We start from the raw sequence: 57,671 nt of genomic DNA, 5'->3' as shown, positions 1-57,671 counted from the left end.
AGAGATATCGGCAGTCGGTGCTTCCATCAGTTCAATGGTGGCTCTGATGGCATCCGGCATATACATCATGGGCAGATAGGTGTCTTCCCTTAAGAAACAAGTGTATTTCTTTTCTTCCAGGGCTTCGTGATAAATTTCCACGGCATAATCGGTGGTACCACCACCCGGTGCAGATTTGTAAGAGATCAAACCGGGGTAACGAAGGCTGCGCACATCAACCTGGTAACGCTGGTGATAATAGTTACACCAGAACTCACCGGCATACTTACTGATACCATAAACCGTAGTAGGTTCAATAATGGTTTGCTGCGGACAGTTTTGCTTGGGCGAAGTAGGGCCGAATACCGCAATACTGCTTGGCCAGTATACCTTATAGATCTTTTCTTCGCGGGCAATGTCAAGCACATTCAGCAAACCCTGCATGTTCAGGTGCCAGGCGAGGTTGGGATTTTTTTCACCAGTTGCCGAAAGAATGGCTGCCAGCAGATAGATCTGGGTAATGTTTTGTCTGATCACCTGTACGTGCAGCATTTCCTTGTTCATAACATCTATGCTAACGTAAGGGCCAGTGCCTTTCAGGAGTTCGTTTTCCTCCCGCAGATCTGATGCAACCACGTTGTTATTGCCATAGATCTTACGCAGGGCCAGGGTTAGTTCAACACCAATTTGGCCAGATGCGCCAATTACGAGTATTCTTTCTCTAATCATTAAGAAACAACTGTTAGTTTTTGTAATAGCCGCAAAAGAAAGAACAAAAGGCCAAATGCGCAAATTTGAGTATGCACCTTTATATATTATTGATTTTCAAAGGTGTTTGCTGTACGGTAAGGAACTCGAAACTATGAATTACCTTCGCGCAATGAAAAAAATGCTTACTGACCTTTTTGCAGGACAACAATACGATACCACCAATTTCTTTTTGATTGCCGGCCCCTGTGTGGTGGAAAGTGAAGAACTGTTGATGGAAGTAGGGGACAAGGTATCTACCATTTGCCGGAACCTTGGAATACCCTACATTTTTAAAGCTTCTTACCGTAAAGCCAACCGTACCAGCGCCTCTTCCTTTACCGGCGTGGGCGACGAAAACGGGTTACAATTATTACAAAAAACAGGGAAAGCCTACAAGGTGCCTGTAACTACCGATATTCATGGGCATGATGAAGCCGCCATGGCTGCGAAATATGCCGACATTTTACAAATACCTGCCTTCCTGTGCCGCCAAACCGACCTGCTGGTGGCTGCCGCCGAAACCGGTAAAATCGTGAATGTGAAAAAGGGGCAGTTTGTAAGCGGTCCTTCTATGAAGTTTGCGGTAGAAAAGATTGTAAAAGCAGGCAATGAAAATGTGATCCTGACAGAGCGGGGAAACACCTTTGGTTACCAGGACCTGGTTGTGGACTACCGTAATATTCCCTGGATGAAAGAACACGGCACACCGGTAGTTATGGATTGCACGCACAGTTTGCAACAACCCAATCAAACAACAGGTGTTACCGGTGGTAACCCACAACTCATAGGCACTATTGCCAGCGCTGCGATCGCATCCGGTGCCGATGGATTATTTATTGAAACGCACCCCAACCCGGCGGTTGCCAAAAGTGATGGCGCCAATATGCTGCGGCTCGATTTGCTGGAAGGTTTATTACAAAAGCTGGTGAAGATCAGAAAGGCAGTTATCTAAAACAAGATGAAAAAAGCTCCACAAGGGAGCTAAAAGCCTGTCTTTCAAAGGTATTGCAATCCGATAAAATGTCTCTTGGCATTTTATCGGATTTGGAATATTGGATTAAAAAACGGGGAGGCTCTAAATATTTTAGTAGGTTGTAGTTTATGCACGGAAAATTGTACCGGAGTTTTATTCTTCCTAACCTAATATGGGCATATTAGTAACCGCAAAAAGTAAACTTTTCTTAACACACGCACTTTAACATTTCATAAACAGTTAGTCGGAGAGCTTTTTAGGGGTAAGTAACTGACTGGGCAGTATGCCGAACTCTTTTTTAAAGGCAATGGTGAAGTTGCTCAGGTTGCTATAACCCAATTCCATAGCCACTTCTTTTACCGAAAATTTACCCGTTAATAGTTTGTCCTGCGCCGCATGCATGCGGGCTTTTTGAAAGTATTCATAGATGGGGAAACTGTACATGGTCTTGAAATCCTTCTTCAGCTTTGATTCACTGATAGCGGCAATTTTAGCCAGTTGTTGTATGGAGGGCGGTGTTTGCAGAACGTTCTTTGTTAACAGCCGTTCAATATGCATTACCCGGGCAATGTCTTCGTGTGTAAGAGGTAAACGATAGGCAGGGTTGCTCATCTTCTCGAACAAACTGTTGAAGAACCGTTCTATCAGCAGCATCATCCGGTTTTGCAGAATTGTCTTACGTAGTGGGTTGCCTTCTTCCACATGCGAAATGGTTTTCATCCACCGGCGGTACCGGGCATCGAGCGGTTCTATGTTAATGCTTTCAGCTTTCAGTGATACATAGGAAGACAACACTTCATCAACCCGCGCCACATCGAAATACTGCGCCAGCCACTTTTTACTGAAAACAATATTCACGCCTTTGTAGGTACAGCCTTCCGTTCCTTCGTACGACCAGTTGTAGTGCGAACTGGTGAGGTAAGCAAATGCCTTGCTGGTGTTCTTCTCCCGTAACTTTTCATCGCCAATGCAAATGGTGAGTGCATTGGGGACGGTGAGTTCATCGAACCGAAGGGTGTAATATTCTACCGCCGAAGTGCTGGCATGAATGTGCCAGTCCTGGTGCCAGGTACAATCAATAAGATAGGCATGGAGGCCATTGGGCACATGAACGTGTCGTAAGGTGCCGGCGCCAATGGCTTCGGGAAATAACAAATGGTCATTTTGCATGGGGACCTTCAGGGCTGCACCCATTGCATGAACCAATTGTTCGTAATTGGTGTCAGTATATTCAAAGTCAAACACAGAGCCATGTTTATTGATCTGTATTTGCACAGATCAAATGATAGTAAAATCCATACCAGCAATAGGCTACGGGGAAATGTATGTGGAGGTCAAAGGTATTTATTGATATTTCAGTGGGTTACGGCGCAGTGACCAAATGTACCGTTTAATATTCATCCAAAATGCAACAATAAAATAAATAATGAGGGGAGACCCCATTGTAAGGAAGGATACATAGATAAACCAGGTACGAATGCGGGAAGTAGCGATGCCCAAACGTTCGCCAATGGCGGTACAAACGCCAAATGCCTGCCATTCTATAAATTGTCGAAACCGGTTCATGCCTCTAAATTAAAACATTCAGGAAAATTGTGCAAGCCTTGAATCCCTGCCAACCCATTTTTTAGGTAACTTTGCCAAACTTTTTTATACGTTTGATCACTTCTTAAACGAAAAATCATGGTTTTTGATCTGGACTTAATTAAAAAGGTTTATGCCGGAATGCCCGAGAAGGTAGCTGAAGCGCGTAAACTGGTAGGTCGTCCCCTTACATTAGCAGAAAAAATATTATATTCCCACCTGTTTCTTCCTACAGAAAAAGCACATGAGCGCGGAGTTGATTACGTAGATTTCACGCCTGATCGTGTAGCTATGCAGGATGCAACCGCACAAATGGCATTATTGCAGTTTATGACCTGTGGGCGGGCAAAAGTGGCTGTTCCTTCTACCGTGCATTGTGATCACCTGATCCAGGCGAAAACCGGCGCTCAGGAAGATTTGAAAACCGCTAACGAAGTAAATAAAGAAGTATACGAATTCCTGGCCTCTATTTCCAATAAATACGGTATCGGTTTCTGGAAACCCGGAGCTGGTATCATTCACCAGGTGGTCCTGGAAAACTACGCCTTCCCCGGCGGTATGATGATCGGTACCGATTCTCACACGCCCAATGCCGGTGGTTTAGGTATGATTGCCATTGGAGTAGGTGGTGCCGACGCCGTTGACGTAATGGCCGGCCTGCCCTGGGAACTGAAAATGCCCAAATTGATCGGTGTTAAATTAACCGGTAAAATGAGCGGCTGGACCTCTTCCAAAGACGTGATCCTGAAAGTAGCTGGTATTTTAACCGTAAAAGGTGGTACCGGTGCTATCGTTGAATACTTTGGTGAAGGTGCCGATAGCTTAAGCGCTACCGGTAAAGCTACTATCTGTAACATGGGTGCTGAAATTGGTGCAACCTGCTCATTGTTTGCTTACGATGAGAAAATGGCTGCTTACCTCACCGCAACCGGCCGCGAAGAAGTAGCCGTTGCTGCTACGCAGATCAAAGAATACCTGCGCCCTGACGAAGAAGTATATGCTGATCCCGCTAAATACTACGATCAGCTGATTGAAATAAACCTCGATGAACTGGAGCCTTATGTAAACGGTCCGTTTACGCCAGACCTGGCATGGCCCATTTCTAAATTTGCTGAAGCTGTAAAAGCCAACGACTGGCCAGCCAGACTGGAAGTGGCCCTGATCGGTAGCTGTACCAACTCTTCTTACGAAGACATCAGCCGTTCTGCCTCACTGGCAAAACAGGCCGTTGATAAAAAATTGAAAGCTAAAGCTGAATTCACGATCACCCCAGGTTCTGAAGTAGTACGTTTTACCATTGAAAAAGATGGTTTTCTCGATACTTTCTACAAAATCGGTGGTATTGTACTGGCTAACGCCTGCGGACCCTGCATTGGTCAATGGGCACGCCACATCGATGATCCTAAACGTAAAAACTCGATCATCACTTCATTCAACCGCAACTTTGCAAAACGTAACGACGGTCTGGCTTCAACCCACGCGTTTGTAGCTTCACCAGAAATCGTAACCGCTTTCGCTATTGCCGGTGACTTAACCTTCAACCCGTTAAAAGATAAACTGAAAAACGAAGAAGGTAAAGAAGTAATGCTCGACGAACCTACCGGTGTTGAATTACCACCCAGAGGTTTTTCAGTTGAAGATGCTGGTTATGCTGCACCTGCTGCTGACGGTAGCGGAGTTGTTGTAAAAGTAGCCGGTGATTCACAACGTTTACAATTATTGGAACCATTTGCAGCCTGGGAAGGCACTGACCTGAAAGGGTTGAAACTGCTGATCAAAGCAAAAGGCAAATGTACCACCGACCATATCTCGATGGCCGGCCCATGGTTGAAATTCCGTGGCCACCTCGATAACATCAGTAATAACATGCTGATCGGTGCTGTAAACTTCTTTAACGACGAAACTGATAAAGTAAAGAACCAATTGACCGGCGAATACGGTGCAGTACCTGCTACCCAACGCGCTTATAAAGCAAAAGGTATCGGCTCAGTAGTAGTAGGTGACGAAAACTATGGTGAAGGTTCTAGCCGTGAGCACGCTGCCATGGAGCCCCGTCACTTAGGGGTTCGCGCTATTGTGGTAAGAAGCTTTGCCCGTATACACGAAACCAACCTGAAAAAACAGGGTATGCTGGCATTGACCTTTGCTAACAAAGAAGATTACGATAAAGTACAGGAAGACGATAGCATTGATTTCGTTGGACTGGGTTCATTTGCTCCCGGCAAACCATTGACTATGGTGCTGAACCATAAAGATGGCAGCAAGGATGAGGTAACCCTCAACCACACCTACAATAAACAACAGATCGAATGGTTTAAAGCAGGTGGTGCGCTGAACGTTATCCGTTCTCAGTTTGCGAAAGGATAATATACTTTATATAAATTGTTATAAGCCCTCCCGATGTGTCGGGAGGGCTTTTTTTTGATCCTTAGGATAGTTAAGTTTTGGCCTTAACCATCCCCGTAAGCCCTAATTTATGAATGGCAATCATTGAATCGATGTTTCAGTGTACATTACATAAAACGCCAACAAATGACCCGCTTCGCCATAACAGCACTGCTACTGATTACTGTTTGTTTCAATGTGTTTGCACAAAAATCAAGAAAAGGACAGCCAATTACTGTTATCGCTTATTACTTTGGTCCGCCGGAACAGGTTGATAGTTTTGCCGTTGAAAAACTGACCCACATCATCTTTAGCTTTTGTCATTTAAAAGGAAACGTGCTGGTTGTTGACAATGCGCGCGACAGCCTGATCATTCAAAAGCTGGTATCATTAAAAAGGAGGAACCCCCAGTTGAAAGTTTTGTTATCCCTGGGTGGATGGGGTGGCTGCGAAACCTGCTCTCAGGTATTCAGTGATGAAAAGGACAGGGAGGTATTTGCTCAATCTGTAAAGAACCTGCTCGATTATTTTCAGGCCGATGGAATTGATCTGGACTGGGAATACCCTGCCATCTCTGGTTACCCTGGTCACCGGTTTGTGCCTGAAGATAAACCCAATTTTACGCAGCTGGTAAAACAATTGCGCAAGACCATTGGCAAAACGCAGGAGATCAGTTTTGCCGCCGGCGGTTTTTCTACTTTCCTCGAACAAGCTGTTGAATGGAAAAAAGTAATGCAGGTGTGCGACCGGGTAAACTTAATGACCTATGACCTCATCAATGGCTTTAGTACCGTTACCGGCCACCATACGCCTTTGTATTCCACACCACAGCAAAAAGAATCTACCGATTATGCCATTCGCTACCTCGATTCTATAGGTATTCCCCGCAACAAGCTGGTGATCGGCGCTGCCTTCTATGCACGCATATTTGAAAATGTAGACAGTGTAAACAATGGTTTGTACCAACCGGGAAAGTTCAAGCGTGGGGTGCCGTTTAAAGCATTCCCAACCATGCTTTCACAAGACAGTGGCTTTGTAGCTCACTGGGACCCGGTTGCCAGCGCACCCTGGATGTATAATGCCGCACAAAAACTGTTTGTAACGTATGACGATCCCAGATCCATGCGGTTGAAAACGGCTTATGCAAAGTATAAAAAGCTGAATGGGATTATGTTCTGGCAACTGGGAGAAGATACGTTCAGTGGCGGGTTATTAGATGCGATCTACAATGAGAAGGTGAAATAACTACGAAGTAAGAACCCGGCCTCCTAATTCAATTATTTCACAATCTTTCATATTACTTCCATCGATAACAAAGCGGATTAGGGTGCGAACTTTATGCCAGCCCTGGTTGCCTGCGGCACCGGGATTCATATGCAGGCATTGTAGTTTATCGTCGAACATTACTTTCAGTATATGAGAGTGGCCGCAAATAAATAGTTGTGGCGGGTCGGCCGTCAATTCCTTTTTTACTGCAGTATTATATTTAGGTGGATAGCCACCGATGTGGATCATATATACGTTCACGCCTTCGCAGGTAAAGCGTAATTTTTCCGGATATACCGAACGAATGTCCAGACCGTCTATGTTGCCATATACCCCTTTTAACGGTTTAAAAGCAGCCAGTTTATCGGCCAGGGCAATATTCCCGAAATCACCGGCATGCCAGATCTCATCGCAGTTTTCGAAATGTTTGAAAACTGCGTCGTCGAGATAGCCGTGTGTATCAGATATCAGTCCTATTCGCTTCATGGTAATTGCCGGGGTAAAAGGCAACCGGGTGCTTTACAACCGGTAACCTGATGCTGACTCAGCCAGATTTTTTATAGTGTCCAGGGTATCGGCCCAGTTCTTTTCGGCATGGGCGAACAGCATCTGGGAGGCAAAATTAGTTTGTGTCAATTGCAACAGGATACCATTTTCTTCGGGCGTAAGGGTGAAGGTGATATCTGAATAGTTCTCCGGGCTGTCTTCCGTTGCCGAAAATACGCTCCAGTAGTTATAAGAAAGTACTTTGCCCACTTCAAACTGCAGCAGTGTGCCTTTGTCTTTTACTTCTTTATCCTTGTATACGAAGGTAAAAGCGATAGGGCTGCCGGTTTTCCAGTCAGTGATCATTTGCACGCCCAGCCATTGCTCTATCCACTGGTTTTCGGTTAACACGCTCCATACTTTTTCAGGAGAAGCCTTTATCTGTCTATCTTTGGTAAGGATTAAATGCTGTTTCATCTGAATTTATTTAGGATTTCGTCTGACTCAATTCGGGCCGCAAATTACCGGTTTTTCCCTTTTATGCCCCAAATTTCAAAATTGCTTTTTCCACTTGGTATTTATTAACTTTATGTGAACGATCACTGCCATGCCATTCTTTCGCAATTTTACCTATTGGATCGATAAACGGAGTTGGAAATATGTATTTCTGCTCAAAACCCTTGAGCTTTCTCTATAAATCACCCAATTCCACACGTTATTATTCTTCTGTATTTCATTTTCACCCGCCGGATCCGCCAGCCGGCAGAGAAGACGGGTAAGCATATTCAAATTTTCAACTTGTTATGCCATATTATTATAAATTAGGGAGTATTCCGCATAAACGGCATACCCAATTCCGCAAACCGGATGGTACCCTGTATGCAGAGCAGTTGTTCTCCACCGAAGGGTTCTCCAATGATTATTCGTTGTTATACCATTGCCATCCACCCACCGCTATTATAAAAACTGAGCCTTCGTACGATGTGGCACCAAAGGTGGCTGAAGAAAAAATGCTGCGCCATCGCAGCTTTGAAGGTTTCAAAATAAAACCTGCCATCGATTATTTGCAAAGCCGTATTCCCGTGCTGGTGAACAATGATTGTCATATTGTACTGGCAGCGCCCCAGGGCGGTATGCAGGATTATTTTTACAAGAATGCCGATGCCGATGAAATGATCTTTATTCATGAAGGCGAGGGCGTGCTGCGCACCATGTATGGCGAATTGCCCTTTAGCTATGGCGATTACCTGGTTGTTCCCCGCGGCACTATTTACCAGATACAATTCAAGGATAACATTAACCGCCTGTTCATTGTGGAATCATTTAGTCCCATCCGGTTCCCCAAAAAGTACCTGAGTAAATATGGACAATTACTGGAACATGCACCTTATTGTGAGCGGGATATCCGGGCGCCGCAAAATCTGCCCACTTTTGATCAGAAGGGCGATTTTTTGATCCGCGCCAAAAAGCGGGGCATGATGTATAACCTGCATTACGGCCATCATCCGTTCGATATAGTTGGGTGGGATGGATATTGTTATCCGTTTGCCTTCAGCATTCATGATTTTGAACCCATCACCGGCCGTGTACACCAGCCACCGCCCGTGCACCAGACCTTTGAAGCGAATAATTTTGTGGTGTGTTCCTTTTGTCCGCGCCTGTTCGATTATCACCCCAACTCCATACCGGCGCCGTATAACCACAGTAACATCGATAGCGATGAAGTATTGTACTATGTAGATGGCGATTTTATGAGCCGCAAGAATGTAACGCGGGGCATGATCACGCTGCACCCTGCAGGTATCCCGCATGGACCGCATCCGGGTACAGTCGAGAAAAGCATTGGCGCGAAGGAAACAAAAGAGCTGGCCGTTATGGTAGATACTTTTCATCCGCTGCAACTGACCCGGGAAGCATTGGGTATTGAAAATCCCGATTATACCATGAGCTGGGCGGAGTAAGGAAATGAATATGTTAAAATAAGAAATTAGACATGTAAAAGAAAAGCCCCGATCGGGGCTTTTCAATATGTGAGGTGTTAGTTACGTCTTAATTTTAAAAACGTTCTGGTTACTCCCCCTAATCCGGTGCCTCTTGTCTGAATGGCCAGTGTCACCCGCTTATCGGGTAATGATTTGTAAAGATTATTTGTATTGATCAGCCTTGCACTATCACGATAGGGCGTTGAATAGGAAAGGGATGAATTTTCGATGGCGACATTATCAGTTACATTAAAAAGCCTGATTACTGCAGTGTCCGATGCATATTGTGTTTCCAGGAGCGCATTTAAAGTGATGGAATCTACCTTTGGATAATCCCTTTTGTCAAAGTCAACCAAATAAGTATAAGGCGGAAGGCTGGTGAAGTTGGGGTGGGCAGTGCTATACCCGTACCCAATACTGTATACTGGAATTTCCACTATTATTTCTTTATCGAGGTCCTTTTCTTCTACGTATTTTTTACAGGAACCTAACGCAGTAATACCCAGTAAAATAAATAAAACTCCATTTTTCATAAAGTCTTTGGTTTGGTGTTAGCACGTATAAAACGTGCATGTTAGAATAATATTTTCTTTATTATTTTTTCCGGGAAAGCTTGGCACTATCAGATTTTAGACTTTACCTTTGTGTTTAACCAAATGGTTAAACCGAGTGATCAAAGAGCGAAAAAACGATAAAAGCACAGAGCAAAAGATCCTGGAAGCCGCCAAACAGGTATTTATGGAAAAGGGCATCGATGGTGCCCGCATGCAGGATATTGCCGATAAGGCAGGCATTAACAAGGCATTGCTGCACTATTATTTCCGCAGTAAAGAGAAGCTGTTCGAGATGATATTTATGGAAGAGGCCCGGAAGTTTATGCCTAAGGTAACCTCCATTATGATGTCGGAACTTACCTTGTTCGAGAAGATAGAAAAGTTCGTAGGCGAATATATAGATACCCTGTTACAGAACCCGTTATTACCCATATTTATCCTGAATGAAATAAACCGGAATCCTAAAGACGCGATCAAAAAGATCTTTGGGAATCAACGTCCCCCGATCGATAAAGTAGATGAACTGATCACAAAACTGGTAAAGAAAGGAGAAATAAAACCCATTAAAGGCATTGAATTAATGGTGAATATGGTGTCGATGTGCATTTTCCCCTTCCTGGCCCGGCCCATGGTACAATGGATTACCAAAGCAACGGACGAAGAGTTTGTGAAACTGATGGAAATGCGCAAAAAAACCGTAGTAAAGTTTGTCTTGGACTCAATTAAGAAATAAATTTTTTTGTCATGCTATTAACTAAATGGTTAAACCTAATGATTAAGCACTGTTTAAGAATGATGGGGCTGTTGTTGGCCATTGGGGTGCAGGCACAGGATAACCGGCTTACGCTGGATCAGGCATATGATCTGGCGCGGCAGAATTATCCGTTCATAAAACAAAAAGACCTGGTGCGCCGGACCGCCGATCTTACCATAGAAAATCTGAACAAGGGTTTTTTTCCTCAATTTACTGTTTCGGGGCAGGCTACTTATCAATCGGATGTAACCAGAATACCAATAACCATTCCGGGCATAAAACTCGATGTGCCGGGTAAAGACCAGTATAAGGTACAGGCCGAACTAAATCAGTTGTTGTTTGATGGCGGCAATATCACGGCGCAGAAAAACGTGCAAACTGCCAATGAATTGGTAGAAGACCAGAGAGCGGAAGTTGAACTGTATAAAGTAAAAGACCGCATCAACCAGCTGTACCTCGGTATTTTGCTGGTAGATGAACAGGTGAAACAGGTGGATTATGTAAAGGGCGATATTCAACTGGGTATTAAACGGGTAGAAGCGCAGGTGAAGAACGGAACGGCCTTTCGGTCGAGCCAGCTGACCCTGGAGGCGGAATTGATGAAGAACGATCAACGGATAATAGAATTGAAGGCGAATCGAAAAGGGCTGGTAGATGTGTTATCGTTATTTGTAAACAAACAATTACCCGTAGATATACAATTGGCACAACCTGTTATTCCGGCTACCCTGGTACAAGAACCGGTAGCCAGGCCTGAATTGAAATTATACAATTATCAAAGCGAATTATTCAAGGTACAAAACGGGTTGATCAGCGCAAAGAACCGGCCCCGCACCAGTATGTTTATCCAGGGCGGTTATGGCCGGCCTGCGTTGAATTTATTGAATAATAATTTTGACTGGTTTTATATCGCCGGGTTGCGGTTCAACTGGGCATTGGGAAATTTGTATACAACCAAAAAAGAACGCGAGCTGCTGCAGGTGAATCAGCGAATGGTAGATGTACAAAAGGAATTGTTTATGCTGAATACCAATACGCAATTGAAACAACAACAGGCTGAGGTAGATAAATTATCACAACTGATACAAAGCGACCAACAGATCATTGGCATACGGGCGCAGGTAAAAGAAGCGGCCAATGCACAACTCACAAACGGGGTGATCACGGTTAACGATTTTTTAAAAGAAGTGAATGCCGAAGACCAGGCCAAACAATCGCTCATTACCCATCAGTTGCAACTGTTAATGGCGCAGATCAATGCCCGTACTATTGCAGGCAATCAATAATCACGCTACTGTTTAAAAAATAAAAGAACATGAACAAACTTGTTATAACCCTTCTTGCAGCAGCAGTGTTTGTTACTGCCTGTAACCGCAATACCCCCAAATTTGATGCATCGGGAACGTTTGAAGTAGATGAAGTGATCGTTTCGGCTGAACAAAACGGAAAATTGTTATCGTTCAATGTAGCTGAAGGGCAAGCAATTCCCAACCAGCAGGTGGTAGGCATCATCGATGCAGAAAACCTATCGTTACAAAAGGAACAGGTTCAGGCGAGCATAGCTGCCCTGCACGATAAAACTGCCGATGTACGGCCACAAATAAAATTGTTACAGGAGCAATTGAATGTACAGCAGTCGCAGCTGAACAATATGCTGCATGAACGTACCCGCATCGAGAACCTGCTTAAACAGGATGCCGCCACGGGCAAACAGCTGGATGATATGAACTCGCAGGTAGAAGTGCTGCAAAATCAAATGGAAGTTACCCGGCAGCAGATCAATGTACAAAAGACCAACACCAGCACGCAAAACCGAACGGTGCTCAGCGAACAGAAACCACTGGAGAAAAGAATGGCACAACTGAGCGACCAGATCAACAAGGCCCAGATCATAAACCCCATTGGCGGTACTGTTATTACCAAGTATGCCGAAGCTGGTGAGGTAACCGCTGCAGGCAAAGCATTGTATAAGATCGCCAGCCTCGATACGCTCACCCTGCGGGCATATATTACCGGTACGCAATTGCCGCAGATAAAATTGAACCAGGCGGTTAAAGTGATGATCGATAGCGGGGCGAATGCTTACCGCGAATATCCGGGCACTATTACCTGGGTGTCTGACAAAGCGGAGTTCACGCCAAAGACAATTCAAACCAAAGAAGAACGGGCCAACCTGGTATACGCTATTAAGGTGCGGGTAAAGAATGATGGCTACCTGAAGATTGGGATGTACGGCGAAGTATTATTTAAATAAGCACGTAAACGCACAAACATGGCTTCAGTAGTTGCAAATAACCTCACGAAGCAGTATGGTAAGAAAAAGGATCTGGTTCAGGCCCTGAAAGGTGTTTCGTTCGAGGTAGAGAAAGGTGAGCTCTTCGGTATCATTGGTCCCGATGGGGCAGGTAAAACCTCTTTATTCCGCATTCTTACCACTTTATTATTGCCCGATGGTGGAGCTGCATCGGTGGATGGCCTTGATGTGGTAAAAGATTTTAAAGCCATTCGCCAGCGGGTAGGGTATATGCCCGGCCGTTTCTCTCTGTACCAGGACCTCACCATTGAAGAAAACCTCGAATTCTTTGCTACCATCTTTAATACCACCATCCAGGAGAATTACGATCTCATTAAAGACATCTATTCACAAATAGAACCTTTTAAAGACAGAAGGGCAGGGAAGCTATCGGGTGGTATGAAGCAAAAGCTGGCGCTGAGTTGTGCCCTGATCCATAAACCATCAGTCTTGTTCCTGGATGAACCGACTACGGGCGTAGATGCCGTTTCGCGAAAGGAGTTCTGGGAAATGTTACGCAGTCTTAAAGAGCAGGGCATCACAATTCTTGTATCAACACCTTATATGGATGAAGCCAGCCTGTGCGACCGTGTAGCCCTGATACAGAATGGGACCATCTTATCGGTAAACACGCCGGATGGCGTAATCGCTTCGTACAAGCATCCGCTGGTGGCGGTAAAAGATGACAATATGCTGCAATTGTTGAACCTGTTGCAACAGTACGAAGGGGGGCTGGATGCTTATCCCTTTGGGGAATACCACCATGTGGTATTAAAGGATGGTTATACAACTGCTTCAGTAACTACTTACTTACAAGAGCAGCAATTAGACCATGTAAATGTACATTCTATACGAGCTGATATAGAAGATTGTTTTATTGCATTGATGAAAACGGAAAGCCATGAGCACAAATAACATTGCCATACACGCTGAGTCGCTTACCAAACGCTTTGGTGATTTCACAGCTGTTGACGCCATTTCGTTTGAGGTAAAGAAAGGAGAGATCTTCGGTTTTCTGGGCGCCAATGGCGCTGGCAAAACAACGGCCATGCGTATGTTATGCGGGTTGTCGATCCCCACTTCGGGTACTGCATCCGTAGCAGGGTTTGATGTATATAAACAAACCGAACAAATAAAACGAAACATCGGGTATATGAGCCAGAAGTTTTCGCTGTATGAAGACCTCACCGTTCGGGAAAACATCCGGTTTTACGCGGGGATCTATGGTAAAACCGATGCCTTTATAAAGGAGAAAACTGCCTTTCTGCTGCAGGAACTGCACCTGGAAGCAGAGGCCAATAAGCTTGTAAGATCATTGCCACTTGGCTGGAAACAAAAGCTGGCATTTTCCGTTGCGATCTTTCATGAGCCGGAAATTGTTTTCCTCGATGAACCAACCGGTGGAGTTGATCCCGTTACCCGGCGTGAGTTCTGGAATATGATCTATAAAGCAGCGGAATCGGGGATCACCATTTTTGTCACCACCCACTATATGGATGAAGCCGAGTATTGCACCCGGGTTTCTATTATGGTTGATGGCAGAATAGATGCATTGGATACACCTATGCAGTTGAAAAAGACATTCGGCGTGTCATCTATGGATGAAGTGTTTTTAAAACTGGCACGACAGGCTAAAAGAAGCGGTGATTGAGTTGACAGGTTAACTATTCACAAAACATTCTTATGAAACAGTTCGTTTCTTTTGTAAAGAAAGAATTCCATCATATCCTGCGCGATAAGCGTACGTTATTTATTTTATTGGGTATGCCTATTGTGCAGATCCTGATCTTTGGGTTTGCCCTGACCAATGAAGTAAAGAATTCGCAGATCGCTATTTTCGACCAGTCGAACGATGTGGCTACACAGGCGCTTCGCAGTGAATTGAACGCCAGCCGTTATTTTGATGTGGTGAAAGACATTCATTCTTACCCGGAAATTGAAGCGGCGTTTAAAAGAGGCACGATCAAACTGGCTGTTGTTTTTCCTGAAAACTTCGCCAATGACCTGGACCATTTCAATACCGCACAGGTACAACTGATCGCCGATGCATCGGACCCCAATGTGGCCAATACATTGACGAATTATGCCACAGCTATTATCCTTGATTACCAGGACCGCATTACCAACAGCCGCCGCCTGCCTTATACGATCAATACAGAGATGCGGATGTTGTACAACCCGCAGTTAAAAGGGGCCTATAGTTTTGTGCCGGGCGTTATGGCCATGGTGTTGATGCTGGTATGTACCTTAATGACCGCCATCACCATTGTACGGGAGAAAGAATTAGGCACCATGGAAATTATGCTGGTATCGCCCATGCAGCCCTTCAAGATAGTAGTGGCCAAAGCCGTTCCTTATTTATTATTATCCATTGTAAATATCACAAGCATTTTGCTGCTCAGTGTGTTTGTACTGGATGTGCCCGTCAATGGCAGTTTGTTGTTGTTGATCCTGGAAAGCATCTTGTTTACACTTACCTGTCTGGCATTTGGATTGTTGATCTCTACCAAAACCGATTCTCAGCAAACCGCTATGTTCATTGCATTGACAGGTATGTTTCTGCCAACGATCATGTTGAGCGGGTTTATGTTCCCTATTGAAAATATGCCCCTGCCATTACGGGTCATTTCGAATATAGTGCCGGCCAAATGGTATTACTACATTGTAAAAGAGGTGATGATAAAAGGGCTGGGTATAACAGCTGTATGGAAGGAGACATTGATCCTTGTCGGCATGCTGTTGTTTTTATTGGTATTGAGCATTCGGAATTTCAAAATAAGACTCGCATAAATTATTTATATGAGAACCTTACGTTTTTTGTTACAAAAAGAGTTCCGGCAGATCTTCCGCGATCCCTCTATCATCCGCATCATTTTTATGATGCCTTCCATACAATTGCTGATCCTGCCGTGGGCGGCCGATTATGAAGTGAAGAATATTCAACTGAGCGTGGTAGACCATGACCATTCACAATATTCCCGGCAACTGGTGAACAAAGTAACGGCTTCGGGTTATTTCCGGTTACAGGATTATTCCGGTTCTTACACCAATGCCCTGCAACAGGTGGAACACGATAAATCGGACCTGGTGCTGGAGATCCCGGCCAATTTTGAGAAGAAGCTGATCAGTGAAAACGAGTCTACGCTGTTTATGGCCATCAATGCCATCAATGGCGTAAAGGCCAACCTGGGGGGCGCCTACCTGCAAACGATCATCCAGGATTATAACCGGGAAGTGCGGTTGAAGTGGGTCCAGTTGCCGCGGTTCAGCCCGGAGTTACAGGTGGAAGTAACCAGTAGTAACTGGTTCAACCCCTCCATGAACTATAAGTATTTTATGGTGCCTGGTATTTTGGTAGTGCTGGTGACCATGGTGGGTTCTTTTCTGGCCTCGTTGAATATTGTACGGGAAAAGGAGATAGGTACCATAGAACAGATCAATGTAACCCCTGTTAAGAAGTACCACTTCATTTTGGGAAAACTTATCCCGTTCTGGATATTGGGTTTACTGATTTTGACCATTGGCTTAACCATTGCGCGGGTGGCCTATGGCATTATGCCGCTGGGCAGCTTCGGGGTTATCTACACGTTTGCAGCTGTGTATCTGTTAGCCGTATTGGGGCTGGGATTGCTTTTATCGACCTATACCAGTAATCAGCAACAGGCTATGCTGTTGTCGTTCTTTTTAATGATGGTGTTTATTTTATTAAGTGGGTTGTATACTTCTATAGATAGCATGCCGGCCTGGGCAAAGGTGATTACAAAATTCAACCCGGTTACTTATTTTATCGATGTAATGCGGATGGTAGTGCTGAAGGGGAGTGGGTTAAAAGACATCGGCACACATATTTTTACCTTGCTGGGTTTTGCCGCGGTGCTGAACACCTGGGCTGTGATCAACTATAAAAAGCGTTCATAAGGGCAAAAAAAATCCTCCCGGCAAATCGGGAGGATAAATATGTTGAAGAGAATCCTTTCAATTAATCGTACACGAACCGATGCGGGGAAAATCTAAAAGTAATGGCGCCGGTTGTTTTGTTATAATTGATGCCTACATACAGATCACCGCTTTGGGTAAAGCTTTCGCTTTGTACGGTTGTATCGTTTACTACTACTTTAATGATATGTTTACCTTCGGTATTGGCGGTAGAAATACTGGTGGCGAAACCCAGCAGGTTGCTGGTGCTTAATTGCGTGTGTTTTATTAAAGGCTGATTGTCTATTAAAACCTGCACATTATCGTTGTCGAAGTTACTCTGTACGTCTACCCCCAGGTCATAAACCGTTGGATTATTCGCTTTGCGGCAGGCTGCAAAAAGCAGCAGGAGCAGCGAGGTAAACAGAATTGTTTTTTTCATAATATTTGTGTTCATGGCTGACTGCACTACGACAACGGGCATGTTGTTTTCGTTGCATGATGTATCTGATTACAAAGGTACTATAATGTACGCGCTCCAGGAAATATGTTAAGGGTATTAAAAGTCACTGTTAAGATTTTAATTTCGGGGATCATTTTTAATCTGCGTGGGTTCATTTCCGTACGGAAGCGTAGGCGAATAGTGACTGGTTCCAAGATGACCTCACAAGGACTTAACAGGGACCTCGCAGGGACCAAACAGGGACCAGGAAGGGAATTTATCCGGGTGAGGTCCGGGTGAAGTCTGTGTTAGGTTTTAGGATATCCCCAACGCATATTGTAGTCAGATGGTACCGTTATAGTACTGAAATGGTGGCCGGATGGCCGGGATATTGCCCGGAGACTGCCTGCAACCTCTCTGGGATTCCCCATGGCTATAAGGCAATACCCAGGGAGTATTCAGGCAATACCCAGGCCAGTATACTAGCCTTATGCTACTATTCAGCGCCTGTTTTTCCCAACCTCGGTGAAATTTCGGTGAAAATGTTTAATAGTGAATGAATATTCATTTATATTTGCTCCCGATGCGCACAAGAGATGCCAATAAGGAAAATAGTATCCGCGAAAAGGCGATCGAAATGATCGTAAAGGAAGGTCTTGACGGTTTCAGCATGCAAAAACTGGCCAAGGCCGCCGGGGTGTCGCCCGCTACCTTATACATTTACTACAACGACCGGGATGACCTGGTAGTCAAGATCGCGACTGAAGTCAGCATCCGGATGATGGACATCAGTTTACGCGGACTTCATACCAAAATGTCGTTTGCCGAGGGCATGGCCGTTCAGTGGAAAAACAGGCTGGAATTTTATTTGAACTATCCATTGGATGTTCAATTCATCGAGCAGATCCGGTATACTCCCGTTTATGATAGCATCAAAAAAACGATGAGAACAACTTTTGGAGATGTGCTGGGTAAGTTCATGCATAACGCCATCAATAAAGGCGAATGCACGCCACTGCCTTTTGAAGTATACTGGTCTGTTGCTTTCGCCCCGTTATATCAGCTGATAAAATTCCATGTTCAGGGAGAAACACCGGCCAGTGACAATTTCAAGATCACCGATAGCGCGGTTGACCAAACCCTTCAATTGGTATTGAAGGCGCTCAAACCTTAATATTTTTTTGTCCAATTAAGTAAATGAATGTTCATTTTTATGAATAACATTAAACTTGCTTCTTACGCGAAAAGAACCTTGCGGGTATTGGTTTTCAAAACCAATCTGGTGTCTGCAAAAGATATCCATCGTATTTCACCTTTAATGGGTGATACAGCTGGCATTCTGCGGTGGAATGTGGACGAGCATGACATCGACAATGTTTTGCGCATTGAAACGTCATGGTTATTGCCGGGCGACATCATTCGTATGGTGACCGATGCCGGGTACTTATGTGAAGAACTGCCTGATTAATTAATTTTCAAACCGAATCAAATGAATTCAACCAAACCAACTAAAACACCCAAACCATCCTTTTCAGGATATGAGGTGTTTGTGATAGCCATCCTTGCCTTTTTACAATTTACTGTTATCCTTGATTTTATGGTGATGTCGCCGCTTGGCGCCATGCTGATGCCAAAATTGAAAATTTCAACGCACCAGTTTGGGAATGTGGTGTCGGGGTATGCCTTCAGCGCCTTCGTTTCCGGTATACTGGCAGCCGGCTTTGCCGATAAATTCGACCGTAAAAGACTGCTCATATTTTTCTATATCGGGTTTTTAATGGGTACGGCCCTTTGTGCCATGGCTACCGATTACCATTTTCTGCTGATAGCCCGTATTGTAACCGGATTATTCGGCGGGGTCATTGGCTCTGTGAGTATGGCCATTGTAACTGACCTGTTCAGGCTGGAAGTGCGGGGTAGGGTAATGGGCTTTATCCAAATGGCCTTTGCGGCCAGCCAGGTGCTGGGGTTACCCATTGGCCTGTTCCTGGCCAACCATTATGGCTGGCACTCACCCTTCTGGCTGATTGCCATAGTAGGCGTTATTCCAGGTATCATCATTGCCCTGAAAATGAAACCGGTGGCCGATCACCTGAAGATACGCACCGATCACAACCCGATCGTTCATATGGGCAATACCATTTCCAACCGCAATTACCTGCTGGCATTTTTAACCACTACTTTACTGGCTACCGGTGGGTATATGTTAATGCCATTTGGCAGTGCCTTCAGTGTAAACAACCTGGGAATAACCAATGAGCAACTGCCGGTTTTATATGGTATTTCGGGCATATTCACCTTTGTGTTTGGTCCGCTTGCAGGTTTCCTGGGCGATAAACTGGGCAAATACAGCGTGTTTATTGGGGGAACTGTGTTGACCATGGCCATGGTGGCTGTTTATACCAATCTGGGTATAACGCCGCTTGGGTGGGTGATTGTAATAAATGTACTCATGTTTGCCGGTATTATGGCCAGAATGTCAACGTCTTCCGCATTGATCAGTGCCATCCCTCAGGCTAAGGACAGGGGCGCTTTTATGAGCGTTAATGCATCTGTGCAGCAATTGGCCGGCGGGGCAGCAGCCATGCTGGCCGGTATGGTGATCAACCAGGGAGCGGATGGAAAAATACATCATTACAGCACGCTGGGCATTATTGTAATGTCATCTATGACCGTTGTAATGATCATGATGTACTTCATAAACAAGCAGGTAGTGCACAAACTTGCTAAAAAGCCTACGGTAGCGGAAAAGGCCGAGGAGCTGGCAGAAGCCTTTGTAATTGAATAAACCAGTTACCGGTTACCAGTTACCAGTTACCTGTTACCGGTTTCCCGTTTCGCGGCAATCGGTTTTCGAAATCGAAGCAAAAGCCCGGCAACCGGCGACTGGCGCCCTGAAATTTGCACCTAAAACAGCTCTTTAAAACCGATAATTCTTCAATTAAAAAGATAATATGGTTATATGGGCAGCCTTTTGTAAATTAGAAATCAACTAAAAATGCTGTCATATGATCAAAATTTCAGATCTTAAATTCGGAGATATGGTACTGGCCGAATATGAAGGCCAGCAAAGAGAGGGAATGGTAAAGGATGTTGACCGACCCGAAGGAAAAGCGTTGGTGGAAGCCGGCGGAAATGAGTTTTGGTATGGGCCGGGGGAGTTGTATCCGATTGCCCTGAATAACGAGGAAATGGAGAAGCTGGGGTTTACCAGGCACGAGAATGGGGATGGGAGTGCCAAGTACATGAAAGGCTCTTTTAGGGTGTTGTTGCCCAAAAAAGACGACTTTTCGAGCCTGGAAGTATGGTGGCGGGAAGATCACCGGTACCTGAACCAGGCAATCAGTGTACATCAGCTGCAAAACCATTATTACCAGATGACCAAGGTGGAACTGATGTCCGCAGCAGTGCATTAAGTTGTTAGTAGTCAACTTTTTAAATACATACAAGGCGTGTTGAATGGGGATGTTGTAGCACCTGAACCAGTCGATGCGCCTTGTATTTTTTTGCATACATTTGCCGGGAATTAAAGGGAAAACAGGCAATTATTTTTAATTATTTCTTATTTTTTTCTTTTTTAGGGCGATATTCATATCTTTGCGCTCCTTAAAATTATATGGGTAAACAACCGCTGATCAAACAGGATGGAGTTATTATAGAAGCTTTATCGAACGCAATGTTTAAGGTAAAACTTGAAAATGGGCATGAGATACTGGCAACTATCTCGGGTAAAATGAGGATGAACTACATCAGAATTTTGCCGGGTGATAAAGTGGGAGTGGAGATGAGCCCTTATGATTTAACGAGGGGAAGGATCATCTTCCGTTATAAATAAGTTCAAAAGCACTGTAAATAAATAAATGTTATGAAAGTTCGTGCATCAATTAAAAAGCGTAGCGCCGATTGCAAAATTGTGCGTAGAAAAGGCCGGTTATATGTGATAAACAAAAAGAACCCGCGCTTCAAGCAAAGACAAGGTTAATCTTAACTCATTACAGTTGTGATTTGCTTCATTAAATAAAAAAATAATAAAAGAAAGATATGGCTCGTATTGCCGGTGTAGATTTACCCAAGAATAAGAGAGGCGAAATAGGTCTTACTTATATTTTTGGAATCGGTCGTGCAACTTCCCAGTATATCCTGACTAAAGCAGGCATTTCACTGGACAAGAAAGTTCATCAATGGAATGATGACGAACTGAATGCAATCCGTAACATTATTACCAACGAACTGAAAGTAGAAGGTCAGTTGCGTTCTGAAGTGCAAATGAGTATTAAGCGTTTGCTTGATATCGCTTGCTACCGTGGTTTGCGCCATCGTAAAGGTTTACCTGTTCGTGGCCAGCGTACACGTACCAACAGCCGTACCCGTAAAGGAAAACGGAAAACTGTTGCCGGTAAAAAGAAAGCACCTAAGAAATAATAATAGCACCAAGCTAGAAGCCTTAAGCTGCAAGCCGTTTTTTATAATGACTTGTGGCTTGAAGCTTATAGCTTGAGGCATTTTATATGCACCATAACAGGTCAATTACAGATGCAGGTGCAGGCGGAGTGTTGATCTGGCTTTCGCTCACGCGGAATATTTTAAAACTTTAAGATTACCTATTAACAATTATGGCAAAAGCACAACAGCCCAGCGCAAAAGCCGCTGCGAAGAAAAGAATTGTGAAGGTTGACACCTACGGTGATGTTCACATTTCAGCAAGCTTCAACAACATTATCATCAGCATTACCAACAAGAATGGCCAGGTTATTTCCTGGAGCAGTGCCGGTAAAATGGGTTTTAAGGGTTCTAAAAAGAACACGCCTTATGCCGCTCAGATGGCCGCTGCTGACGCTGCAAAAACTGCCTTCGATGCAGGTGTGAAAAAAGTTGATGTATATGTAAAAGGACCCGGCGCCGGTCGCGAGAGCTCTATCCGCTCTTTGTCTCAGAATGGTATCGAGATTGCGATGATCAAAGACGTAACTCCGCTGCCTCACAATGGTTGCCGTCCTCCTAAGAAAAGAAGAGTGTAGTAATATTTTATGATATAGTGATTTGGAAGCCCCAAATCATTATATTTATTTATATATCAAAAAGGATGCACGATTGATTTTTGAGATTTTTTATGATCGTGTATCGTCACCAAAAAATCTTATTAAATAACAACATGGCACGTTACACTGGTCCAAAAACAAGAATCTGCCGTATTTTCGGCGAGCCTATCTTAGGCAATGGTAAATATCTGTCAAAGAACAGCAACCCTCCCGGTCAGCATGGTCCTTCTAAAAAGCGTAAAGCTCCAGGAGAGTATGCATTACAGTTGAAAGAAAAGCAAAAAGCTAAATATACTTACGGCGTTCTCGAGAAACAATTCCGCAAAACCTTTGAAGAAGCAGCCCGCTTAAAAGGTGTAACTGGTGAAAACCTGATCAAATTGCTGGAGTCACGTTTGGATAACGCTGTTTACCGCCTGGGTCTTTCTCCTTCACGTCCTGGTGCACGTCAGCTGGTATCGCACAAACACATTACTGTAAACGGAGCGGTGGTTAACATCCCTTCTTTTCAGTTGCAACCTGGCGATATCATCAGCGTTAAAGAAAAAGATAAAGGAAACACTGCTATTACCAGCGTATTCCGCGGTAAGAATGCAAAGTTCAGCTGGCTCGATTGGAACGAATCTGAGATGAGCGGTACTTTCGTAGCTTATCCAGAGCGTGAAAGCGTTCCTGAGAACATTAAGGAGCAGTTGATTGTTGAGTTGTATAGCAAGTAATCGTGAATCCTGATCCGTATCAGTAAAGCGCTTACCTTAATCACTCACATTCTACAACGTAAAAAATAGAAATTTATAATATGGCAATTTTAAATTTCCAGAAACCTGACAAAATAGTTTTACAAAAAGCAACGGAATTCGAAGCTCAGTTTGAGTTTCGCCCGTTAGAACCTGGTTACGGTGTAACCATTGGTAATGCTTTGCGCAGAGTATTGTTGAGTTCATTGGAAGGGTTTGCTATCGTAGGTATCCGTATTGAAGGTGTAGACCACGAGTTTGCTACCATCAAGGGTATTACCGAAGATGTGCTGGAGATCATTCTGAACCTGAAACAGGTTCGGTTTAAGAAGAAAGTAGATCATGAAGTGAGCCAGGAGAAAATCACCCTGAGCATTAAAAATAAGTCAGAATTCACAGCCGGTATGATCGGAGAAGCTACACAAAACTTCGAGATCATGAACCCCGATCTGTTGATCTGTATTCTGGATTCGTCAGCCAAGCTGGACATTGAACTGACCGTTTCAAAAGGTCGCGGATATGTTCCTGCTGAAGATAACAAAGTGAAAGATGCTCCATTTGGTTATATCCCAACTGATGCCATCTTCACCCCCATCAAAAACGTAAAGTATGCTATCGAAAACACCCGTGTTGAACAGCGTACTGACTACGAAAAGCTGATCATGGACGTTTCTACGGACGGTACCATTCACCCTGAAGAAGCGGTGAAACAAGCCAGCCGCATCCTGATCCAGCACCTGATGATCATCACTGACGAGAACATCACTTTCGATAACAAAGAAGATAAGAAAGAGGATGTGGTGGATGAGCAAATGCTGCAACTGCGCAAAATTCTCAAAACCCCACTCGAAGACCTCGATCTGTCTGTACGCGCTTTCAACTGTTTGAAAGCTGCAAAGATCAACAGCTTGAGCGAGCTGGTTCAATACGAGCAGGAAGACCTGATGAAGTTCAGAAACTTCGGTCAGAAGTCACTTGCTGAAATTGAGCAGGTTCTGGCTGAAAGAGGTTTACACTTCGGTATGGATCTCAGCAAGTTAGGTCTGGATAAAGAAGAGTTATAGTTTTCAAAATAACACGAGGTAGGAAGTATGAAGTAAGACCACTTATTTCATACTTCTTACATCAGTAATTCAAAACGTAGGTTACAATTCCTGACACGGTGTAGCCGATTAAAAACAATCTGTCATGCGTCACGGCGACAAAATTAACAACCTGGGCAGAACGACCTCCCACCGGAAGGCGTTACTGAAAAACCTGGCTTGTGAACTGATTAATCACAAGCGTATCAACACCACATTGGCAAAAGCAAAAGCACTGCGCACCTTTATCGAGCCCTTGATCACAAAGGCTAAAGATAATACCACGCATCAGCGTCGTGTAGTGTTCAGCTACCTGCAAAACAAAGAGGCTGTTACTGAACTGTTCGGAACTATCGCCGAAAAAGTTGGTGGCCGTCCTGGTGGATATACCCGCATCATTAAGCTGGGTATCCGCGTGGGTGATAACGCTGAAACAGCTATGATTGAACTGGTTGACTTCAACGAGATCTACGGAAAAGGAAAAGGCGAAGTTAAAGAAACTGCGAAGAGAACTCGTCGTGGTGGAAGCAGCCGTAAAAAAGCTGATGATACTACTGCCGCTCCTGCCGCTGAAGCAACAGAAGAAAAGCCAGCAAAAAAAGCAGCGAAGTAATAATGACCGAATTGGTTCTTATAAAGGAGCAAGACTTTTAATAGTCTTGCTTTTTTTTGCCCTTTCGGAAAACTGAGTCTTACCTCAAAATTTCCCTATCCTGTGAACAAGAATTTGTCCTAGTTCGTTAATTATTGTGTTATTTTTGCAAAATTTTTTATACGAAAGATGTCGAATACTGTACAAAAATCCGCTGTATTGTTGTTGGAAGATGGCACCGTTCATTTCGGTAAAGCCTTTGGAAAAATTGGCACTACAACCGGTGAAATTTGTTTTAACACCGGTATGACCGGTTACCAGGAAGTATTTACCGATCCCAGTTACTATGGGCAAATCGTTATCATGAATAGCGTGCACGTAGGTAATTATGGAACTAAAGACTCTGATGTTGAATCTGATAGCGTAAAGATCCGTGGTATGATCGGACGCAACCTGGAAGAACAATACAGTCGTAAACAGGCTACTGAATCTCTTGATCAATACCTGATCAAAAACAATATTGTGTGTATTGAAGGGGTTGACACCCGCGCATTGGTAACCCACGTGCGCACCAAAGGCGCCATGAACTGTATCATCTCTTCCGAAATTCTGGATGTGGAGGAGTTGAAAAAAGAACTGGCAAAAACGCCTAACATGGACGGTCTGGAGCTGGCCAGCAAGGTAAGCACCACCGAGCCATATACCCTCGGCGATCCCAACTCACCGGTTAAAATCGCCGTGCTCGATTTCGGTACCAAACAACACATTCTTACCTGTATGGTAGAGCGTGGTGCTTATGTAAAGGTGTTCCCGGCTAAAACGCCCATCAGCGAGCTGAAAGCCTTTGCACCAAATGGTTATTTCCTGTCAAATGGTCCCGGCGACCCTGCGGCTATGGATTACGCCATTGCCACTGTAAAGGATGTGTTGAATGAGAAAGTGCCAACCTTTGGCATTTGCCTTGGTCATCAGTTAATAGCCCTGGCTAATGGCATCGATACCTTTAAAATGCACCATGGCCACCGTGGATTGAATCACCCCGTTAAGAACCTGCTTACCGGTAAATGCGAGGTGACCACCCAGAACCATGGATTCGGTGTTGATCCTGAAGCTGTTAAGAAAGCTTCACACATCGAGGTTACGCACATGAACCTGAACGATGATACCATCGAAGGCATCAGAATGAAAGAGCAACCGGCTTTCTCGGTTCAATACCACCCCGAAAGCACGCCTGGTCCGCACGACAGCCGTTACCTGTTCGATGACTTCATCAATATGATCAAAGAGTATATGAATTAATATAATAAGGGTGGTTTATCCACCCTTTCTTTTCTCCTTATTTTTATGAAAATAGCTATCATCAACGGTCCCAACCTGAACCTGTTAGGTAAACGCGAACCAGGGATTTACGGAAGTACTTCCTTCGACGATTACCTGGTAACCCTGAAAAGCAAGTATCCCCAGGTGGATATTCAGTATTACCAGAGCAATGTGGAAGGCGAACTGATCAATGAATTACAACGGGTTGGTTTCGATTATGATGGCATTATTATGAACCCCGGCGGTTATACCCACACTTCTGTAGCTATCGGCGATGCCATAGCAAGCATAAAAACCCCGGTAGTAGAAGTACACATCTCCAATGTACATGCAAGGGAAGAGTTTCGCAAACTATCGCACGTATCGGGCAAATCGGCCGGCAGCATTATCGGGCTCGGTTTAAAGGGATACGAGTTAGCTTTAACGTATCTGCTTGATAAATAAAGAAATAAGAAGTAGGACGTAAGAAATAGGAAGAAGTCTGTAATCGCAGACTCCTGAATGCTGGCGGATTGCTGAAAATCCGGGAACTTCCTATATCATACCTCTCACTTCATACCTCCTGTCTAAAGCAGAACAATACCTAACTTTAACAAAGGACCAACTTTAGTTACCGGCAATGAATAGATCAGCCTGGCGTTATTATTGCGAGGGTAGGTTGTTTTATTACCATTATCAAATCTGTTACAATGCGATCGATATTATTTGTGCTCCTGTTGATGTTTTCTATGAGCAGTTTTGCCCAATGGAAGAGCTATAAACTTACTTCATCGGGCGATACGCTGAACCGGATTGATAAAATTGACCGTAAATGGGGGCCCTGGAAGATCCATTATGATCAGGTACGCGGCGAGGCCGGGTACGAAGAAGAAGGCTGGTTTGAAAAGAACCGGAAGGAAGGGGAGTGGCGTTTATATTCCCTGATGGGCGACCTGGTAGGCATAGAATATTATCGATGGGGGTTGAAGGACAGTGTATGCCGCTATTTTACCAAAGATGGCCAGTTGAAGCTGGAACAAAGCTGGAAGGCGCTGAACCCCGATAAAGAGTATGACACCCTGGAAATTGAAGACCCCGATAAATTTGATACCTACCGCACCGTTATTGTAAAAAATGAAGGCGCGGCCATAAAACATGGGGTATGGAAATATTATGACCCCGTTTCCGGCCAGGTAGTTCGCTCAGAAGTATATACACTGGGTAAACTGGAAGAAACAGCCAAAGCCCAGCCAACCACTGAAAAGAAACAGGTAGCCAAACCAAAGGAAGTGGTAGAGTTTGAGAAGAAGAATTCAGGAAAGAAGAAAGTAAGGTACAAAGATGGAACTGTAGGCGGATAATGAACGTACAAGATATAAAAAAAGCCCTCCCGATGCATCGGGAGGGCTTTTACATTATAGAGGAGCTGTTGTTAGTTGTTTACTTTTTGATAAAGCGGCTGATAACGGTAGTATTACCGGCTTGTGCTTTGAGGATATAAACGCCTCTTATCAGTGTGCTTACATCCATTGTGGTGTTCAGCGCGTGGCCATCAGAAGCCAGGTTGTTCCGTTTTATCACACGGCCATTGAGGTCAATGATCTGTAACGCTACGGTGCCGGTCATACCATCGGGCAGCTGCACCTGCAGTACGTCATTGGTTGGGTTAGGGAATACCGACAGGCTGGTGGTTAACTGACCATCGAATTTAATGATGAGTATTTTGCTGAATTTATAGTTGCCATCAGCATCCTGCATCAACAACCGATAATAGTTGCTGGTAGACATGAACGGTGACTGATCGGCAAATGAGTAGTTTTTGGTAAGGCTGCTGTTGCCTGTTGCTGCTACTGTGCCAATAGATTGGAAGGTTTTACCATCACTGCTGCGTTGTATCAAAAATTGTTTAACGCCTTCTTCGCTGGTCGTTTGCCATTGCAGCACTACTTTGCTGGTTTGCTTTTGTGCATAGAATGATGACAATACCAATGGCAGCGCATAATTATTATTGGTAAATACCGCCAGTACGATATCGGTATTGTGGCCTGCAAAATATATTTTATCGCCAGATAACAACATCGCTCCCGGGTCTTCATCGGCACCTGAGAGGGTCAGCAACGTTTTACCATCGGGGGTAGGGGTGGTATTGCCGAATGCAGCATCAATATTACCGGCATTGTCATAGCGAACCAGCACGAGGTCGTAATCACCACTTGCGCGTTCGGTGTTGCCGCCTACTACAATTTTGTTATCGTCCTGAATAATTACCGAGCTTACATTTTCACCACTGGTGCTGGTAATACCCGTGGTCACAATACCGGTACCACCGCCAAAATTAAGGAGATCCAGTGCGCCTGCAGGCGTAAAACGAACAAGAGCTATATCCTGGGGATTGTTGGTAACGCCTGCTACCACCATATTACCATTGCGGTCAATGGCAACAGCTGTGGCTTTATCCGAACTTCCGGTAAAGAGGTCCCTGGTGAAGCTGGTAACGGGTAAACCTGCTGAAGTTACGCGAACGATGGCAAAATCCGAATTTACGATCTGATCGTTAGCAACGCCGGCTACTATAATGTCGCCAGAAGTTTTATCAACGGTTATAGCATTGCCTATATCATCTCCGGCCATGTTTTGTACAATATAACCTGCAGGGTTATTAAAGGTATTATCAAGCGTGCCGGCCGCTGTATAACGGGCTATGGTTAGATCTGAACCCGTAGCCGCCATTTCAGTAATTCCTGTTACCACTATTTTATCATCGGGCAGAACCACCAATGCATTGATTTCATCAACACCAGTAGGGTCATTGATGTCGCTAAAGTTATTGTAAGTTTGACTTATGAGTGCACCTGTAGCACCGTTGAAACGGCCAACAAAGAAGTCGCGATTTGCATCTACATACGTCCAGCCGCCAACTACTATCGTTCCGTCGCTTTGCAACCCAATGGCATTGGCAAGAGTGGTATTAAAACTAGAGGTAAAGTATTGGTACTTCACTACGCCGCCTGGTCCAAAAGCCGGATCCAATGAACCATCGCTTAGGTAGTGAGCGATAAACAACGTTTTGTCTCCATTGTCGATATAACCGGCAACATAGATACTTTTATCGCTGGGTTTTACAACCATTGCTTTTACGATATCATTATTTCCGTCTATATCGGTTATTACATATCCAGGAGTTGCTCCCAGCGCATTAAAACTGCCATCAAGGGTTCCTGATTGTGCATACATGTACATGCATGCCAGTAGCATTAAGAGAGTAGAGGTAAACTGCTTCATAAGTATATATTGTCTTTAGATATAAGCTAAGCCAGGGACATAGAAATTGGAGTTGAATTACTTCAAAGGAAATTGGGCCGGATAATAAATGGAAAGACGTCAGGACCTACAGCTACAAAAAGCTATGCTAAGGAATAATGGTACGCGCAACAGGTTGTTATAGGTGAGATTGGAGCCTTAAAGCGATGGAATTCACAGGAATTGAACACTATATTAGAAAGAAAAATCCGATTTTAGAAACATGTGCAGATTTTAATTTCACTTGTCACAAAAATAATGTATAAAGTACCAATGTCCAATCATCAATTTATCCCCATAAGTGTTTACCATCAGATGTTTATATCATTGATAATCTTTATGCTAAACATATGCTTCTCTTAATTACATGAGTGATGAAGGGGAATGTAGGCGGAATGCTATATTAGTAAGATGAAAAGCAGTTTTATCATCTTTTGGATACCCTTTGTGGTAGCGGTGGCCAGCCTGTTTGTAAAGTCCTGCCATTAAAGGGCAGCGTCTGTCGCAAAAAAAAATCGCTCCCTGTTGTTACAGGAAGCGATCGATGTATTATTGCTTTTATAACTAGAATCCTTTCTTCTTCTCTTGCGCTTTTTGCATAGGCGTTATACCGGTTGATTGTCCGCGCGCCTGTTGTTTGGCTTTGAACATAGTGAACTTCGAAGGAGTCGGCATGGTGCCCCAGGAGTTGTTCGAATCATCGATATCGGCTGTTTCACGCATGGGGTCCAGCTTAATGGAAGCCACCTCTTTTTGTTTTATGAACAGCTTGGTTACGTATTTCTCATTATGACGCCAAACCTGGGCAGGAATACGGTCTACTTCTTTACTGCCATCTTTAAAGGTCCACTCAATAATGATCGGCATAACCAAACCACCTTTGTTGCTTAACCTCAATTCGTAAAAATGCCTGCTGGCTATTTTTTCTTTGGTGGCATCATCAACCGCTTCGGCCATAGCTGGTACGGGCACCTCGTAATTAGAGGTGTCAACAGGTTCCAGCCCGCGGTCGTATCTCCAATAGAAATCGTGCAGGGTAGTATCCTGATCGGTCAGGAATTTGATATTCTTATCGTTGCGGTTACGTTGTTTTGAGATGTCATCAAAGGCGGTAACCATGGGTTTATCTACTTTTTTAGAAACAACTTCATCGCTGGTTTTTACTGTAGCAGCAGGGTCAGCCTTGAAGTATTTCACGGAGTCGATGGCAATATCGCAGGCATCGGTTCCAAAGAACCAGCCGCGCCAGAACCAGTCCAGGTCTTCTCCGGAAGCATCTTCCATAGTGCGGAAGAAATCGGCTGGTTCGGGGTGTTTAAATGCCCAGCGGCGTGCATATTCCTTAAAGGCATAGTCGAACAGCTCGCGGCCCATAATGGTTTCACGTAGCATGTTCAGGCCGGTAGCAGGTTTGGTATAGGCGTTAGGGCCAAAACCGATGATGTTCTCTGAGTTCGACATAATAGGCTCCAGCTGATCTTTGGGCAATTTCATATAATCAACAATGGCCCAGGCTGGTCCTTTTCCGCGAATAGGGAATTTATTATCGTACAATTCTTCTGTCAGGTATTCAACAAATGAGTTCAGGCCTTCATCCATCCAGCTCCATTGACGCTCATCGCTGTTGATGATCATGGGGAAGAAGTTGTGCCCTACTTCGTGAATGATAACACCCAGCATACCGTATTTGGTGGCTTCACTGTAATTACCGTCTTTATCGGTACGGCCATAGTTGAAGCAGATCATTGGGTATTCCATACCATTGGAAGCTTCAATACTTTGCGCTACCGGATAAGGGTAGGGGATCGTGAACTTGCTGTAGCTTTTTATAGTATGGGCTACTGCCTTTGTAGAGAACTTGCTGTACAGGCCATAGGCTTCCTTGCCATAAAAGCTCATACACATCACCTTTTTGCTTTCTACAACCGCTGGCATGGCGTCCCATACAAATTTGCGGGAAGAGGTCCAGGCGAAGTCGCGTACATTATCGGCTTTGAAGATCCAGGTCTTCTTTGTTTTGCTTTTGGTGGTCTCTGCTTTTTTAGCTTCGTCGAGGGTTACTATCTGAACAGGTTCTTTAGCTGTTTGGGCTTTGGTATAACGGGCCATTTGTGTGGGCGTTAATACCTGTGCATAGTTCTGGCATTCGCCGGTAGCGCCTACCATATGATCGGCAGGCACGGTCATTTGCACTTTAAAGTTGCCAAAGGTTAAAGCAAATTCTCCACGGCCGGTGAACTGGTGGTTCTGCCAGCCCTGAAAATCGCTGTATACGCACAACCGGGGATACCATTGGGTAATAGTGAACAGGTAATTGCCATCTTCGGGGAAAAACTCATATCCGCCGCGGCCGCCAATGGTCATGCGATCGGAGATCTTGTAATTCCAATTGATGTTGAAGCCGAATTTTTGTCCGGGTTTTAATGCGGTTGGTAATTCAACCCGCATCATGGTTTTGTTGATGGTGTACTTGAGCGGCGCACCCAGTGCGTCGGTGATCTTTACAATGTTACAGCCATAGCCATTGTCTGAATTGCCTTCATCGTAGCGGTCTACGAGCGATGCATTCAGTTGTTTGGGCATGGTGTTGTTGCCCTGGTAACCGGCGTTTTTGGTTGAGCTGTGTTCGTTCTCATCCAGCTGTAGCCATAAATACGTAAGGGTATTGGGCGAGTTGTTAAAATAGGTAACAGCCTCGCTGCCGGTCAGTTTCAGGTTGGTTTCGTCCAGTTCGCACCTGATATCGTAATCGCACTTTTGCTGCCAGTATTTAGGGCCAGGCGCACCGCTGGCAGTACGGTATTCGTTGGGTGTAGGCAGTATTGTGCCCAACTGCTCGAATTTGTTCCCGTGGTTGGATCCCGGATTGTTTTGAATGTTCTGGCCCTGTACGCTGCTACACAGTGCAGACACTGCAAGCGCCAGAAACAAGAACTGTTTTTTCTGATTCATCATGGTAGTGTTTATTGCTAGGAAATCTTTTAAACGCCCAAAAGAGTGAAATCACCAAAATTAAGGCAGATGCACCTCGCAACCATACCATTCTGGATAATTTAAGTGATTGCACTACTAAAAATGACAGCAGCAGCACAATGAGCACAATGAGTAACTGTGCGGCTTCTATGCCAATATTAAAGGCCAGTAAACGGCCAATGATGCCTTCTTTGCCTTCCAGGCTCAGCAATGTTCCGGCAAAAGCAAGCCCGTGTATTAATCCAAAGAACAGGGCAAAAAAATAGATCACCGGTAAGCGCTTTTGTTGTACCGCTTTTTGCTGTACTATGTTATTTACACAGGTGGCGGCTATGGTAAGCGGTATCAAAAACTCGATCCAGCCGGCGTTTACCTGAATATAATCCAGGGCGCTCAGCGCCAGCGTCAATGAATGACCGATGGTAAAAGCTGTTACCAGTACCACCACTTTTTTCCAGTCCTGCCACAGATAGCGCAGGCACAAAGCGGTCACGAACAGGATGTGGTCCAGTGCATCGGGGGTAAGAATGTGGTCAGTTCCCAGTCTAAAATAAATGGTAAAATCCTGCATAGCGCCGTGAAGGTGTTAAAATAATTAAGAGATTTGTAACCTTAAAATTTTCATGTTTAATGGTAATACTCCTATATAAATGGTTGTTTCTGGCCTCAACATTCTTTAGCGGAAGCCATTCAGTCAACCCGGCAGATTCCAGTACCCGTCACCCGCTGTTTGTAAGTGTTACCGAAATGAACTACAACGCCGCGGATAAAGACCTGGAAATAAGCTGTAAGATCTTTACTGATGATTTTGAGAAAACGCTGTCGAATGTATTCCATACCAAAGTAGATATTTCTGCGCCGGCCAATAAAAAAGAGAACGACAGGCTGGTAAATGAGTATATTAAAACCCATCTGCAATTAAAGCTGGATAATAAAATGGTGACCCTGACCTTTGTTGGGTTTGAAAAAGAGAACGATGCCGTATGGAGTTATTTTGAAGTGGATAATACCGCCACGGCACCTAAAAAGATCGACGTGGTGAATACCATTCTGTATGAGTCATACGATAAACAAATGAATCTGATGCATGTTACGGTTGCAGGTAACAGAAAAAGTACAAGGCTGAACTATCCTGATAAGGAAGCAAGTTTTCAGTTTTAAGAAGGGCAGAAGGGCAGAAGGGCAGAAGGCAGAGGGCAGAAGGCAGAAATAATTCGCGAAATTTCAACCTTTCTTTCTATTTCCTATCTCTTACCTCTTACTTCCTACTTCATTTTCGCACCCGTTATGAACCCCATCAACGTGCCAACTAACTCTCATCCTCCTCGGGACCATCCTCCATATCCTCCAATATTTCTTCCGACGCAGTCACCAGTACTTTGTCGATCCGCTGGGCATCCATATCGATGATCTCGAATTGAAAGCCTTTCCACTCCATGGTATCGCCGATGTGCGGAATGCGTTCCAGCTGGTGCAGGATGAAACCCGCCAGGGTATCAAACTCCTGTTCCACTTCACTCATCCATTCTGCTTTGTAAAAATGGCTCAGGAAATTATAGAAAGGTATTTGCGCATCAACCAGGTACGACCCGTCTTTGCGTTTTACAATTTCGTAATAGTCATCGTCCTGCTCCGGCATTTCACCCACCAGGGCGGTTAAGATGTCGTTTAAGGTGATCATTCCCTGCAGGCTGCCATATTCATCCACAATAAAGCAGGAGGGTACCCGCTGTTGTTTAAACCGTTCCAGCAGGCGGTAGGCCGTAATGTTCTCCGGTACAAACAGGGCTGGTTTCATGATAGACTTAAAAGCCGTGAAATCGTTGGTAACGTACAGGTCTTTTAAGCTGACAATGCCTTTGATATTGTCGAGGTCTTTATCGCAAATGGGATAAACCGAATGCGGATCATTGATGATCTTGTCGCGAATGGAATCTTCGGTATCGTTCAGATCGAACCAGATGATATCACTGCGGTGGGTCATTAAAGAAGTGATGTTGCGATCGCTGAGGTGGAATACCCGCTCAATGATCTCCTGTTCTACTTCTTCAATAGCGCCCTGTTCGGTGCCTTCACTGATGATGGCTTTAATTTCTTCTTCCGTTACGTTGTTGTCGGCAGTTGATTTTACGTTCAGGATCTTTAGGAACAGGTTGCTGGTTTTATTCAACAGCCACACAAAAGGGTGGGTGGCTTTTGAAAAATACAAAACCGGCAGGGCCACAATGCGGGCGATCTTTTCGGCTTTTATCAAACCGATCCTTTTGGGAATGAGTTCGCCAAAAACTATAGAAAGAAAAGTAACGATGATTACAATGATGGTAGTGGCAACAGGCTGGGCGTAAGGCCGTATTATTTCAATTCTTTGAAGAGACGGTTCCAGGTATTTTCCAAACCGTTCGCCTGAGTACACACCCGTAAGGATGGCAATAAGGGTTATACCGATCTGTGCCGCCGATAAGAACAATTCAGGGTTATTGGCCAGGTCAAGGGCTTTACGGGCTGTTTCATCGCCTTTATTGGCCATATTTTCCAACCGGGTTTTTCGAACCGATACCAGGGCTATTTCCGACATTACAAATAAACCATTCAAAAAGATCAATGCCAATAATATAAAAATTTCCATTTACCGGGTGGTTTGGTTAAACTAAGATACTGTAAGCATTCCTATTCGCTTATGAAATAGTTTGCTTAGTACAAGCCCTATTCCGCAACCCAGGAGCGCTCCGCAAAATACGTCAAAAGGATAATGAACCCCTACATAAACCTGAGTATAGGCAATAATAAACGCCCAAACAAAGAAAAGATTGGCCCATTTGCCCATAACCGGGCGTAAGGTGGCAAAAAAGAACGTGGCCTGCGCAAAATGATTGGTTGCATGGGAACTGGTAAAACTGGAGCTGCCCGGACAATAATTTATAAAAAATCGCAATTGAGGCCCAAGCACTTCATCGCGGCAGGGCCGGGTACGCCAAATGGTTTGTTTTATTAACTGGCTGCTGATGAGATCACTCCCGGCGGCGCACAATACCACACCCATCACCCACCACCAACCTTTTATGCCAAAATTGGTTGTTACAAACAATAATAAGAACAAATACAGGGGAACCCATGTTAATGTTTCCCTGACAAAGGGTAAAACCGTGTCAAGAAATGAGTTGCTCCAGTCCTGGTTAATATGAGTGATCAGCCAGGTATCAACGGGTTGAATTAGTTGCCAAAATGTTAACAGACAGGCGGGAGGATTAACAATCATATAATACAAAAATAAAAAACTATAATTTTAAGCCTTATTTTCTTATTTCACTACATATGTCGAATATTCCTAAACTGATCCGGTGGATCTTATGGACTGGATTGATTTTCCTTATTTTATTCACGCTCATGAGGCTGGGGTTGTTTATTCTTAGTGACCAGCAAAGTTATGGTCTGGGCCAATTGGGCGGTGCTTTTTTCCTGGGTCTCCGGTACGATTTAAGAATGATCTCCATCCTGTTGCTGCCCATGCTCATTTTGGGCAGTATTCCGCCATTACATCCATTTACCAGTAAAGCGGGCAAAAAGTTCTGGATGACCATTCTCGGTATTGCCGTTGTATTTGCCCTTTTCTTCTTTTCGGTAGATTTTGCCCATTATGCCTACCTGGAGCAGCGCCTGAATGCCAGTGTGCTGAATTACCTGGAAGATGCAAAGATCTCCATGGGCATGGTTTGGCAATCGTACCCCATTGTGCGCATGGTGCTGGGCGTATTGCTGGCCGCAGCCCTTTTAATATGGTTCTTTAACCGCGTACACAAATCGGTAAGTAAACAAACATTTACGGGTACAAAACGCAGCCGCATTGTTGGCTTCATTGCCTGTTTTTTAGTGTGCGGTTTTTTCATTTTTGGCAAATTTTCCCAATACCCGTTACGCTGGAGCGATGCTTTTGCACAAGGCAGCGACTATAAAGCGGCTGTTTCACTGAACCCCTTTGAAAGTTTTTTCAGCACGCTGAAATTCAGACACAGCACGTATGACGTGCAAAAGGTAAAAGAGGGAATGCCACTTGTCGGCAACAATTTGCATTTTACGCCCACCAGCGACCCTTTAAGTTTTAGCCGCATGGTAGCGCCACGGCCAGGTGCGCTGACATCAAAACCCAATATTGTGCTGGTGATTTGCGAATCGTTCAGCGCCTATAAGAGCAGCATGTTTGGCAATCCGCTGAACACTACGCCCTTCTTTGACAGTTTATGCCGCCAGGGTATTTTGTTCGACCGCTGTTTTACGCCTACTTATGGAACTGCCCGGGGCGTATGGGCAACCATTACCGGTATACCCGATGTGGAAATGCCTAAAACGGCGAGCCGTAATCCGGGCATGGTAGATCAACATACCATCATCAACAACTTCAATGACTACCAGAAGTTCTATTTTCTGGGGGGCAGCACCAGCTGGGCCAACATCCGCGGGGTGCTCACCAATAACATCGACAGCCTTCATTTATATGAGCAGGACGATTATTCGGCAAAGAAGGTAGATGTGTGGGGCATCAGTGATAAGAACCTGTTCCTGGAAGCCAATAAAGTACTGGCCAAACAGGAGAAACCTTTCTTTGCCATTATTCAAACCGCAGACAACCACCGCCCCTATACGATACCGGAAGAAGACCAGGCTGAGTTTAAAAAGGGAAATTATTCCCACGATTCATTGACCCGGTACGGGTTTGAATCGAACGAGGAGATGAACGCCTTCCGGTATACTGATTTTGGTTATCGCAAATTCATGGAAGCGGCCCGCAAGGAAAAGTATTTCAATAACACGGTGTTTGTTTTTGTGGGCGACCATGGTATTCCTGGTAATGCCGACGCATTATTCCCCCATGCCTGGACGGCCCAACGGTTAAATACCATGCATGTGCCTTTGTTGTTCTTTGCTCCCGGTATGCTCGCACCGCAACGGATTCACACCATCAGCTCACAGGTTGATGTATTACCAACCATTGCCGGACTGAGTAATATTGCCTACAGAAACGCCACGCTGGGTAAAGACCTGCTTGATTCTGCCACTATGGGTTTTGCTTTCGTTTTTGACCCCGATAACAGCATGACGGGTGTGGTAAAAGGGGAGTATTTATACCGCAAGCAACTGGTGACTAAAAAAGAAGAACTGGTTTCCATCATCAACAATGATCCCGTTCCTAACGATGCTGCACATGCTGCCATTATGCATGACATGGGTGTGCTGACAGACGCATTGTATGAAACAGCGAAATATATGTTGTTCAATAATAAGAAAGCTGGTAAGTAATTATCAGCTTTTCTTTTCTGCTATCATGATCATGCGGGGAGAAGTTTTTACATCGTACGCATGGAGGTTGTAATCGCCATATACTTCTTTTAGTTGCAGGTGATAATAGGCGAACATGTCGTTGAAATCGCCCAGCGAGAATTTGACAACCCGTTCGGTAAACTCCAATGGGGCATCCAGTGCCTCATCTTCAATTTCTATCTTCTTGTAAAAATGCGTTTCATCGTACCATTTGGTAAGGTAGTAAGTAACGTTATCGATCACTTTTTCCTGTTTGTGCACCAGGTGGTCTTCTGCATAGTGAACGTTCAGGAAATCGATCACAACAGTGCCTTGCGGTTTTAGGGCGTTGGCAATGGTCCTGATGGCGTTGTAGTGTTCGCGTTCGGTTCTGAAATAACCAAAGCTGGTGAAGAAGTTAAAAGCGTAGTCGAAGTAATTTATCCAGAAGGGCAGCCGCATATCATGTTCATAAAAATGCAGGTGGCTGTTTTCCTGTGCTTTGGCAATGGCAATGCTGGCGGGGGCCAGGTCTATGCCGGTAACGTCGAAACCATGTGCAGCCAGTAATTTTGAATGACGGCCACGACCGCAGGCAACATCGAGCAACCGGGCGTTGTCGGGTGGGTTTAATTTATTCAGCAGTCTGGAAATAAATGCCGATGCTTCTTTTTCATCGTGTTCAAAATATAATTTATGGTAGTAAGGAGAATTGAACCACTCCTTAAACCAGGTGCTGCTGTTGAACATGAAGGCAGAAAATTTAAGCAAAAGTAGGGGAGTAATTCAATAAATTACGAGGCAGATGTAGTGGATTATATAGACAACAGGCGTTTATTACATGTGAAATTTAACCCATAATTAATTGAAAAGGTGATTTTTATTCATTGTTTTCCACATGTTGTCCTTCATATCTTAAATGTCTTTAATTTTCGCTTATCTTCACTTTTCTTAATCTCCAACCCTGTAAAATACGTTGTGATTTGCTTTCAAATTTGTAATTATTTTTGTATAAACCCTGTTTATTGTGGCATTGATTAAAAGTATATCGGGCATTCGTGGAACGATCGGAGGTAAAACCGGAGAAAATCTCACTCCCCTTGATGTGGTAAAATTTTCTGCAGCCTTTGGTAGTTGGATGCTTGAAAAAGGTTCAGGCAATAAGATTGTTATCGGCCGTGATGGCCGTATCAGCGGCGCTATGGTGCAGCAACTGGTAGTGAGTACACTAACGGGGCTGGGCATAGATGTGGTTGATATCGGGCTCTCAACCACGCCTACTGTTGAATTGGCAGTGGTGTGGGAAAAAGCTGCCGGTGGTATTATCATTACTGCCAGTCATAACCCCAAAGAATGGAATGCATTAAAGCTGTTGAATGAACACGGCGAATTCATCAGTGCTGCCGATGGCGCACTGGTGCTTGAAAAAGCAGCAAACGAAGATTTTAATTTCGTTGCTGTTGACAAGCTGGGTTCATACTCCGTGAACGATACTTACATTCAAAAACACATCGATACTATTGTAAACTATCCACTGGTTGATGTAGAAAGCATTCGCCTGAAAAATTACAAAGTGGTCGTAGATGTGGTGAATTCAACCGGGGCACTCGCTATTCCCCCATTGTTAAAAGCATTGGGTGTTGAAGAGGTGATTGTGCTGAATGAAGAGATCACCGGTAAGTTTGCGCACAATCCCGAGCCATTACCGGAAAACTTAACCGAATTAAGCGCTGCTGTACGCAAGCATAAAGCTGACATTGGTATTGCGGTAGACCCTGATGTGGACCGCCTGTGTTTTGTTTGTGAAGATGGCAGCATGTTTGGCGAAGAATATACACTGGTAGCCGTGGCCGACTATGTGCTTAGCAAAAAGGTAGGCAATACGGTGAGCAATATGAGCAGCACCAAGGCCCTGAAAGAGATCACCATTAAACATGGCGGTCAATATTATCCTTCTGCTGTGGGCGAAGTGAATGTGGTAAATAAAATGAAGGAAATGGAAGCCGTAATAGGCGGTGAAGGCAACGGTGGCATCATTGTTCCTGACCTCCACTATGGCCGCGATGCGCTCATTGGCATTGGTTTATTCCTGAGTTCACTGGCTACCCATAAAAATGGTATCCGCTCCTTCCGGGCGCGTTACCCTGATTATTTCATCTCGAAGAACAAAATCGAGCTGCAAACCAGCATCGATGTAAAAGAGATCTTCGAGAAGATAAAAGTAAAATACAAGAACCAGCCCATCAATACCGAGGATGGTTTAAAGATAGAATTCGACAGTGACTGGGTTCATCTGCGTACCTCCAACACAGAGCCTATTATCCGGATCTATGCGGAAAGCAGTTTTGAAACCACTGCTAACAACATTGCGCTCCGGTTAATGCACGACATTAAAGAATTTATGTAAAGTCGAGTAGATCAGGGGTTTATTAAGCGGTATAAATAATTTAACGGACCGCCTTTTCCATTGAAAAATATCAGGCGAACCCGGTGAATTGTTAAACAATTTCTGCTTAATACGTGTTTTTGATAGGGTGGGTGTAAATCAGTCTTATTAAAAAATATTTTATTCAATTTTGCTCCGCTCCGGCGGAGCATTTTTATTTTAATATATACTACATGTCGAACCAGTCTGCGCGTATTTATTTTGATAATGCAGCTACCACCTCACTCGATCCGGTGGTGCTGGAAGCCATGATGCCCTATTTTACCGATAAGTTTGGTAATCCATCTTCCATTTATTCTTACGGACGTGAAAGCCGTCTGGCGATTGAAACTGCCCGTAAGACGGTAGCGAAAATCCTGAATGCCCATCCGGCCGAGATCTTCTTTACCTCTGGCGGAACGGAAAGTTCCAATACGGCCATCACCGCAGCTATCCGCGACCTGGGCTGCCGGCATATAATTACTTCGCCTATAGAGCACCACGCTACTTCTCATACAGTTGAACACGTGTTTCACAGTGGTGAAGCGGCTTTAAGCGAGGTAAAGCTGTTGCCCAATGGCCATGTTGATATGGAAGATTTGGAGCGCCTGCTGGCCAACAGCAGTGAGAAATGCCTGGTAACCCTGATGCATGCCAATAATGAAATAGGCAATATGCTCGATCTGCATGCGGTAGGCAACCTGTGCAAAATGTATGGCGCCATATTCCATTCAGATACCGTGCAAACGGTAGGGCACTTCCCCTTCGATCTGCGCAATACGCCCGTACATTTCATCACCGGTGCCGGCCATAAGTTCCATGGGCCAAAAGGCGTGGGTATCCTTTATATCAATGAAAATGTAAAAATAAAACCATACATCCATGGCGGTGCACAGGAACGCAATATGCGGGCCGGAACCGAAAACCTGTATGGTATTGTAGGGTTTGCCAAAGCGCTGGAGCTGGCTACTGCCCAATTTGAAGAACACAGCAGCTACATAAAGGGATTGAAAATATATATGATGGAAAAGGTGAAAAGCGTAGTACGCGGAGTTACTTTCAATGGCGACACCTTAGGCCGCAGCCTGTACACTGTGCTGAGCGTTTCCTTCCCCAAGACAGAGAAATCGGAGATGATCCTGTTTAACCTGGATATGAATAATATTTGCGTTAGCGGCGGCAGTGCCTGCACCAGTGGGGCCGACCAGGGGTCGCATGTTATCCGGGCTATCAATAACAATCCCAACCAGGTAACCGTACGTTTCTCCTTCAGTAAACATAATACCAAAGAAGAGATCGATTTTGTAGTAGAGAAGCTGAAAGAAATGATCTAGGCTTTTAGATTGCGCACCAAATAAGAATTGACGGGTCGTTCGCCAGTTGGCTGACGGCCCGCTTTTTTATATGCCATCTGTTTTATATACCCACCGTGCGAAAAATCTTTTAACTTACCGGTAAAATCCGGCAAGTCATATGCATGTTATCATAGGCGTTGATATAGGAACATCAGGCACCAAAGCCATTGCTTTTACCTCTTCGGGAAGTGTTACCGGTAACGCGTATGTGTCGTATAATCCGCTGATAGGGGCGCCCGGCTATCATGAGCTGGACCCCGAAACGCTGTTCAATGCCGTTATGACCTGTATTGAACAGGTGGTAAAAGGAGTTTCGGGTAACATAGCGGGGATCAGTTTCAGCGCGGCCATGCACAGCCTGATTGCAGTGGATGTCAATGGTGAACCCCTTACCAATGTAATTACCTGGGCCGATGCCCGCAGTGTGGAATATGCCGAAGCCTTAAAACAATCACCCGCCGATAAAGATATCTATCGCCATACCGGCACACCGGTTCACCCCATGTCACCCTTGTGCAAGATCATGTGGTTGCGCAATAACCAGTCGCATATTTTTGCAGTTACGCATAAGTTCGTTTCTATCAAGGAGTTTATCTTTTACCGGTTTTTTAACCAGTACCTGGTAGATCATTCCATTGCTTCGGCCACCGGGCTGTTTGATATTTATACAAAGACCTGGTATGCCCCCGCGTTACAGGCCGCTGGAATCAACAGCGACCAATTATCAGAACCTGTATCTCCCAACTATATTATAAAAGGACTGGAAGCCAAATATGCAAAGCAATTGGGCATCGATGTAGCTATTCCTTTTGTCATTGGCGCCAGTGATGGCTGCCTGGCCAACCTCGGCAGCAATGCCACCCGGCCCGGTGACTTGTCGGTAACCATTGGTACCAGTGGCGCCGTACGGATGATAGCCAGTAAACCGGCATATGATAAGCAGGAGCGCATCTTCAATTATATACTAACCGATGAGTTGTATGTATCCGGCGGGGCCATCAACAATGGCGTGGTATTATTGAAATGGTATACAGAACATTTTTTAAAGAAACCGTTTTCAAGCGGGGGCGACTTAAGCTGGTTTGTGCAGCAGGCAGATCAGGTACCAGCTGGTGCCGATGGCCTTCTTTTTCTACCCTATATTTTGGGTGAACGCGCACCGGTATGGGATGCCACCGCCAAAGGCGTATTTATTGGCGTACATAGCGGCCATACCCAGGCGCATTTTATGCGGGCCATTATAGAGGGCATCAATTATGCGCTGTACCAGGTAGCCGCGTCGGTACAGGAAACGGTGGGCACCATACAACACATCTATGCCAGCGGTGGTTTTATCAACTCCCCATTGTGGCTACAATGGTTAACCGATCTTTTTGGCAAAGAGATCAATTTGATCAACAGCGATGATGCTTCTTCTGTTGGCGCGGCTATTCTGGGTTTTCAGGCATTGGGTATTATGCAACCCAATGAAACGACCCGGATTTTCCACATTCAACAACAATATAACCCCAATGTGACACTGCATGCCCGGTATCAGCAATATTATAAAGTGTATGCAGGTCTTTATAATAAGTTAAAAGATGATTTTCAGGCACTGAATAATATTCGCGGGTCGGGTCTTTAACATTTTATTTAAGTTATCAGGCACAACTGGCACTATTTTTTGAATTACTATATCCGAAGGTTGCACAACTCTGCCTTCAATCGCTGTGGTTAAGTTAAAACAATCATTCGCACAAAAGCGGATGAGTCAGCGGCCTCCGACAAGTCGGAAGCCGCTTTTTTTGCGCCCCCCAACTCCGCCAGCTGGCGGAGTTGGGGGAGTTAGCGTTCTTGCGACTAAAAATCTGTATCCTGAATTTTGAGTTGATCGCGACTGGCTCAGCTTACGGCTTACAGCTGTTTTCCCGGATTATTTGTACCTTAACAGAAATCCCTTAATTAATATAGCCAGTATGGACCAGCTAACTGCAGTAAAAAAGCGGGTACAATCTATTGACGTATTACGCGGCATTGTGATGATCATCATGGCGTTGGACCACGTGCGGGACTATTTTCATGCCGATGCATTCCAGCACGATCCGCTCGATCCTGCCACCACCACACCCATCTTATTTTTCACCCGCTTTATTACGCATTTTTGTGCGCCCACATTTGTGTTCCTGGCAGGAACCTCCTCTTACCTGGTAGGGCTGCGGAAAACAAAGTCCGCCCTCAGTAGTTTTTTATTAAAGCGGGGGCTCTGGCTGATCCTGATCGAAGTGGTGCTGATCTCATTTGGCTGGACGTTTAACCCACTCTATAATACCATCATATTCCAGGTAATCTGGGCCATTGGCATCAGCATGGTGATGCTGGGACTGGCAGTACGGTTGCCCTATGGGGTTATTTTTGCGTTGGGCGCTTTGATTGTACTGGGACATAATCTGCTCGATTTTCCCGAAGCAGCCCATAACCATACGGTGCCTTTCTTTTGGGATCTATTGCACGATGGACGGTTCGATACCTATACTTTTGCGCCCGGTCATACACTGGTTATTGCTTATGCTTTTGCTCCCTGGGCGGGCATTATGTTCTTGGGGTATTGTGCCGGTAAATTATTTGCACCTACTGTTGATTCGCATAAAAGACAACAGGCACTGGTAGGCATAGGGCTGGGATTGATCGTGTTGTTTGTGGCCTTGCGCTTAATGAATGATTATGGCAATCCATTATCCTGGACGCCACAGAAAACCGCTATGGCCAGCTTCCTGTCGTTCATGAACGTACACAAGTATCCTCCTTCTTTAATGTATACCTGTATTACCCTGGGACCAGCGCTGGTTGCGCTTGCTTTGCTCGAAAATGTACAGAACCGCTTTGCCAGCTTTGTGAAAGTGTTTGGGCGGGTGCCATTCTTTTACTATGTGCTGCATCTTTACCTGATTCATATCTTAACAGTGATTGCCTTTTATGCTTCCGGTTATGGAGCCAAAGATATTGTTAGCCCATCGCCGTTCTTTTTCAGGCCTATACAATTTGGTTATAGTTTGGGCGTAGTTTATCTCATTTGGGCACTTGTGATACTGATCTTATACCCTTTATGCCGCTGGTATAATAATTACAAAAGCAGCCATAGTCAGTGGTGGTTGAGTTATTTATAATACAGCAATAAGCTATAAGCCAAAAGCCGTAAGCAAATATCTATTCGCTTACGGCTTTAAACTTTAAACTTTGAACTCAGAACTAAGGAACAATAATCTTTTGGGTCAATTGCACACCCATAGCATCTTTAACTTTCACTACATAAGTTCCTTTCACCATATTCGGCAGCGAATAACTGGTGGTTTGATTACCAGGTAATACCGAAGCGTGTTGTTGCATAACAGCCCGGCCCATGATATCGGTAACTGTGATGGTCACATTCTCGAGTTGTTTACCGGTTTGTAACCACAGGGAAGTGTTTGGCTGAATAACTGTTGGGTATATTCTTGCCTGGCCGGTGGTGTTATTTTTTATAGTGATGGTTTCAGAGTAAGTAGTCGTACCATTCTTATCAATCAGTCTCAACCGGTAATATTGGGTGCCGGTTAATGTAGACGCATCGGTAAAGCTGAAGCGGATACCGTTGGCATTGGTTATTCCTGCTGCTGCTTTCACTTCGCCAATACTAAAGAACTGGCGGCCATCATTACTTCTATCTACTACAAAGTGATCAGTATTGCTTGAAAGGGGAGTGGTCCAGTTCAATTGGGTTTGTTCGTTTTGCAACCGGCCATTGAATTGCAGCAGCTGCACGGGCAGAATGATAGAGTTCATATCAAAACTCACCCGGTTGGCAGCGCCATTATCATAATATTCCACCACCATATCGTACGTACCGGCATTTAAGGCAGTGCTGTAACTTCCCGTCATGTATACGTGATCACCCCAGTTGTTGATCACCCAGTTGGCGCCGCCATCCAAACTAAACCGATAGCCGTCATCCCCACTTACCAGGAAGGTAATATTGGTGAGTAGGGGGAATGTTTTCCTGAGGCGGTAACGGATGCTGAACGATTGCGTTTCTATAGAACAGTTACTGGTATTGTAGGTAACGTCGTCGCCCCCAAAGTTTTGATCGAAGAAGGGATTGGCAGCCGAACCTTCAAATACAATACCCTTCCATGCGGTAAAATCCGGATTGTCGTATACGTACCCGCGCCAGATATTGTTGGTGCCGTATACCGTTTCGTCGGTAATGCCGCCGCAGGCCTGAAAAGTTATCCGTTGACCGCCGCCCTGGTCGAAGTATTCGATCACCATATTTACGGGCCCGTTCAAGTGAACGCTTACACTGCGGCTGGTATAACCATGGCCGCCCCAGTCACCAATGATCCAGGTGGTGCCGCCATCCAAACTCAGGCGATACCCGTCATCACCGCTGATGGTGAACGCGTACGTATCGTCGGGAAAGTTTTTTCTGAGCTTATAGCGGATGGAAAAGCTATTGGTTCGGATGCTGCAGTTGCTGGTGGGATAGGTCATTTCATCAACGTCGCCAAAGTGCTGGTCGAAGTTCATAAGGCCGGGTGCGCCTTCGTTTATAAAGCCCATATAATTGGTGAAATCGTCGTTGTCATAGACATATCCTATCCAGGTGTCGTTGGTGCCATAGGAGGTTTGATCACCTGAGGCGCCGGGGCATTGTGCTGCCAGCCTGCCAAATAGGAACAGGCTGATAATAAAGAGTTTACCAGTTTTCACGGGCGGGGTACAATTAAATAATTAAAAGGATCTACGGGTTACTACTTATAAAAACGAGTTAGCAAGCGGGTTATTGCGGCACAAGATTATATTAATGGTACAACTTTGGTACTTTTTTCGATGAGGCAGCACATTCGGGCGACCAGTGATCCTTATTTAACCAGATTTTTTATTTCATTTAGCTTTAAAAGCGCTTCTACGGGGGTTAAGCGGTTAATGTCGATATCGTTGAGCATTTTGCGGATATCGCCAAAGGTTTCGCTGTGGGAGTCGAAGATCGACAGCTGTACTTTGGGGCTGGCAACCTCTTTTACCTGGTTCTGCAGTTTGTTTTGAATATTTCCGCCAGTAGTCGGCTGGTCTTCGTGCTTTTTCTCCAGCACTTTTAAGATCTCATTGGCCCGGTCAATGAGGGCTGCGGGCATGCCCGCCATTTTGGCCACGTGAATACCAAAACTGTGGGTGCTGCCACCGGGGGCCAGTTTACGCAGGAAGATGATTTTGTTACCTACTTCTTTATTGGTGATGTGGTAGTTCTTTATACGGGGCAGTTTGTCCTCCAGCTCATTCAATTCATGATAATGGGTGGCAAACAGCGTTTTGGGCGCATGGGGGCTTTGGTGCAGGTACTCTGCAATGCTCCATGCAATGGAAATACCATCGTAGGTACTGGTACCGCGGCCAATTTCATCGAGCAAAATCAAACTGCGGGAAGAAATGTTATTGATGATGCTGGCCGTTTCATTCATCTCTACCATGAAGGTACTTTCGCCGCCGCTTAAATTATCGGAGGCGCCCACCCGGGTAAATATTTTATCGGTAAGCGGAATGTGTGCGGTGGTAGCCGGTACAAAGCTGCCCATATGTGCCATCAGCGTAATCAACGCTGTTTGTCGTAAGATGGCGCTTTTACCGCTCATGTTTGGTCCGGTAAGGATGATCACCTGTTGCGAAGCCGGTTCCAGCAATACATCGTTGGAGATATAGGGTTCACCCACCGGTAGATTGCGTTCTATAACCGGGTGGCGGCTTTCTTTCAGGTCAAGCACCCCATCTTCGTGCAGCTCAGGTTTTTTATAATTATAATGCAGGGCATTGTGCGCAAAACACAACAGGCAATCGAGAATGGCCAGTACGTTGCCATTCACCTGCATGGGCGCAATGTATTCCTGTAATTCCAGCAGCAGCTTTTCATAGATCTCCAGCTCGATGGCCATGATCTTGTCTTCAGCGCCGGTTATCTTTTCTTCATATTCCTTCAGCTCGGCGGTAATGTATCTTTCGGCATTGGCCAGGGTTTGCTTGCGCATCCATTCGGCCGGAACCTTGCTTTTGTGCGAATTGGTTACTTCCAAATAATAACCAAATACGTTATTGAAACCGATCTTTAAAGACGAGATCCCTGTTTTCTCCGATTCCTTTTGCTGCAGTTGCACCAGGTATTCTTTCCCATTGGTGGCAATATTGCGCAGCTCATCCAGTTCGGCGTGAATGCCGGGTTGAATGGCGCCGCCTTTGGCCACCGCCACCGGTGGATTGTCGATGATCTCTTTGGTGATCTTTTCTTCAATATTGTGGCAGGCGTTCAACGAATCGGCCAGCCGTTTCAGGTATGCGCTTTCAGCATTGCTGCAGATACTTTTTATTTCTTCAATATGCCGAAGGCCACGGGCTATTTGCAGCACTTCACGCGGGTTGATCTTTTTCAGCGGGATCTTACTCACCAGCCGCTCTATATCGCCACATTGTTTTATGTGTTGGATCAGTTTGTTACGCAGGTCAACTTCCTTAATAAAGAACTCAACCAGCTCCAATCGTTCGTTGATGCGGTTGATGTCTTTTAATGGCAACAGGATCCAGCGTTTCAGCAAACGGGCGCCCATAGGCGATACCGTATTGTCGAGCACTTTGTGCAGGTTGTTGCCATCGCCCTGTCCGGTGCTGATCAGCTCCAGGTTGCGAATGGTAAAACGGTCCATCCACAGGTAGTCGTCGCGATCGATGCGTTGAATACTGGTGATGTGTTGCAGGTTGGGGTGCTCGGTATCTTTCAGATAATGCAGCACCGCACCGGCGGCCACAATGCCCAGGGGAAGTTCTTCAACCCCGAAACCTTTCAGCGAATGGGTATTAAAATGTTTCAGCAGGCTTTCGGTGGCATAGGGGCCATCGAAGATCCAGCTTTCCATGGTGTAGGTGTAAAAGCGGGAACCAAACACCTCTTTGAAATGCTTTTGAAAGCTGCGCTGAAAAATTACTTCCGCGGGCTTCAGCGTTTGTAACAGTTTATCTATGTATTCTGAATTGCCTTCGGCAACAAAGAATTCACCGGTTGAAATATCCAGGAAGGCAATACCTGCATGGTCTTCGGTAAAATGAATACCGGCCAGGAAGTTATTGCTGTTATGTTCCAGCATTTTGTCGTTGGTGGCCACCCCGGGCGTCACCAATTCGGTTACGCCGCGTTTCACAATGCCTTTCGCTGCTTTGGGATCTTCCAGCTGATCGCAAATGGCTACCCGGTAACCGGCCCGCACCAGTTTGTGCAGGTAGGTGTCGAGGGCGTGGTGGGGGAACCCTGCCAGCTCGCTGCTGAAGGCAGCGCCATTATTGCGTTTGGTGAGGGTAATACCCAGCACCTGCGAAGCCACTACAGCGTCCTCGCCAAAAGTTTCGTAAAAATCACCTACTCTAAAAAGCAGCACCGCATCGGGATATCGTTGTTTAATAGCCCTGTGTTGTTGCATCAAAGGAGTTTCTGTAGTAGCAGCTTTCGACATGGGGGCAAATATATAGGGTTTGATTGCCGTTTTAAAAAGCCGTTTGAGGGATGTGGGTAAATTGGGGGCAAGTTGCTGGGGTTGATTGCGTTGACCATCTTGATTATGGGCCTGGAAGTAGGAGGTAAGAAGCAGGAAATAGGACGTAAGACGTAGGAAGTACGAAGCTCGCTATTTTCAGCGGTATATGGAAAACCCAGGAGTTCGTAATTTCGGACTCTTCTGACTTCCCACCTCTTACTTCTGACTTCCTTCCTCCGCCGCGTCGCGGCTTTCTGCCCTTTGCCCGCTGCCTTCTGCCTTTTTCAATTACCTTTGCCGCCATGCGTAAGCTAAGTATGGACGAATTGAACCGCAAGTCGGTTCATGAATTTAAAGAGGCCGAAAAAATGCCGGTGATAGTGGTGCTGGATAATATCCGCAGCATGCACAACGTAGGCAGCGTGTTCCGTACGGCCGACGCTTTTTTATTACGGGGTATTTATTTGTGTGGGTATACCCCCCAGCCGCCGCACCGCGATATTCATAAAACAGCTTTGGGCGCTACTGAAACGGTGGAATGGAAATATGCCGAAACAACCCTTGAAGCCGTGCAACGGCTGAAAGACGATGGCTACCAGGTTTATGCCATTGAGCAGGTGCAGAACAGCATTCCCCTTCACCAGTTCAATATGAACCAACACCTGCAGGTGGCTGTTGTATTTGGCAATGAAGTAACCGGGGTAGACCAGGATGTGATCAAACTGTGCGATGGCTGCATCGAAATTCCGCAATTAGGCATGAAGCATTCCCTGAATATTTCTGTAGCCGCCGGAATTGTGTTGTGGGAATTGGTTAGGAGTAAAATAGGCAATGGGCAATAGGCAAGAAATTTCAATCACCAGTCAAAATTCAATATTCAACATTAATAAATGAGCACCGTTAAAAAATACCTCAGCCTGATCAAGTTTGCGCACACCATTTTCGCAATGCCCTTTGCGCTGATCGGCTTTATGCTGGGCGTGTATTCCTTCATGACCGGCGGCATGGCCGATGCCCGGCAGGCATTGGGCAATGCAGGAGGGAGTGTGCATACCATTTTCAGGTTCACCCCCAATTATGGCCGGTTAGGCATTTTGTTGGCACTGGTTATCCTGTGTATGATCTTTGCACGCAGCGCCGCCATGGCCTTCAACCGATACCTCGACCGCGAGTTTGATAGCCAGAACCCCCGCACTGCCATTCGCGAAATACCAGCCGGTATCTTAAAAGCAAACAATGTGCTGTTGTTCACTTTTTTTTGTGCTGTGGCATTTATGATCACCACCTGGTTCATTAACCGCATTTGCTTTTTATTGTCGCCAGTAGCGTTGTTTGTGGTGTTGTTCTATAGCTATACCAAACGGTTCACCCCGCTTTGCCACCTGGTACTGGGCCTGGGATTATCGCTGGCACCCATTGGTGCTTACCTGGCGGTGACCGGTGTATTTTCTCTGCTGCCCATTCTGTTTTCTTTCACGGTGATCTTCTGGGTAAGCGGATTTGATATTATTTACGCCCTGCAGGACGAAGAATTCGATAAATCGAAACAACTACATTCCATACCTGCCTGGCTGGGTAAAAAGAAAGGGCTGCGCGTATCGGAACTGTTGCATGTACTGAGCGCCGCCTGTGTTATCATGGCTGGTGTGTATGGTCATTTTCACTGGTTGTACTGGGTAGGCGTGGCTGTTTTTGTGGGCATGTTGCTGTACCAGCACTCCATTGTAAAACCCACCGATCTGCGTCGCGTGAACCTGGCCTTTATGACCGCCAACGGTATTGCCAGTGTGGTGTTTGCCGTATTCGTGATCATTGACCTGGTGATAGCTTATAACGCAATTAACTAATGTAATGGCCCGCATACTATCTATAGACTACGGCGGAAAACGTACTGGTTTGGCCGTTACCGATCCCCTGCAGATCATTGCTACGGGATTAACCACGGTTCAAACACCCCAGTTATTCAAATTCCTGAAAGAATACTTCGCCAAAGAACCGGTGGAGCTGATCCTGATGGGCGAACCTAAAAACTGGGACGATACCGATACGCACGCCACACCGCTGGTAAAAAAAGCGGTAGAACGGCTGAAAAAAGAATTTCCCACCATCCCCATAAAAATGTGGGATGAACGCTATACTTCAAAAATGGCCTCCCAGGCTATGATTGAAATGGGGTTGAAGAAAAAACAACGCCAGAACAAAGCCCTGGTAGATGAAATAGCAGCCACTATCATGTTACAGGAATATTTACGCAGTATTAGTTGATTTCCAATATGTAATATGCCTTAACAACAGCTCGTTTTTTTCAAGTAACTTTGCAAGCTGATTTTAAAAACAACCGTTAAAGAATGATATTACCGATCGTAGCATATGGCGCTGATATTTTGAGAAAAGAGGGCAGGGAAATTACTCCCGACTACCCAAACCTGGCAAAATTGATTGAAGATATGTGGGAAACCATGTACGCCAGCAATGGGGTGGGATTGGCTGCGCCACAGATCAATAAAGATATTCGCTTATTTGTAATAGACAGTGCGCAGATCTTTGAGAACCAGGAAGAGGATGAAAAAGGAAAATACCCCGATGAACCAGGCGTTAAACAGGCGTTCATCAATGCAAGAATAAAAGAACTCGATGGCGAAGAATGGGCTTACAACGAAGGTTGTTTAAGCATTCCCAAAATCAGGGAAGATGTGATGCGTAAAGAAACCGTAACCCTTACGTATGTAGACGAGAACTTTGTGCCCCACGAAAAAACATTCAATGGCATTACCGCCCGTATCATTCTGCATGAATACGACCATATAGAAGGAAAATTATTTATCGATTACCTGAAGCCTTTCAAACGCAAACTGTTGCGTGGTAAACTCGATGATATTTCAAAAGGCAAGGTAAGGGCCGACTATAAAATGATTTTTCCTAAATAGTGTTCCCCATGCTACCAGGCTGCTGGCGCGTTCTTATTTGTTTGATCATTTCGGGTCCGCTCTATGCCCAGGATTCCCTGGTAAGAGTGCAGAACAAAGCGGTTACATTAAAGGAGGTGGTTGTGCGCAACAACCTGAATGTGGCTGCTTTTATTGAACGCATCAGGAACGATACTACTTTTTACAAAGCCTTCCGCAATTTGAAAGTACTGGGATATACTTCCCTGAACGATATTGCGATGTTCGATAAAAAAGAACAGGTAACGGCTTCCCTGCACAGTCGTACCAAACAGGTGGTGAGCCATGGCTGCCGCTATACCCAGATACTGGAAGAACAAACCACGGGCGATATTTACAACAAGCATCATCAATTCAACTATTATACAGCCGGCATGTATGCCGGTTTGTTTTTTGCCGCAGACACCATTTGCGGCGAAACCAATATAGTAAAAGATGCCTCCTTTAGCACGCAGGGAAAAAGTGGATTGGCTAAACATAAGGAACAACTGAAAATGCTATTCTTTAATCCCGGTAAAAGGATCCCCGGTATTCCCTTCATTGGCAATAAAGTGGCTTTGTTCGATGATGAAGTGGCTGCGCGCTATGATTTCACCATCGATATGAATGAGTTCAAAGGCGAAATGTGTTATGTGTTCACTTGTATACCACGGGCAGATCTGTCAACCGGAGAAAAAGACAAGGTGGTAGTAAACAACATGACCACCTGGTTCAATATAAATACCTGGGAAATTGTTGCCCGCAACTACGACCTTAGCTATGATGCCGGTGTATATGATTTCAACGTTCGCATGGAAGTTGAAATGACAAAATTCAACAACTACCTCGTTCCCAAAGTACTTCGCTACAATGGCAATTGGGATGTGGTGATGAAGAAAAGAGAGAAATCTGTTTTTACCGCCACGCTTTTCGATTTTAACGGACAAAGGCAGTAGGCAGTGAGATGGGGCAGAGGGCAGAGATGAAAACCCTCGTCGCGGAAGAACTCAGAACTTAAAACTAAAGCCCATCCCGGTTACCAGAATGGGCTTTTAATATATTAACCTGTCAACGTGTTAACTGCGTCAACCCTATCAACTAATATTCTTCGTCTTCGCATATCCCCTCCACTTCTCGAACAACTTCGTCATATCCTCGGGCATTTCGCTATTAAACACTACTTCCTTGCGGGTGCGTGGGTGAATAAAACCAATTGTTTTAGCGTGTAAGGCATGCCGTGGGCAAATAGCAAAACAATTATCAACAAACTGTTTGTACTTGGTGAAAACGGTTCCTTTTACAATTCTGTCGCCGCCGTATAATTCGTCATTGAACAGCGGGTGGCCGATGCTTTTCATATGTACCCGGATCTGGTGGGTACGGCCGGTTTCCAGTTCACATTGAACAATGGTCACATAACCGAGGCGTTCCAGCACTTTGTAGTGCGTAACCGCATCTTTACCAACCTCGCCATCGGGGTAGGCATCGAATATTTTGCGGAAGCGCTGGTGACGGCCAATGTGAGCCCGGATGGTGCCTTCATCTTCGATCACATCGCCCCATACCATGGCCACATACTGGCGGTGAATGGTATGGTCGAAAAATTCTTTCGCCAGGGAGGTAACAGCCTTGTCTGTTTTGGCCAGCACCATTAAGCCACTGGTGTTTTTATCAATACGGTGAACCAGGCCAAAACGGGGCAGGTTATCCGCCGAAATGCTGCTGTTCTGTTGTTGTAAATACCAGGCTACGCCGTTGATGAGCGTGCCCCGCGGATTGCCGCTGGCCGGGTGTACTACCAGTCCAACAGGTTTATTGATAATGAGAATGTCATCATCTTCAAATACGATGTTCAGGGGCATTTGTTCCGGGATGATCTCTTCCCCGTGCATCTCCCGGTCGGAGTATACAATAATTTCTTCGCCCGGTTTTATTTTATGATTGGCCTGAACGGTTTTACCGTTTACGGTAACCCGGCCATTCTCAATAGATTGCTGCACTTTGTTTCGGCTGGCGTTCTCAATGCGGGCCACCAGAAATTTGTCGAGCCGCATGGGTTCCTGGCCTTTATCAACCACTAAACTGAATCGCTCATATAGTTCTTCCGCGCTTTCAACACCATCTGCATTTTCGTCCTGATCATTGAAAACATTGGTATCCTTTATAGTCATGGGGTATCACTGTTTCGGCAAAGGTAACAAACTAGGGGGAGTTGTATAAAGTAGTAACTTTGTTTCTATATGGAAACCAGTAATAAACAGATCGTCCACTTCCGGGACCTGGGAAATATGGAGTATCAGCATGCCTGGGACCTGCAGGAACAGCTGTTAAAAGAGAATGTAGCGGTAAAGACGGCCATCAGGAACAGGCAGTCTGCCATGGCAGCCGTTGAGGGGGAAGTAGGCGTTGAAAATGAGGAGGTTATACTCGATACCAACCACTATTTATTATTTGTGGAGCACCCCCCGGTATACACCCTGGGCAAAAGTGGTGATATGAGTAATGTGCTGATCAGTGAAGAAGAAAGAGCGGCCAAAGGCATCAGCTTTTACAATACCAATCGCGGTGGCGATATTACCTTTCATGGCCGGGAGCAGCTGGTTGGCTATCCCATCCTGGATCTGGATAAGATCTATACCGATTTGGGCAGGTACCTGCGCGGACTGGAAGAAGTGATCATTTTAACCATGGCCGAATATGGCCTGAAAGGGGAGCGGTCACCCGGCGAAACCGGTGTTTGGCTGGATGCGTCGATCCCTGGCAAAGAACGGAAGATCTGCGCCATGGGCATTCGTTGCAGCCGCTGGATCACCATGCATGGGTTTGCCTTCAACGTAAATACCGATCTTAATTATTTCAATTATATCATTCCGTGCGGTATTCAGAACAAACAGGTTACTTCTTTGGAAAAGGAATTAGGTAGAAAGTTAGACCTGAACGAGGTTAAGGAAAAAGTGAAGCGGAATTTTGAGAAAGTGTTTATGGTAGAGTTGATAAGTTAACACGTTAACACGTTGACACGTTAACAAGTTAATACAATATAAAAGCCCATGCCGGTTTCCAGTATGGGCTTTATGGTTTAAAGTTTTGAACGGGCTCGCGAAAGGGCTGCCGTCCGAAAATTCGGGAACCTACTCACTACTCACTACTCACTACTCACTACTCACTACTCACTACTCACCAGCCTTAATCCTTAGGAATAAAGAACCTATGTTTCTCCTTCAGTTTCCCATCCTCATACAACTCAAACTTATACCAGCCCGATCGTAGGAAGTTTACTTTATCGATTAGCAGCGGCGATTCTTTTACTTCATCGATATCGAATTGGGGAATGCCCTGCATATCGAAGAATTTGATGGAGTATTTATGCAAACCGGCCGTAGGCAGGTTGATGGCTACATTCCCATCTTTTTCGGTATATACGAATTTGGAAGGTTTGTATACTTCTTTGGGAACAAACGGTTTTAGCACTATGGTATCCAGTCCAACAAAGGTCATGGTGTCCTTTGTTTTGGTAACCATGGAGTCGCGGAACTTCTTTAGTTCTTTGGCGTTGATGGTGGCAACGAGGGTATCGCGTTTTTTTACAAAGTAGAATTTTTCTGGTTCCGGCGGTTTTACCACAACAGGAGGCGGGGGAGTAGTAGTGGTAGTATTGGGTTGCAATTTCTCTTTTATTTCTTCGGCCTGTTTCTCAGAAACACCTTCGGCAATAACCACCCGGTGGCCGTTTTCAGGCTGTTGTTTTACAACGGCTACTTTAACGGTATCGAAGAAAGGGCGTTTTGATTGGGTGAACAGGAACTGACCATTATTCTTTACCACGAAGATGCGGTAAAACTGGTTCATATCAGGCGCTTTGGCATCAACAAAACCATTCTGCGGAGCCGTAGGATCGGCCATTGACATGATGGTAACAAAGCCCTTGAGACTGTCTCTTGAACGTTGAATACTTATTTGCGTAACAACAGGATAGTTGTTTACCCAGCTGATGATAGCTTTTTTATTTCCCTTGGTTACAACAGAAAATTTAGGCAATGTATCCTGCGCCCAGCTATTGGTACATAAGGTACAGGTTAGTATGAGTAGTAAAGCCGCCAGTTTGCGCATTCGCCGTTATTGAATTAATCGGTGGTAAAGGATTTGGCGTCGCAAATATACTGGTTTTGCGACAGCGGTTTTATATTGCAACTTACAGATATGTTAATGTTCCGGCGGGTAACGACCGGTTGCCCTGTAAGCCGCCACTGTGCACCAGCAGCAAACGACTGCCCGGTTGAAAATAATCAGTTTGAACCAGGTGTTTAACGCCAAAAAGCAATTTGCCAGTATATACAAAATCAGTGGGCAATTCATGTTGCTGATAAGTGCTATTCATAAAACTTATCAGCTCATCTGTTTTACGTGCATAGCCGCCAAAATGATAATCGTAAAAAATGGCGTATTGTTTTGGGTTTGATGCATAAGGCCTTACAAAACTGTTCAAACTGTTGTTTTCGTCATCGGGTATTTTTAAGCTGCTAATGCCTATTACCTGTTGCTGTGGTAAAGCGGCGTGCACTAAACCTGCAAGCATAGTGCCGGTGCCGGCGGCGCAGCATATATGTGAATAACTTTCTATTTGTGTTAGCCTGGCTATTTCTGCAGCGCCCAGTACGCCCAGGTGGCTTTGTCCGCCCTGCGGAACGATGTAATAATCCGTGAACATGTCCTGCAGTTCCGGAATGATGGCGGCCTCATTAGCATATTTGTCGCGCGAAATGAACCGTAACTGCATGGCATAATCCTGCACTTCCTGTAAGGTATCAGAAAGCACGGCGGGGCGTTCGCCACGAATAATACCTATACTGGCGAGGTTGGCCTGTGCACAGGCAAGGGCAGTAGCCACCAGGTGATTGCTCCACGCACCGCCAAAAGTGAGGATGCCTTTTTTGTTTTGCTGCAGGGCTTCCTGCAGGTGGTATTTCAATTTGAACCATTTGTTCCCCGAAATGACCGGATGTATCAGATCGAGCCGCAATACATCGATGGCAACGTTTTTTCTATATAGCAATTCGTCGCTAACTGGCTGTACTACTGCTTTTGTTATGTCGACCGGCTGTGTCATTACTTTTTTTACCGACATAGTTTTCATCACATATTTTTATATTTTCGTGACTCAATTTTTAAAAATACAATAATGGAACCAACTCTTTTGATTTTAGCTGCAGGCATGGCTTCCCGCTATGGTAGTATGAAACAGATCCAATCATTCGGTCCTGGTGGTGAAACGATCATGGATTATTCAATTTATGATGCTATACGCGCTGGATTTAAAAAAGTGGTGTTTATTATCCGCAAGGAATTTGCTGACGATTTTAAAGCCATAGTAGAACCCCCGTTAAAAGGAAAGATTGCTATCGATTATGTATACCAGGACCTGAAATCATTTACTGACGGGTATCAGGTACCTGCCGACCGCACCAAACCCTGGGGTACTGCGCATGCGGTACTGTGCGCCAAAGATGCCATCAATGAACCATTTGCGGTGATCAATGCCGATGATTTTTATGGTCGTGATGCATTTGAAAAAGCTTATACCTTTCTTACAAAAAATGTAAATGGCAATACTTATTCTATTATTGGATACGAATTGCTGAAAACATTAAGTGACAATGGTACCGTAAACCGCGGGGTATGCCGGGCCAATGCCAGCGGCGACCTGGTTGCTATTGCCGAGCGTATAAACATTGCCAAAAAAGACGGTAAGATCCTCGTTGACGAT

56 protein-coding genes (2 of these 56 running past the window's edge) are annotated in these 57,671 nt (G+C 45.1%); 38 read left to right on the top strand and 18 right to left on the bottom strand.

All coding sequences use genetic code 11. The annotated features are described in order from the left end of the window. Positions 1–708, bottom strand: the 5' portion of a protein-coding gene (locus BMX95_RS16645) for an NAD-dependent epimerase/dehydratase family protein (protein WP_081203556.1). The gene continues 240 nt to the left of window position 1, outside the view; the window shows 708 of its 948 coding nt (coding positions 1–708); it begins with the start codon at positions 706–708; the stop codon falls past the left edge of the window. Positions 709–859: 151 nt separating this feature from the next. Between BMX95_RS16645 and kdsA the strand changes: the two genes are divergently transcribed. After that, positions 860–1,681 (top strand): 3-deoxy-8-phosphooctulonate synthase, encoded by an 822-nt coding sequence (gene kdsA, locus BMX95_RS16640; RefSeq protein ID WP_177193698.1) that lies wholly within the window; start codon positions 860–862, stop codon positions 1,679–1,681. 261 nt (positions 1,682–1,942) lie between these two features. Here kdsA and BMX95_RS16635 read toward each other — a convergent pair whose 3' ends face one another. Both BMX95_RS16635 and BMX95_RS16630 read right to left on the bottom strand, forming a co-directional pair. After that, the gene (locus BMX95_RS16635; protein WP_090519469.1) at positions 1,943–2,947 is read right to left on the bottom strand and encodes a helix-turn-helix domain-containing protein; all 1,005 of its coding nucleotides are present in this window, start codon (positions 2,945–2,947) and stop codon (positions 1,943–1,945) included. 99 nt (positions 2,948–3,046) lie between these two features. Then, a complete protein-coding gene (locus BMX95_RS16630; protein ID WP_081203554.1) occupies positions 3,047–3,268 on the bottom strand; it encodes a PspC domain-containing protein in 222 nt (73 codons plus the stop codon). A 117-nt stretch (positions 3,269–3,385) separates the two neighbouring features. Here BMX95_RS16630 and BMX95_RS16625 point away from each other — a divergent pair, with 117 nt between their 5' ends. Both BMX95_RS16625 and BMX95_RS16620 read left to right on the top strand, forming a co-directional pair. Further along, positions 3,386–5,653: an aconitate hydratase gene (locus BMX95_RS16625; RefSeq protein WP_081203553.1), complete on the top strand. Its 2,268-nt coding sequence runs from the start codon at positions 3,386–3,388 to the stop codon at positions 5,651–5,653. A gap of 165 nt (positions 5,654–5,818) precedes the next feature. Continuing rightward, positions 5,819–6,916, top strand: coding sequence for a glycoside hydrolase family 18 protein (locus tag BMX95_RS16620; RefSeq protein WP_081203552.1), 1,098 nt, complete (start codon positions 5,819–5,821; stop codon positions 6,914–6,916). On the opposite strand, the gene BMX95_RS16615 is transcribed toward BMX95_RS16620, so the two are convergent. Together BMX95_RS16615 and BMX95_RS16610 are read right to left on the bottom strand one after the other, a co-directional pair. After that, positions 6,917–7,423: a metallophosphoesterase family protein gene (locus tag BMX95_RS16615; RefSeq protein WP_081203551.1), complete on the bottom strand. Its 507-nt coding sequence runs from the start codon at positions 7,421–7,423 to the stop codon at positions 6,917–6,919. Between the two features lie 33 nt (positions 7,424–7,456). Beyond that, positions 7,457–7,900: an SRPBCC family protein gene (locus BMX95_RS16610; RefSeq protein WP_081203550.1), complete on the bottom strand. Its 444-nt coding sequence runs from the start codon at positions 7,898–7,900 to the stop codon at positions 7,457–7,459. 326 nt (positions 7,901–8,226) lie between these two features. Here BMX95_RS16610 and BMX95_RS16605 point away from each other — a divergent pair, with 326 nt between their 5' ends. Beyond that, positions 8,227–9,384, top strand: coding sequence for a homogentisate 1,2-dioxygenase (locus tag BMX95_RS16605; protein WP_081203549.1), 1,158 nt, complete (start codon positions 8,227–8,229; stop codon positions 9,382–9,384). A 77-nt stretch (positions 9,385–9,461) separates the two neighbouring features. Here BMX95_RS16605 and BMX95_RS16600 read toward each other — a convergent pair whose 3' ends face one another. Beyond that, positions 9,462–9,938, bottom strand: a complete 477-nt coding sequence (locus BMX95_RS16600; RefSeq protein ID WP_081203548.1) for a hypothetical protein — start codon at positions 9,936–9,938, stop codon at positions 9,462–9,464. A 136-nt stretch (positions 9,939–10,074) separates the two neighbouring features. Here BMX95_RS16600 and BMX95_RS16595 point away from each other — a divergent pair, with 136 nt between their 5' ends. Genes BMX95_RS16595 through BMX95_RS16565 form a run of 7 tightly spaced genes read left to right on the top strand, consistent with a single transcriptional unit; the run spans position 10,075 to position 16,924 of the window. Continuing rightward, complete coding sequence (locus BMX95_RS16595; protein ID WP_081203634.1) at positions 10,075–10,692, top strand: TetR/AcrR family transcriptional regulator; 618 nt, start codon at positions 10,075–10,077, stop codon at positions 10,690–10,692. A 38-nt stretch (positions 10,693–10,730) separates the two neighbouring features. Then, positions 10,731–11,999, top strand: a complete 1,269-nt coding sequence (locus tag BMX95_RS16590; RefSeq protein WP_081203547.1) for a TolC family protein — start codon at positions 10,731–10,733, stop codon at positions 11,997–11,999. A gap of 29 nt (positions 12,000–12,028) precedes the next feature. Next, a complete protein-coding gene (locus BMX95_RS16585; RefSeq protein WP_081203546.1) occupies positions 12,029–12,967 on the top strand; it encodes an HlyD family secretion protein in 939 nt (312 codons plus the stop codon). Between the two features lie 18 nt (positions 12,968–12,985). Continuing rightward, positions 12,986–13,921 (top strand): ABC transporter ATP-binding protein, encoded by a 936-nt coding sequence (locus tag BMX95_RS16580; protein WP_081203545.1) that lies wholly within the window; start codon positions 12,986–12,988, stop codon positions 13,919–13,921. Continuing rightward, positions 13,908–14,657 carry an ABC transporter ATP-binding protein gene (locus BMX95_RS16575; RefSeq protein WP_081203544.1) on the top strand — a complete coding sequence of 250 codons (750 nt, stop codon included), beginning with the start codon at positions 13,908–13,910 and terminating at the stop codon, positions 14,655–14,657. Before BMX95_RS16580 ends, BMX95_RS16575 begins: the two co-directional genes overlap by 14 nt. A 32-nt stretch (positions 14,658–14,689) precedes the next feature. Then, positions 14,690–15,796 (top strand): ABC transporter permease, encoded by a 1,107-nt coding sequence (locus BMX95_RS16570; RefSeq protein WP_081203543.1) that lies wholly within the window; start codon positions 14,690–14,692, stop codon positions 15,794–15,796. A gap of 9 nt (positions 15,797–15,805) precedes the next feature. Further along, positions 15,806–16,924 (top strand): ABC transporter permease, encoded by a 1,119-nt coding sequence (locus BMX95_RS16565; RefSeq protein ID WP_081203542.1) that lies wholly within the window; start codon positions 15,806–15,808, stop codon positions 16,922–16,924. A gap of 61 nt (positions 16,925–16,985) precedes the next feature. On the opposite strand, the gene BMX95_RS16560 is transcribed toward BMX95_RS16565, so the two are convergent. Continuing rightward, complete coding sequence (locus BMX95_RS16560; protein ID WP_133054042.1) at positions 16,986–17,363, bottom strand: hypothetical protein; 378 nt, start codon at positions 17,361–17,363, stop codon at positions 16,986–16,988. Between the two features lie 583 nt (positions 17,364–17,946). Here BMX95_RS16560 and BMX95_RS16555 point away from each other — a divergent pair. The 14 genes from BMX95_RS16555 (at position 17,947) to BMX95_RS16490 (ending at position 27,473) form a co-directional block, all read left to right on the top strand. Continuing rightward, positions 17,947–18,537, top strand: coding sequence for a TetR/AcrR family transcriptional regulator (locus BMX95_RS16555; RefSeq protein ID WP_244898109.1), 591 nt, complete (start codon positions 17,947–17,949; stop codon positions 18,535–18,537). Between the two features lie 39 nt (positions 18,538–18,576). Then, positions 18,577–18,831 (top strand): hypothetical protein, encoded by a 255-nt coding sequence (locus BMX95_RS16550; protein WP_133054041.1) that lies wholly within the window; start codon positions 18,577–18,579, stop codon positions 18,829–18,831. A gap of 21 nt (positions 18,832–18,852) precedes the next feature. Then, positions 18,853–20,151 carry an MFS transporter gene (locus BMX95_RS16545; RefSeq protein WP_081203538.1) on the top strand — a complete coding sequence of 433 codons (1,299 nt, stop codon included), beginning with the start codon at positions 18,853–18,855 and terminating at the stop codon, positions 20,149–20,151. Positions 20,152–20,371: 220 nt separating this feature from the next. Then, on the top strand, positions 20,372–20,779 hold the full coding sequence (locus BMX95_RS16540) for a hypothetical protein (protein WP_081203537.1): 408 nt from the start codon (positions 20,372–20,374) through the stop codon (positions 20,777–20,779). A gap of 200 nt (positions 20,780–20,979) precedes the next feature. Next, on the top strand, positions 20,980–21,198 hold the full coding sequence (infA, locus tag BMX95_RS16535) for a translation initiation factor IF-1 (RefSeq protein ID WP_014220632.1): 219 nt from the start codon (positions 20,980–20,982) through the stop codon (positions 21,196–21,198). A 30-nt stretch (positions 21,199–21,228) separates the two neighbouring features. Further along, positions 21,229–21,345 carry a type B 50S ribosomal protein L36 gene (gene ykgO / locus BMX95_RS16530; RefSeq protein ID WP_010519235.1) on the top strand — a complete coding sequence of 39 codons (117 nt, stop codon included), beginning with the start codon at positions 21,229–21,231 and terminating at the stop codon, positions 21,343–21,345. Between the two features lie 59 nt (positions 21,346–21,404). Next, positions 21,405–21,785, top strand: a complete 381-nt coding sequence (rpsM, locus tag BMX95_RS16525; protein WP_081203536.1) for a 30S ribosomal protein S13 — start codon at positions 21,405–21,407, stop codon at positions 21,783–21,785. A gap of 191 nt (positions 21,786–21,976) precedes the next feature. Then, complete coding sequence (gene rpsK, locus BMX95_RS16520) at positions 21,977–22,381, top strand: 30S ribosomal protein S11 (RefSeq protein WP_081203535.1); 405 nt, start codon at positions 21,977–21,979, stop codon at positions 22,379–22,381. A gap of 134 nt (positions 22,382–22,515) precedes the next feature. Then, complete coding sequence (gene rpsD, locus BMX95_RS16515) at positions 22,516–23,121, top strand: 30S ribosomal protein S4 (protein ID WP_081203633.1); 606 nt, start codon at positions 22,516–22,518, stop codon at positions 23,119–23,121. Between the two features lie 80 nt (positions 23,122–23,201). Next, the gene (locus BMX95_RS16510; RefSeq protein WP_014220627.1) at positions 23,202–24,203 is read left to right on the top strand and encodes a DNA-directed RNA polymerase subunit alpha; all 1,002 of its coding nucleotides are present in this window, start codon (positions 23,202–23,204) and stop codon (positions 24,201–24,203) included. 124 nt (positions 24,204–24,327) lie between these two features. Further along, positions 24,328–24,834, top strand: coding sequence for a 50S ribosomal protein L17 (gene rplQ, locus BMX95_RS16505; protein ID WP_081203534.1), 507 nt, complete (start codon positions 24,328–24,330; stop codon positions 24,832–24,834). A gap of 168 nt (positions 24,835–25,002) precedes the next feature. Then, positions 25,003–26,112 carry a glutamine-hydrolyzing carbamoyl-phosphate synthase small subunit gene (gene carA / locus BMX95_RS16500; RefSeq protein ID WP_081203533.1) on the top strand — a complete coding sequence of 370 codons (1,110 nt, stop codon included), beginning with the start codon at positions 25,003–25,005 and terminating at the stop codon, positions 26,110–26,112. Between the two features lie 45 nt (positions 26,113–26,157). Then, positions 26,158–26,577 carry a type II 3-dehydroquinate dehydratase gene (aroQ, locus tag BMX95_RS16495; protein WP_081203532.1) on the top strand — a complete coding sequence of 140 codons (420 nt, stop codon included), beginning with the start codon at positions 26,158–26,160 and terminating at the stop codon, positions 26,575–26,577. A gap of 245 nt (positions 26,578–26,822) precedes the next feature. Further along, positions 26,823–27,473: a toxin-antitoxin system YwqK family antitoxin gene (locus tag BMX95_RS16490; RefSeq protein ID WP_133054040.1), complete on the top strand. Its 651-nt coding sequence runs from the start codon at positions 26,823–26,825 to the stop codon at positions 27,471–27,473. A 79-nt stretch (positions 27,474–27,552) separates the two neighbouring features. On the opposite strand, the gene BMX95_RS16485 is transcribed toward BMX95_RS16490, so the two are convergent. From BMX95_RS16485 to BMX95_RS16475, 3 genes are all read right to left on the bottom strand, one after another. Beyond that, complete coding sequence (locus BMX95_RS16485; RefSeq protein WP_081203530.1) at positions 27,553–29,394, bottom strand: T9SS type A sorting domain-containing protein; 1,842 nt, start codon at positions 29,392–29,394, stop codon at positions 27,553–27,555. Between the two features lie 582 nt (positions 29,395–29,976). After that, positions 29,977–32,367 carry a M1 family metallopeptidase gene (locus BMX95_RS16480; protein ID WP_081203529.1) on the bottom strand — a complete coding sequence of 797 codons (2,391 nt, stop codon included), beginning with the start codon at positions 32,365–32,367 and terminating at the stop codon, positions 29,977–29,979. Further along, positions 32,309–32,956 carry a HupE/UreJ family protein gene (locus BMX95_RS16475; protein ID WP_081203528.1) on the bottom strand — a complete coding sequence of 216 codons (648 nt, stop codon included), beginning with the start codon at positions 32,954–32,956 and terminating at the stop codon, positions 32,309–32,311. Before BMX95_RS16475 ends, BMX95_RS16480 begins: the two co-directional genes overlap by 59 nt. A 59-nt stretch (positions 32,957–33,015) precedes the next feature. On the opposite strand from BMX95_RS16475, the gene BMX95_RS16470 reads away from it, so the two are divergent. Further along, positions 33,016–33,546 carry a DUF6702 family protein gene (locus BMX95_RS16470; RefSeq protein WP_081203527.1) on the top strand — a complete coding sequence of 177 codons (531 nt, stop codon included), beginning with the start codon at positions 33,016–33,018 and terminating at the stop codon, positions 33,544–33,546. A 148-nt stretch (positions 33,547–33,694) separates the two neighbouring features. Here the strand turns inward: BMX95_RS16470 and BMX95_RS16465 are convergent, their stop codons facing one another. Together BMX95_RS16465 and BMX95_RS16460 are read right to left on the bottom strand one after the other, a co-directional pair. Next, positions 33,695–35,011, bottom strand: coding sequence for a hemolysin family protein (locus BMX95_RS16465; protein WP_081203526.1), 1,317 nt, complete (start codon positions 35,009–35,011; stop codon positions 33,695–33,697). A 21-nt stretch (positions 35,012–35,032) separates the two neighbouring features. Continuing rightward, positions 35,033–35,641 (bottom strand): phosphatase PAP2 family protein, encoded by a 609-nt coding sequence (locus tag BMX95_RS16460; protein ID WP_081203525.1) that lies wholly within the window; start codon positions 35,639–35,641, stop codon positions 35,033–35,035. A gap of 56 nt (positions 35,642–35,697) precedes the next feature. On the opposite strand from BMX95_RS16460, the gene BMX95_RS16455 reads away from it, so the two are divergent. Continuing rightward, on the top strand, positions 35,698–37,677 hold the full coding sequence (locus BMX95_RS16455) for an LTA synthase family protein (protein WP_081203524.1): 1,980 nt from the start codon (positions 35,698–35,700) through the stop codon (positions 37,675–37,677). 3 nt (positions 37,678–37,680) lie between these two features. Here BMX95_RS16455 and BMX95_RS16450 read toward each other — a convergent pair whose 3' ends face one another. Continuing rightward, positions 37,681–38,427 carry a class I SAM-dependent methyltransferase gene (locus tag BMX95_RS16450; RefSeq protein WP_081203523.1) on the bottom strand — a complete coding sequence of 249 codons (747 nt, stop codon included), beginning with the start codon at positions 38,425–38,427 and terminating at the stop codon, positions 37,681–37,683. Positions 38,428–38,704: 277 nt separating this feature from the next. On the opposite strand from BMX95_RS16450, the gene glmM reads away from it, so the two are divergent. The 4 genes from glmM (at position 38,705) to BMX95_RS16425 (ending at position 44,600) form a co-directional block, all read left to right on the top strand. Next, positions 38,705–40,084: a phosphoglucosamine mutase gene (gene glmM, locus BMX95_RS16445; protein WP_081203522.1), complete on the top strand. Its 1,380-nt coding sequence runs from the start codon at positions 38,705–38,707 to the stop codon at positions 40,082–40,084. A gap of 212 nt (positions 40,085–40,296) precedes the next feature. Beyond that, positions 40,297–41,436 carry a cysteine desulfurase family protein gene (locus BMX95_RS16435; protein WP_081203520.1) on the top strand — a complete coding sequence of 380 codons (1,140 nt, stop codon included), beginning with the start codon at positions 40,297–40,299 and terminating at the stop codon, positions 41,434–41,436. A gap of 139 nt (positions 41,437–41,575) precedes the next feature. After that, positions 41,576–43,081: a gluconokinase gene (locus BMX95_RS16430; RefSeq protein WP_081203519.1), complete on the top strand. Its 1,506-nt coding sequence runs from the start codon at positions 41,576–41,578 to the stop codon at positions 43,079–43,081. Positions 43,082–43,412: 331 nt separating this feature from the next. Next, on the top strand, positions 43,413–44,600 hold the full coding sequence (locus tag BMX95_RS16425) for an acetyltransferase domain-containing protein (protein ID WP_081203518.1): 1,188 nt from the start codon (positions 43,413–43,415) through the stop codon (positions 44,598–44,600). A gap of 82 nt (positions 44,601–44,682) precedes the next feature. Here the strand turns inward: BMX95_RS16425 and BMX95_RS16420 are convergent, their stop codons facing one another. Both BMX95_RS16420 and mutS read right to left on the bottom strand, forming a co-directional pair. Then, positions 44,683–46,182, bottom strand: coding sequence for a T9SS type A sorting domain-containing protein (locus BMX95_RS16420; RefSeq protein WP_081203517.1), 1,500 nt, complete (start codon positions 46,180–46,182; stop codon positions 44,683–44,685). Between the two features lie 152 nt (positions 46,183–46,334). Continuing rightward, positions 46,335–48,962: a DNA mismatch repair protein MutS gene (gene mutS, locus BMX95_RS16415; RefSeq protein ID WP_081203516.1), complete on the bottom strand. Its 2,628-nt coding sequence runs from the start codon at positions 48,960–48,962 to the stop codon at positions 46,335–46,337. A 323-nt stretch (positions 48,963–49,285) separates the two neighbouring features. Between mutS and BMX95_RS16410 the strand changes: the two genes are divergently transcribed. The 5 genes from BMX95_RS16410 (at position 49,286) to BMX95_RS16390 (ending at position 52,863) form a co-directional block, all read left to right on the top strand. After that, positions 49,286–49,825 (top strand): RNA methyltransferase, encoded by a 540-nt coding sequence (locus BMX95_RS16410; RefSeq protein WP_081203515.1) that lies wholly within the window; start codon positions 49,286–49,288, stop codon positions 49,823–49,825. A gap of 48 nt (positions 49,826–49,873) precedes the next feature. Further along, a complete protein-coding gene (locus BMX95_RS16405) occupies positions 49,874–50,830 on the top strand; it encodes a UbiA-like polyprenyltransferase (RefSeq protein ID WP_081203514.1) in 957 nt (318 codons plus the stop codon). A 4-nt stretch (positions 50,831–50,834) separates the two neighbouring features. Then, positions 50,835–51,248 (top strand): Holliday junction resolvase RuvX, encoded by a 414-nt coding sequence (gene ruvX, locus BMX95_RS16400; protein ID WP_081203513.1) that lies wholly within the window; start codon positions 50,835–50,837, stop codon positions 51,246–51,248. 83 nt (positions 51,249–51,331) lie between these two features. Continuing rightward, the gene (gene def / locus BMX95_RS16395) at positions 51,332–51,910 is read left to right on the top strand and encodes a peptide deformylase (protein WP_081203512.1); all 579 of its coding nucleotides are present in this window, start codon (positions 51,332–51,334) and stop codon (positions 51,908–51,910) included. 8 nt (positions 51,911–51,918) lie between these two features. After that, positions 51,919–52,863: a hypothetical protein gene (locus tag BMX95_RS16390; RefSeq protein WP_081203511.1), complete on the top strand. Its 945-nt coding sequence runs from the start codon at positions 51,919–51,921 to the stop codon at positions 52,861–52,863. Positions 52,864–53,001: 138 nt separating this feature from the next. On the opposite strand, the gene BMX95_RS16385 is transcribed toward BMX95_RS16390, so the two are convergent. Then, entirely contained in the window at positions 53,002–54,078 is a 1,077-nt protein-coding gene (locus BMX95_RS16385; RefSeq protein WP_081203510.1) for an RluA family pseudouridine synthase, read from the bottom strand. Between the two features lie 69 nt (positions 54,079–54,147). On the opposite strand from BMX95_RS16385, the gene lipB reads away from it, so the two are divergent. Next, entirely contained in the window at positions 54,148–54,909 is a 762-nt protein-coding gene (gene lipB / locus BMX95_RS16380; RefSeq protein WP_081203509.1) for a lipoyl(octanoyl) transferase LipB, read from the top strand. 184 nt (positions 54,910–55,093) lie between these two features. On the opposite strand, the gene BMX95_RS16375 is transcribed toward lipB, so the two are convergent. Both BMX95_RS16375 and BMX95_RS16370 read right to left on the bottom strand, forming a co-directional pair. After that, entirely contained in the window at positions 55,094–56,017 is a 924-nt protein-coding gene (locus BMX95_RS16375; RefSeq protein WP_081203508.1) for a hypothetical protein, read from the bottom strand. 82 nt (positions 56,018–56,099) lie between these two features. Continuing rightward, complete coding sequence (locus BMX95_RS16370) at positions 56,100–57,041, bottom strand: 1-aminocyclopropane-1-carboxylate deaminase/D-cysteine desulfhydrase (RefSeq protein WP_081203507.1); 942 nt, start codon at positions 57,039–57,041, stop codon at positions 56,100–56,102. A gap of 45 nt (positions 57,042–57,086) precedes the next feature. Here BMX95_RS16370 and BMX95_RS16365 point away from each other — a divergent pair, with 45 nt between their 5' ends. Next, positions 57,087–57,671, top strand: partial view of a nucleotidyltransferase family protein gene (locus BMX95_RS16365; RefSeq protein ID WP_081203506.1) — the 5' portion only. It continues 321 nt past the right edge of the window; the window shows 585 of its 906 coding nt (coding positions 1–585); it begins with the start codon at positions 57,087–57,089; its stop codon lies beyond the right edge, outside the window.

The sequence above is a fragment of the Niastella yeongjuensis genome (assembly GCF_900110245.1).
Lineage (GTDB): Bacteria > Bacteroidota > Bacteroidia > Chitinophagales > Chitinophagaceae > Niastella > Niastella yeongjuensis.
Note: the sequence above shows the minus strand (reverse complement) of the source record. Positions and strands in the feature narration are given on the sequence as shown.

Coding starts and splice junctions, on each gene's coding strand:
- ruvX (WP_081203513.1), top strand. CDS start 50,835: ATGGCCCGCATACTATCTATAGACTACGGCGGAAAACGTACTGGTTTG.
- BMX95_RS16435 (WP_081203520.1), top strand. CDS start 40,297: ATGTCGAACCAGTCTGCGCGTATTTATTTTGATAATGCAGCTACCACC.
- BMX95_RS16410 (WP_081203515.1), top strand. CDS start 49,286: ATGCGTAAGCTAAGTATGGACGAATTGAACCGCAAGTCGGTTCATGAA.
- BMX95_RS16460 (WP_081203525.1), bottom strand. CDS start 35,641: ATGATTGTTAATCCTCCCGCCTGTCTGTTAACATTTTGGCAACTAATT.
- BMX95_RS16570 (WP_081203543.1), top strand. CDS start 14,690: ATGAAACAGTTCGTTTCTTTTGTAAAGAAAGAATTCCATCATATCCTG.
- rplQ (WP_081203534.1), top strand. CDS start 24,328: ATGCGTCACGGCGACAAAATTAACAACCTGGGCAGAACGACCTCCCAC.
- BMX95_RS16510 (WP_014220627.1), top strand. CDS start 23,202: ATGGCAATTTTAAATTTCCAGAAACCTGACAAAATAGTTTTACAAAAA.
- BMX95_RS16370 (WP_081203507.1), bottom strand. CDS start 57,041: ATGAAAACTATGTCGGTAAAAAAAGTAATGACACAGCCGGTCGACATA.
- rpsM (WP_081203536.1), top strand. CDS start 21,405: ATGGCTCGTATTGCCGGTGTAGATTTACCCAAGAATAAGAGAGGCGAA.
- BMX95_RS16600 (WP_081203548.1), bottom strand. CDS start 9,938: ATGAAAAATGGAGTTTTATTTATTTTACTGGGTATTACTGCGTTAGGT.
- BMX95_RS16610 (WP_081203550.1), bottom strand. CDS start 7,900: ATGAAACAGCATTTAATCCTTACCAAAGATAGACAGATAAAGGCTTCT.
- BMX95_RS16590 (WP_081203547.1), top strand. CDS start 10,731: ATGATTAAGCACTGTTTAAGAATGATGGGGCTGTTGTTGGCCATTGGG.
- BMX95_RS16560 (WP_133054042.1), bottom strand. CDS start 17,363: ATGAAAAAAACAATTCTGTTTACCTCGCTGCTCCTGCTGCTTTTTGCA.
- BMX95_RS16565 (WP_081203542.1), top strand. CDS start 15,806: ATGAGAACCTTACGTTTTTTGTTACAAAAAGAGTTCCGGCAGATCTTC.
- BMX95_RS16550 (WP_133054041.1), top strand. CDS start 18,577: ATGAATAACATTAAACTTGCTTCTTACGCGAAAAGAACCTTGCGGGTA.
- BMX95_RS16455 (WP_081203524.1), top strand. CDS start 35,698: ATGTCGAATATTCCTAAACTGATCCGGTGGATCTTATGGACTGGATTG.
- lipB (WP_081203509.1), top strand. CDS start 54,148: ATGGAAACCAGTAATAAACAGATCGTCCACTTCCGGGACCTGGGAAAT.
- BMX95_RS16625 (WP_081203553.1), top strand. CDS start 3,386: ATGGTTTTTGATCTGGACTTAATTAAAAAGGTTTATGCCGGAATGCCC.
- BMX95_RS16425 (WP_081203518.1), top strand. CDS start 43,413: ATGGACCAGCTAACTGCAGTAAAAAAGCGGGTACAATCTATTGACGTA.
- rpsK (WP_081203535.1), top strand. CDS start 21,977: ATGGCAAAAGCACAACAGCCCAGCGCAAAAGCCGCTGCGAAGAAAAGA.
- BMX95_RS16385 (WP_081203510.1), bottom strand. CDS start 54,078: ATGACTATAAAGGATACCAATGTTTTCAATGATCAGGACGAAAATGCA.
- BMX95_RS16575 (WP_081203544.1), top strand. CDS start 13,908: ATGAGCACAAATAACATTGCCATACACGCTGAGTCGCTTACCAAACGC.
- ykgO (WP_010519235.1), top strand. CDS start 21,229: ATGAAAGTTCGTGCATCAATTAAAAAGCGTAGCGCCGATTGCAAAATT.
- infA (WP_014220632.1), top strand. CDS start 20,980: ATGGGTAAACAACCGCTGATCAAACAGGATGGAGTTATTATAGAAGCT.
- def (WP_081203512.1), top strand. CDS start 51,332: ATGATATTACCGATCGTAGCATATGGCGCTGATATTTTGAGAAAAGAG.
- BMX95_RS16375 (WP_081203508.1), bottom strand. CDS start 56,017: ATGCGCAAACTGGCGGCTTTACTACTCATACTAACCTGTACCTTATGT.
- BMX95_RS16480 (WP_081203529.1), bottom strand. CDS start 32,367: ATGATGAATCAGAAAAAACAGTTCTTGTTTCTGGCGCTTGCAGTGTCT.
- BMX95_RS16585 (WP_081203546.1), top strand. CDS start 12,029: ATGAACAAACTTGTTATAACCCTTCTTGCAGCAGCAGTGTTTGTTACT.
- BMX95_RS16430 (WP_081203519.1), top strand. CDS start 41,576: ATGCATGTTATCATAGGCGTTGATATAGGAACATCAGGCACCAAAGCC.
- BMX95_RS16470 (WP_081203527.1), top strand. CDS start 33,016: ATGGTAATACTCCTATATAAATGGTTGTTTCTGGCCTCAACATTCTTT.
- BMX95_RS16620 (WP_081203552.1), top strand. CDS start 5,819: ATGACCCGCTTCGCCATAACAGCACTGCTACTGATTACTGTTTGTTTC.
- mutS (WP_081203516.1), bottom strand. CDS start 48,962: ATGTCGAAAGCTGCTACTACAGAAACTCCTTTGATGCAACAACACAGG.
- BMX95_RS16540 (WP_081203537.1), top strand. CDS start 20,372: ATGATCAAAATTTCAGATCTTAAATTCGGAGATATGGTACTGGCCGAA.
- BMX95_RS16390 (WP_081203511.1), top strand. CDS start 51,919: ATGCTACCAGGCTGCTGGCGCGTTCTTATTTGTTTGATCATTTCGGGT.
- kdsA (WP_177193698.1), top strand. CDS start 860: ATGAAAAAAATGCTTACTGACCTTTTTGCAGGACAACAATACGATACC.
- BMX95_RS16490 (WP_133054040.1), top strand. CDS start 26,823: ATGCGATCGATATTATTTGTGCTCCTGTTGATGTTTTCTATGAGCAGT.
- BMX95_RS16545 (WP_081203538.1), top strand. CDS start 18,853: ATGAATTCAACCAAACCAACTAAAACACCCAAACCATCCTTTTCAGGA.
- BMX95_RS16555 (WP_244898109.1), top strand. CDS start 17,947: ATGCGCACAAGAGATGCCAATAAGGAAAATAGTATCCGCGAAAAGGCG.
- BMX95_RS16450 (WP_081203523.1), bottom strand. CDS start 38,427: ATGTTCAACAGCAGCACCTGGTTTAAGGAGTGGTTCAATTCTCCTTAC.
- BMX95_RS16615 (WP_081203551.1), bottom strand. CDS start 7,423: ATGAAGCGAATAGGACTGATATCTGATACACACGGCTATCTCGACGAC.
- BMX95_RS16405 (WP_081203514.1), top strand. CDS start 49,874: ATGAGCACCGTTAAAAAATACCTCAGCCTGATCAAGTTTGCGCACACC.
- BMX95_RS16630 (WP_081203554.1), bottom strand. CDS start 3,268: ATGAACCGGTTTCGACAATTTATAGAATGGCAGGCATTTGGCGTTTGT.
- carA (WP_081203533.1), top strand. CDS start 25,003: ATGTCGAATACTGTACAAAAATCCGCTGTATTGTTGTTGGAAGATGGC.
- BMX95_RS16465 (WP_081203526.1), bottom strand. CDS start 35,011: ATGGAAATTTTTATATTATTGGCATTGATCTTTTTGAATGGTTTATTT.
- BMX95_RS16485 (WP_081203530.1), bottom strand. CDS start 29,394: ATGAAGCAGTTTACCTCTACTCTCTTAATGCTACTGGCATGCATGTAC.
- rpsD (WP_081203633.1), top strand. CDS start 22,516: ATGGCACGTTACACTGGTCCAAAAACAAGAATCTGCCGTATTTTCGGC.
- BMX95_RS16605 (WP_081203549.1), top strand. CDS start 8,227: ATGCCATATTATTATAAATTAGGGAGTATTCCGCATAAACGGCATACC.
- BMX95_RS16475 (WP_081203528.1), bottom strand. CDS start 32,956: ATGCAGGATTTTACCATTTATTTTAGACTGGGAACTGACCACATTCTT.
- aroQ (WP_081203532.1), top strand. CDS start 26,158: ATGAAAATAGCTATCATCAACGGTCCCAACCTGAACCTGTTAGGTAAA.
- BMX95_RS16580 (WP_081203545.1), top strand. CDS start 12,986: ATGGCTTCAGTAGTTGCAAATAACCTCACGAAGCAGTATGGTAAGAAA.